Source organism: Mycobacterium szulgai (assembly GCF_002116635.1).
In the GTDB taxonomy this organism is placed as follows: domain Bacteria; phylum Actinomycetota; class Actinomycetes; order Mycobacteriales; family Mycobacteriaceae; genus Mycobacterium; species Mycobacterium szulgai.
The window spans coordinates 1-57,671 of record NZ_LQPW01000174.1 but is presented as its reverse complement, the minus strand read 5'-3'; the positions used below and the strand labels follow the sequence as shown (position 1 = coordinate 57,671).

Genomic DNA, 57,671 nt, shown 5'->3' with positions numbered 1-57,671 from the left:
TGGCACCCGGCTGGGCGATCCCATCGAGGCCCAGGCGCTGCTGGCCACCTACGGCCAAGGCCGGCCCGACGGTGAGCCGTTGTGGTTGGGTTCGATCAAATCCAACATCGGCCACACCTCCGCCGCGGCGGGGGTGGCCGGGGTGATCAAGATGATCCAAGCCATGCGGCACGGCGTGATGCCGAAGACGTTGCACGTCGACGTGCCGACGCCACACGTGGATTGGTCCGCGGGCGCGGTATCGGTGCTGACCGAGTCGCGGCCCTGGCCGCGGGGCGACCGGCCGCGGCGGGCGGGGGTCTCCTCATTCGGGATCAGCGGGACCAACGCGCACGTCATCGTCGAGCAGGCTCCGGCGGCGGCTCCGATCGAAAACGCAGACGCTGAACCGGATAACGACCTGTCGGTAGTGCCATGGATTCTGTCGGCGAGGTCGGCGCCGGCGTTGGCCGGACAGGCGAAGCGGCTGCTCGCGTTCGTGACGGCCGACGACGCTGTGGACCTGGTTGATGTGGGCCGGTCGTTGGTGAAAACCCGGGCGGTGTTTGAACATCGTGCCGTGCTGGTGGGCACCGACCGCCAGACGCTATTGACGGCGCTGTCGGAGGTGGCAGCCGGCGAGCCTGGCACCAAGGCGACAGTGGGCCGCGCGCGATCGGGCGGCAAGACGGCCTTCGTATTCCCCGGGCAGGGCGCGCAATGGCTCGGGATGGGCGAGCAGCTGTATGCGGAGTTGCCGATGTTCGCCCGCGAATTCGACGCCGTGGCCGATGCGCTTGATCCACACCTGCGCCTGCCGCTGCGCAAGGTGCTCTGGGGGGCCGGCGAGGTGCTGCTGACGAGCACCGAATTCGCTCAGCCGGCGCTCTTCGCGATCGGAGTGGCGCTGGCAAAGTTGTTGCAGGGCTGGGGCATTGTCCCGGATTTGATGATCGGCCATTCGGTGGGCGAGATCGCGGCCGCACACGTTGCCGGGGTGTTGTCATTGGCTGATGCGGCGCGATTGGTGGCCGCCCGCGGCAGGCTGATGTCGGCGTTACCGGCCGGCGGCGCGATGGTGGCGGTGGCCGCCGGCGAAGAGGAAGTGGTGCCGCTGCTGGTCGACGGCGCAGATCTGGCCGCCGTGAATGCGCCTGACGCAGTGGTGATTTCGGGTAGTGAGGCGGCGGTGACCGGCATTGCGGATCGATTCGCCCGGCGCGGGCGCCGCGTGCATCGGTTGAACGTGTCGCACGCGTTTCATTCGTCGCTGATGGAACCGATGCTCGAGGAGTTCACTCTGATCGCCGACGGCATTGCCGTGTCAAAACCGCAGATTACCCTGGTGTCCAATGTGACTGGGCTAGTCGCCGATGCGGACTACGGATCTGCGAAGTATTGGGTTGAGCACGTACGCCGTCCCGTGCGGTTCGCCGACGGGGTGCGGTCGCTGGAATCGGCTGGTGCCACAACGTTTATCGAGATGGGCCCGGCCGGCGGGCTGACCGCCCTCGTGGAGCAGTCGTTGTCGTTGGTTGACGCGGTGTCGGTTCCGGCGTTACGCAAGGATCGCCAGGAGACTGCGTCGGTGCTGGACGCTGTGGGGCGGTTGTTCACCGCGGGTGCGGCGGTGGACTGGCCGGCTATTTATGGCAGCCGTGGCCGGCTGGTTGACCTGCCCACCTACGCCTTCCAGTGGCAGACCTACTGGCTGCCCCCGGGTTCGACGGGTTCTGGCGACATCCGCGGCATGGGACTGGCCTGGGCTCAGCATGGTTTGTTGGGTGCGGTCGTCGAGCAGCCGGACTCGGGCGGGGTGGTGTTGACGGGCCGATTGTCGGCAGAGGATCAGCGGTGGTTGGCCGACCATGTCGTCGGTGGAGTAGTGCTGTTGCCAGGGGCGGCCTTTGTGGAGCTGGCGTTGCGGGCCGGCGACGAGGTGGGCTATGGGACCGTCGAGGAGCTGACGGTGGTCGCACCCCTGGCCCTGCCGATGGTGGGCGGGGTGCAGCTACAGGTCGTGGTGGGCGGTGCCGACGAGTTGGGCGAGCGGCCGGTCTCGGTGTATTCGCGTGCTGATGCCCAGGATTCGCGCTGGGTGCTGAACGCACAGGGTCTGTTAACGGCCACGCCGGTCCCGGCGGCGTCGAGTTTTTCGCTGTGGCCACCGGCCAGCGCCACCGCGGTCGACATCGACGGCGCGTATGAGCGGCTGGCCGAACGCGGCTACGAATACGGCCCTGCGTTTCGCGGTCTCGCAGCGATGTGGCAACGGGGCTCGGAGATATTCGCTGAGGTCGCCGTCCCCGCCGATGCGGGAGTCACGTTGGCCGGCTTCGGCATTCACCCCCTGGTACTGGACGCGGCGTTGCATGCGATGGGGATGGGCGAGCAGACCCAGGCGACGTTACTGCCGTTTTCGTGGCAGGGTGTTTCGCTGCATGCCGCGGGCGCGTCGCGGGTGCGGGTGCGGATCGCGCCGGCCGGCGACGGGGCGGTGTCGGTGGACTTGGCCGACCCAACCGGCGCGCCGGTGTTGTCGGTGCGGGCCCTGGTCATGCGTCCGGTATCGGCGGAGCAGTTGTCGACGGCTATGGCCGGTGTTGATACGGCCAGTCGCGGGCTGCTCGAGGTGGTCTGGTCGCCGGTGTCGCCACCCGGCAACGACACCGGCGTAACCCCGGAGATCTTCGAGCTGGAGTCCACAGCCAACAACGTGGAGTCGGTACACGCCGTCGCGCATCGGGCGCTGGCGGCCGTGCAGTCCGCACTGGCCGAGGAGCGAGTTGAGCCGTTCGTCGTGCTGACCCACGGGGCCGTCGCGCTGGCGGGTGAAGACGTAACCGATCTGGCCGCTGCGGCGGCGTGGGGTTTGGTGCGCTCGGCCCAGGCCGAGCATCCCGGTCGAGTGGTGTTGGTCGACACCGATGGTTCACTGGATGTCCGGGACGTAATCGTTTGCAACGAACCGCAATTGGTGATCCGCGCCGGAAAGGTGTATGCGGCTCGACTGACACCGCTGGGTCCGGAGCCGGTATTGCAGGTGCCCGATGCCGAGGGCGGATGGCGCCTTACCGCCGGTGCCGGCGGCACCTTCGAGGAACTGGCACTGGTGCCATGTCCCGCTGCGGAGCTGGCCCCGGGCCAGGTGCGAGTCGCGGTGCAGGCACTGGGAGTCAACTTCCGCGACGTGCTGGTGGCGCTGGGTATGTATCCCGGGATGGCGGAGGTGGGAGCCGAAGGGGCTGGGGTGATCACCGAGGTCGGTCCGGAAGTCACCGGCTTGTCAGTCGGCGAACCGGTGTTGGGGCTGTTGGGACTGGCCGGGTCGGAGGCCGTGGTAGACGCGCGGTTGGTGACCAAGGTCCCCACGGGCTGGTCCATGACCGAAGCCGCAGCTACCCCCACCGTGTTCTTGACGGCCTATTACGCGCTGCGGGTGTTGGCGAACGTACAGCCTGGGGAGTCGGTGCTCATCCACGCCGGCGCCGGCGGAGTGGGGATGGCCGCTGTGCAGCTCGCCCGGCTGTGGGGGCTCGAGGTGTTCGCCACTGCCAGTCGCGGTAAGTGGAGCACGTTGCGGGCCATGGGATTCGATGACAATCACATCGCCGATTCGCGCACCCTGGCGTTCGAGGACAAGTTCTTTCTGGTGACCGGCGGAAGCGGGGTGGACGTGGTGCTGAACTCGCTGGCCGGCGAGTTCAACGACGCGTCGTTGCGGCTGATGCCGCGGGGCGGCCGCTTCATCGAGATGGGCAAGACCGACATCCGGGACCCACAGGTCATTGCCCAGGATCATCCGGGGGTGGCGTATCGGGCGTTCGATTTGATGGAGGCCGGCCCGCAACAGATCGAGCAGATGCTGGCCGACTTGATGCGTTTGTTCGAAGATGGCGCGCTGCAACGGCTTCCGGTCAAAACCTGGGACGTTCGCCTGGCCCCGGAGGCTTATCGGTTCTTGAGTCAGGCCCGCCACATCGGCAAGGTGGTGCTGACCATGCCGGATGCCTGGACAAAAGGCACGGTATTGATCACCGGTGGCACCGGGATGGCCGGTGCGGCGGTGGCGCGTCATTTGGTGAGCCGGTACGGGGTGCGACGGCTGGTCCTGGTCAGTCGGGCCGGTGAACACGCCGAGGGGGCGGCGGATCTGGTGGCCGAGCTGGCCGAGGCGGGCGCCGAAGCACGGGTCGTGGCCTGCGATGTGGCCGAGCGCGACGAGGTGGCCGGCCTGGTGGCGGCGCACCCGGATCTAACCGCGGTGTTCCACGCAGCGGGAATCATCGACGACGCGCTGATCGATTCGTTGACACCTGAGCGGCTCGATACCGTGTTGCGGGCTAAAGCCGACGGTGCGTGGAACCTGCACGAACTCACCAAGGATCTGAATCTGGCTGTGTTCGTGCTGTTTTCCTCGCTTTCGGGGCTCGTGGGTGCCCCGGGGCAGGGCAATTACGCCGCGGCGAATGCCTTTCTGGATGCGCTGGCAGTGCATCGACGCTCGCAGGGTTTGACGGGAGTGTCGGTGGCCTGGGGGTTGTGGGAGGAAGCCTCAGCGATGACGCAACACCTGGGGGAGCGGGATCGGGCCCGGATGAGCCGGGTCGGGCTGGCGCCGCTGAGCACCGAGCGGGCGATGGGATTCCTCGACAACGCGCTGCTGTCCGATCGGGCCGTGCTGGCGGCCACGCCGCTGAACCGTGCCGCCCTTGCCGCCGCCGGATCGGCGGTGCCCCCGCTGTTCAGTGGGTTGATTACCAGCCCGGTGGCGCGGCGTTCAGTCGCGGCCGGCGACGCGTCGATGTCGATGTCGGGATTGATCTCCCGGCTGCACGGGCTCACGGCCGAGCAGCGTCAGCGCGAACTCATCGAGCTGGTGTGTACCAACGCTATCGCGGTGCTCGGACATGCCAGCAGCCCAGATATCGACGCGCACAAAGCGTTTCAGGAACTCGGCTTCGACTCACTGACCGCCGTGGAACTGCGCAACCGCCTCAAGACCGCCACCGGGCTCACGCTGCCGCCCACCGTGATCTTCGACTACCCCACGCCCGCCGCACTCGCCGAACATCTCGACACCCAGCTCAGCGCGGCCCCCAACCAAGCAGGCCAAGCGTCCGGCGTCGCCGGCAACGAAGCAAACCTGTTGGCGCGCTTCAACGATATTGCCCGCGAGCTCGACTCGCTGGTCAGCCAGCCCGAGTGGAGCCCCGAAGACAAGTCGCACCTGGGCAAGCGGCTGCAGGCGATCGTGACCGATCTGACCGCCCCGCGTCCGGCACCCGAGCCGGCACCCGACGACGAGGACATCACCGCCGCCTCCGAGAGCCAACTGTTCGCCATCCTCGACGAGGAGCTCGGCCCCTAGTTCCGGTATCTGTTTCGACTGTGTCGACGCGGTCGTCATAGGTGGCGGGATTTCGGGGCTCACCGCCTTCGGCCGCGGGATGGTGCAGACGCTGATGAGTTTCTGAGGCCCAAGGCTCACTTTCAGCTCGCACACCACCTCGTCAACGTGCCGCCGGACACCCCGACGACACTCAGGCTCGTCTGACGGGTACCGCGGCTCGCCCGAGCGCTGTGGCAGGCCCGCAAGAGCCCTCCCCGGCTCCCGGTTCGTACCATGCGAATCAGTGCCTCACGAAGTGGAGGGTGGTTTGCAACCGACGGATATCGCCATCATCGGACTGGCATGCAGGTTTCCTGCAGCCGCCAACCCGCACGACTTCTGGCAGTTGCTGCGCGACGGTCGCGAAGCCACCGGCCCTATCGAGAACCTCGCCGACTTCGACGCCGGCTTCTTCAACCTCTCGCCGCGCGAGGCGTGCGCGATGGACCCCCGCCAGCGCCTGGCGCTGGAGTTGACCTGGGAGTTGTTCGAAGACGCTTTCGTTGTGCCGCAAGATGTGCGCGACCAGCAGGTCGCGGTGTACCTGGGCGCGATGAACGACGATTACGCCTTTCTGACGCTGCGCGACGCTGCAGACACCCTTGACCATCACTCCTTCGCCGGCAGCAATCGGGCCATGATCGCCAACCGGGTGTCGTATGCCTTCGGGCTGCGTGCGGCCAGCATGGTCGTCGACTCCGCGCAATCGTCGTCCCTCGCGGCGGTACACCTTGCCTGTGAAAGTCTGCGGACCGGCGCGGCACAGCTGGCGATAGCCGGAGGCATCCAGCTCAACCTGGCACCCGAAATCGACATGCTGGAAACAGAATCGGGTGCGCTGTCGGTGCTGGGCCACACCTACGCATTCGACGAACGCGCCGACGGCTACGTGCGGGGCGAAGGCGGCGGCGTTGTTCTCCTCAAGCCCTTACCCGCCGCCGTGGCTGACGGAAACCGAATCCACGCAGTCATTCTGGGCAGCGCGTTGGGTAACGCCGGGCATCGCGGGCCCGGGTTGACGGTGCCCTCGGCCGCTGCGGAGGCAGAGGTCATCCGCCAGGCGCTGTCCAGCGCGGGCCTCGACCACAACCAAATCGACTATGTCGAGGCGCACGGAACGGGCACCCAAGTCGGTGACCCGATCGAGGCGTCGGCGCTTGGTGAGATCTTCGCCGAACGGCACCAGCGTCCGGTGGCCGTGGGGTCGGTGGCAACCAATATCGGCCACGCCGGCGCGGCCGCGGGCATCGCGGGGTTGCTCAAGACGGTCTTGGCGCTCGAAAGCGGTCTGATTCCAGCAAGTCTCAACTATGCCAGTCCCAGCGTCGATGTGGAAAGCCTTGGTCTGCGCGTCAATACGGCGCTAACGCGCTGGCCCGAAGGGCAGCCACGGCGAGCCGGCGTGTCCTCATTCGGAATGGGCGGCACCAACGCACATGTGATCCTGCAGCAAGCGCCTGAGGCGGCTAAAAGCGCTGTGGCGGACAATGATTCGGTCACAGTACCGTGGGTACTGTCGGCGCGGTCGAGTGCGGCGCTGGTCAACCAGGCGCAGCGGCTGCGGGCATGGGTCGACGCCGACCACCGGTTGAGCGCCGTCGATGTGGGATGGTCGCTGGCCAGTACACGGTCGGTGTTCGAGCACCGCGCCGTCGTGGTCGGCGCCGCGCGTGATCAGTTGTCGGCTGGCCTGGCCGACTTGGCCGGTGCCGATCACGTCCCCGACCAGCCGAGCCGCAGGATCGCGTTCGTGTTCCCTGGAGACGGCTGGCAGTGGCTGGGTATGGGTCAAGAGTTGTATCAACGGTTTCCGGCTTTCGCGGCGGCCTTCGACGAAGTCGCCGACGCGTTGGATGAAAAGCTGAGATTGCCGCTGCGGCAGGTGCTCTGGGGCAACGAGGTTGAGCTGTTGCAGAGGCCGGAATACGCCTGGCCCGCGGTGTTCGCCGTGGAGGTGGCGCTGGCAAGGCTGCTGGCGGAATGGGGAGTTGAGCCAGACGTGGTGGCGGGTCAGTCGGTCGGCGAGGTTGCCGCCGCCTACATAGCCGGCGTGCTGTCGCTGGCCGACGCCGCGACTTTGCTGACTCAGGGAAATGACGAGTTCTTACCGACGCTGGCTCAGGTGCCGGAATCGCAGCAGCGAATCGAACTGGTGTCGGGCACGGTGGCGGCTGAATCGCTGGGGACCAATGTGTTCGTCGAGGTGGGTCCGGATGCCGGGTTGACCGCCGAGTCCCTGCTCTGGACGCTGGGTCGGTTGTTCACCGCGGGTGTGAACGTGAATTGGCCCCGGGCATTCGCCGGGCTGGGCGCCCAGCGGGTCGACCTGCCGACCTACGGATTTGCCCGGCAGCGCTATTGGCTTGGCGGCACTCGCGCGCATCAGCCGGGTAGTGAACCGGCAAGCGTGGCGGGACTAGCGGACCTGCCTGCCGCAGAGCAACGCCGCAAGCTGGTGGAGCTGGTGTGTGTGCACGCGGCGATCGTCTTGGGTCACCCGGACAGCCGGGACATCGATCCCGAGCGCGCTTTCGAAGAACTTGGGTTCGGGTCAATGACCGGCGTGGAATTGCGAAACCGCCTGACAACAGCCACCGGTTTGGTGTTGTCGCGCACGCTGATCTTTGACTATCCGACGCCCGCGGCTTTGGCGGCCCACCTCGGTTATCAACTTTCGGGCAGTCCGCATCCGGCATCTGACGATGAGAATATCTGGGCGCTGCTGCGAAACATTCCCATCCACGAGCTTCGCCGCACCGGACTGCTGGACAAACTATTGCTGCTGGCCGGGCAGTCCGGCAACGTCGCGCCTGATCGGAGCGTCAGCGACGACATCATCGATTCGTTGAGCCCGGAAGCCTTAATCGAAATGGCGCTTAATTCGGATCCCAATGCAGATGATGAAAATGACACTAACTGGTGAAATGCGGCCGGCCCTGCCCAATTACTGCGACTGCCCTCCGGTAAATGCGACAGGTGTTGAATAGCTCAGTTCTTTTGCGGGAACCGTCCACGCCCAACTAAACTGCGGGCTTTAAGGGGTACGAATCGGGGCCGGCTTAAGTGACCGGGAGGGGTAGGGAAAATGAGCGTCATTGCCGGTGTGTTCGGAGCGTTGCCATCGCACCGCTATAGCCAGGCCGAGGTGACCGATGCGCTGGTCGAATTCCCCGGCCTCAAAGAGCATGAGGAGATCGTCCGGCGCCTGCACGCCGCCGCCCGGGTCAACAGTCGTCACCTAGTTCTGCCGCTGGAGCGATATGCGTCGCTCACCGACTTCGGCGATGCAAACGAAATCTTCATCGACCAGGCGGTCGATCTCGGCGTCGAGGCCCTCATGGGCGCTTTGGACGAGGCCGGGCTGCAGCCGTGCGATATCGACATGATCATCACCACGACGGTCACCGGTGTCGCCGTGCCGTCACTTGATGCCCGGATCGCCGGACGGATCGGTCTGCGTTCCGATGTGCGCCGGATGCCGCTGTTCGGGCTGGGCTGCGTCGCCGGGGCAGCCGGAGTAGCCCGGCTGCACGACTACCTGCGTGGCGCGCCCGACGGCGTGGCGGTCCTGGTAGCCGTCGAGCTGTGCTCACTGACCTATCCGGCGGTCAAGCCCACGGTGTCCGGCCTGGTCGGGACCGCGCTGTTCGGCGACGGCGCGGCCGCGGTGGTTGCCGTCGGCGACCAGCGCGCCGAGCGGATGCGCTCAGCCGGGCCCGACATCGTCGATTCGCGCAGCAGCCTGTACCCCGATTCGCTGCACATCATGGGCTGGGATGTCGGCACCCACGGGCTGCGGCTGCGGCTCTCGCCGGATCTCACCACCCTGATCGAGCGGCACCTCGCCCAAGACGTTGACGCCTTCTTGGCGACGCACCAGTTGAGCAGGGACGACATCAGCGCCTGGGTGAGCCACCCGGGTGGCCCGAAAGTCATCAACGCGATTGCCACCAGCCTGGAGCTACCGCCGGAAGCGCTAGAGCTGACCTGGCGCTCGCTCGGCGAGATCTCCAACCTGTCGTCGGCTTCGGTGCTGCACATCCTGCGCGACACCATCGAAAAGCGGCCGCCCAGCGACAGCCCGGGGCTGATGCTGGCCATGGGGCCCGGATTCTGCGCCGAACTGGTGCTACTGCGCTGGCACTGAGTCAGTGACTTCGACCGTCAAACCCGGTCGAGGGCACAGCGCGGCCAGGTGTCCCGCCCGGATCCGCTGAGCGGGCAACCGAAGTGATGCCCTGGCGACCAGCCGGGCAAGCATCACCGTCATTTCGGTGGTGGCCATCGCCGCTCCGATACACCGGTGCAACCCGCCGCTGAACGGGATGAACTCATGCGGCGCGGGTTTGCGGTACTCCGGCGACTCGGGATCCCAGCGTTGCGGACGGAATTCGGTTGGTGCGGGCCATGTTTCGGGGAGCCGATGGGTGACGTAAGCGCTGAAGACCAGCAGCCGCCCGGCCCGGATGCGGTGCCCGTCGAACCTGAGCTCACGCATTACCCGGCGCGCCGAGATCACGCCCGGTGAATACAGCCGAAGTGTCTCGTGCACAACGCCGTTGAGATAGCTCAGCTTGTTCAGGTCGCCGGCCGTGGGCGGTCTGTCCCCGAGCGCCCGGGCTACCTCCGCGGCAGCGGCGTCCCAGGCGCCCGGCAGGGTCAGCAGCGTGTAGGCCGCCCAGGCCAGCGCGCCGCTGGTGGTCTCGTATCCCGCGGTGATCATCGAAATGATCTGATCGCGAATCTCGTTGTCGCTCAATGCATAACCTTCGTCGCCGCGGCCGTCGAGCAGCATCGTCATCATATGGTCGTCGGGGTTGGGCTGGGCCCGGGCGGCGGCGATTTGGGCGTCGATCAGGCGGTCGATGCGCTCGCGGGATGCCATCGCCCGCCGCCAGGCGGGGGAGTTGAGTCGCTGCTGTAGCCGCATCATCTGGGGCAGCTGATGAGTCAAGTTCAGCAGCGGCTGCAGGTTTTCGCCGAGGAAATCGGAGTGGGCGGCCAGGCGCTGGCCGAACAGCGACTCGGCGGTGCTGCGCCGTACCGCGGATCGGAACTCCTGGTAGATATCCAGCCGCTGGCCGGGCCGCCAGTCGTCGATGACGGCATCGATATTGGCCACCATGGTCTGCACGTAGTCCTGGATCTGGCGGTGACGCAGCCCCGGCGCCACCACGCTGCGCCGGCGCCGGTGGTCATCGCCGTCACTGACGATCAGCGCGGTCGGGCCGTCGGCGATCGCCAGACTCTCGAATGTCTCCCGCCAACTGAACGCATCGGCATTGGCGAACACGAACTTGTTCGCCTCGGCTCCGAGCAGATAGGTGTAACCGTGACCGCCTAGCCCGGAGTTGATCACCGGCCCGCGGCGCCGGTACAGCGCCAGCAGCGCCTCCCCGGGCCGGTAGGGCACGGTCGCATAACCGCTCATTCCAGCTCCTCCGATAGCTCCAGCCAGCGGCTTTCGGTTGCGGCCACTTCATCTTCGAGGAGGCGCAACTGTTGTGTCAGCCGGGTGATGCCGACGTGATCGGACTGATCGTGTGCGGCGAGTTCGTCGTGCTGGGCCGCAATCCGCTCGGCCAGCCGCGCCAGCTGGCGGTCGACGCCAGCCAGCTCCTTCTCCGCCGCGCGCCGCTGGGCACCCGACTTCGGTTGCTGGTGGGCTTGGGACTTAGCCGGCACGTCCGCCGGTCCGGCGGCCGGCTTGGCCGGTTCGGCGGCCAACCGCAGGTATTCGTCTATGCCGCCGGGCAGATGACGCAGCCGGCCGTCCAGAATCGCGTACTGCTGGTCGGTGACGCGTTCTATCAGGTAGCGGTCGTGCGAGACGACGATGAGTGTCCCGGCCCAGGAGTCCAGCAAGTCTTCGGTAGCGGTCAGCATGTCGGTGTCGACGTCATTGGTGGGCTCGTCCAGCAGCAGCACGTTGGGCTCGGACAACAGCGTCAGCATGAGTTGCAATCGCCGGCGCTGCCCGCCGGAGAGTTCGCCCACCCGCGCCGAGAGCTGGCCGCGGGCGAAGCCGAGCCGCTCCAGCAGCTGGGCCGGGGTGACCTCGCGACCCTCGACCTCATACCCGCCACGCAACCTGCCCAGCACGTCGGCAATCCGCTCGTCGGCCACCGAAGTCAGCACGTCGCCCTGCTGATCGAGCACGGCCAGCTGGACGGTCTTGCCGCGCTTGACCCGCCCCGAGTCGGGCGAGATGGTGCCGGCGATCAGTCCGAGCAGGGTGGACTTGCCGGCCCCGTTGGCGCCGACGATGCCGGTGCGTTCGCCGGGGGCGATCCGCCATTCGATGTCGCGCAGCACTTGGCGCCCGCCAAACGACACCGACACATCAAGCAGATCGATGACGTCCTTGCCGAGCCGGGCGGTGGCCAGTTTGGCCAGCTCGACGTTGTTGCGCAGCGGCGGTACATCGGCGATCAGCTGGTTGGCGGCCTCGATGCGGAATTTGGGCTTAGAGGTGCGGGCCGGCGCGCCGCGGCGCAGCCAGGCCAGCTCCTTGCGCATCAGGTTTTGCCGCTTGACCTCGGCGACGGCGGCCAGCCGGTCCCGTTCGACGCGCTGCAGAACGTAGGCCGCGTAGCCGCCTTCGAAGGGCTCGACGATGCCGTCATGCACCTCCCAGGTGTTGGTGGCGACCTCGTCGAGGAACCAGCGGTCGTGGGTGACCACCAGCAGGCCCCCGGCGTTACGGGCCCAGCGTTGTTTGAGATGTGCCGCCAGCCAGGTGATGCCTTCGATGTCGAGGTGGTTGGTGGGCTCGTCGAGGGCGATCACATCCCATTCGCCGATCAGCAGCCGGGCCAGCTGCACCCGTCGCCGCTGACCGCCGCTGAGCGTGGAAATCGTTGTTTCCCAGGCAATATCAGCCACCAGGCCGCCTACTACGTCGCGCACCCGCGGATCGCCGGCCCACTGGTGTTCGGGTTGGTCGCCGACCAGTGTCGCGCCGACCGTGCGATCGGGGTCGAGGGTATCGGCCTGGCTCAGTGCGTTGACCCGCAAGCCGCTGCGCTGGGTGACTCGGCCGGAATCGGGTTGCAGCTGGCCGGTCAGCAGCCCCAGCAGGCTGGACTTGCCGTCGCCGTTTCGGCCGACGATGCCGATGCGCGCGCCGTCATTGACTCCGAGCGTGACCGATTCGAATACCACCTGAGTGGGATACGCAAGATGTACGGCCTCGGCTCCGAGCAGGTGCGCCACGGGCTGACGCTATCGTTGCGACACTGCGGCCCGCATGGCGGCCCGCAGTTGTCTCATTCCTTTTCGAAGCAGTACAGCCGGTAGGACAGTGCGCCGCTTTCCAGTGCGCTGCAGTTGCTCTCGATGCCCTCATGCAGCCTCTTGCGCACCACTGAGCGCAGGAAGGGCGGCGTGCGGGAGTCGACGACGTCTTGCAAGTGAAACGCATTCTTGTGGAAGCCGCGGGCTACGTCGTCACTGATGACCCGCTGCGAGATCATCTTCCACGGGGCATCGGCCAGCGCGGCCTCCCATGCCTCGATGCCGATCGGCGGTTGGGAATCGGAGTAGAGAAAGTGCCCGCCCGGAGTGAGCACGCGTACCACTTCGGCGAGGAACCCGCGGAAGTTCGGGTAGCAGTGTGAGGACTCGATATTGATCACCGCGTCGAAGGACTCGTCCGGGAACGGCAACTGCTCGGCGTGGCCCTGCACGAAATGCAGGTTGGGGATGTTGAGCCGCTCCCGGCAGTACTCGATGCCCGACGGGTTCAGGTCAAGTCCGGTGTAGGACTTCGGTCCCAGCTTGCGCATGATGTAGGACGCTCCACCGCCGTGGCCGCATCCAACCTCAAGGACGCGTTTGCCCTTGAGATCGACCTGGTTTGCGGTGACGTGGTAGAGCTGGATCTGGTACCGGCTGGGCTCGTCCTCCGGGTCCAGCGGCAGACCCATCGGTGGGTCCTCTTCGTAGCCGTTGTTGAGCAATAACAGCTCGCCTGATTTGGCGAAAAGCTTGGTGGCGACGGGGTAAAGGCGCTGCTGAATCGCAGGACCCCAGCGCATGATTGCTTTGAACGACAACTCTCCAACACGGTTCCCCACGGCCATCGCGGCAGTATTACATACAGTGACGGCTCCACGCTAAAAAACGGGTTACCCGTCGAACCTCGTTGAACCGGCCCGCCGAACCGGCCGCTTGGGCGCCGCGGTGGCGTCTCACCTGCAGAAATGTTGCTGCTCAACAAGATCTGGACACCGCAGCCACCGGCCGCGGTAATGCTTTTCCCCGGCAGGCGATTTCGGCGTACCCCAACCCCTCGGGCGCCCAACACGACACGCGGCAAATAGCAGCCCGTGCGCGCAAACTACGAGGCCAAAGCACGGGGCGCGGGCGATGTGCCATGATGTCGAAGCTGGTTAGGGCTGGTCAAGGGCTAGTCAGGGAGCATTCAGGAGCAGTCGTGGATCTCAATTTGTCGATGGTCACACGCCCGGTCAAGCGACTGGTGGCCACCGCCCAGAACGGTTTGGAAGTCCTGCGATTAGGGGGTCTGGAAACCGGCAGCGTCCCGTCGCCGTCCCAGACCGTCGAGAGCGTACCGATGTACAAGCTGAGACGGTACTTTCCACCCGACAACCGCCCGGGGCAGCCGCCGGTGGGCCCGCCGGTGCTGATGGTGCACCCGATGATGATGTCGGCCGACATGTGGGACGTGACCCGCGAGGAGGGCGCCGTCGGAATCCTGCACGCCAACGGGCTGGATCCCTGGGTCATCGACTTCGGCTCACCCGACAAGGTCGAGGGCGGCATGCGTCGCAACCTGGCCGACCACATCGTCGCGCTCAGTCAGGCCATCGACACGGTCAAGGACACCACCGGCCAGGACGTGCATCTCGTCGGTTACTCGCAGGGCGGGATGTGGTGCTACCAGGTCGCGGCCTACCGGCGCTCCAAGAACCTCGCGAGCATCGTGGCGTTCGGTTCCCCGGTGGACACCCTGGCCGCGCTGCCCATGGGCATTCCGGCCAACATCGCCCCCAGCATCGCCGATTTCATGGCCGACCACGTGTTCAACCGACTGAACATTCCAAGTTGGTTGGCGCGCACCGGTTTTCAGATGATGGACCCGATCAAGACCGCCCAGGCCCGCATCGACTTCGTGCGCCAGTTGCACGATCGCGAGGCGTTACTGCCGCGCGAACAGCAGCGCAGATTCCTTGAGCGCGAAGGGTGGATCGCCTGGTCGGGGCCGGCGATCTCGGAGCTGCTCAAGCAGTTCATCGCACACAACCGGATGATGACCGGTGGTTTTGCCATCAATGGACAGATGGTGACGCTCACCGATATCACCTGTCCGGTCCTGGCGTTCGTCGGCGAGGTCGACGACATCGGACAGCCGGCGTCGGTGCGCGGCATCCGGCGGGCGGCGCCCAACGCCGAAGTCTACGAATATCTCATTCGCACAGGACATTTCGGCCTGGTCGTGGGATCAAGGGCCGCTAAAGAGAGCTGGCCGACCGTCGCGGAATGGGTACGTTGGGTCTCGGCCGATGGTGACAAGCCGGGAAACATCGCCCTGATGGTCGAGCAGCCGGCCGAACACACCGACAGCGGTGTCGCCTTCAGCTCCCGGATCGCGCACGGTTTCGGCGAGGTGTCCGAGGCGGCGCTGGCGCTGGCTCGCGGCGCAGCAGATGCCGTCGTCACCGCCAACAAGTCCATGCGCACACTGGCCGTCGAGACGGTCCGCACCCTGCCGCGCCTGGCCCGGCTCGGACAACTCAACGACCACACCCGCATCTCACTCGGCCGCATCATCGACGAACAGGCCCACGATGCCCCCCAGGGCGAATTCCTGTTGTTCGACGGGCGGGTGCATACCTATGAGGCCGTCAACCGCCGGATCAACAACGTCGTCCGTGGCCTGATCGACGTGGGGGTGCGCCAGGGCGACAAGGTGGGCGTGCTGATGGAAACGCGGCCCAGTGCGCTGGTCGCGATAGCGGCCCTGTCGCGGCTGGGAGCTGTTGCGGTGTTGATGCGCAACGACGTCGACCTGTCCGCCCAGGTCCGCCTCGGCGGCGCGACCGAGATCCTGGCCGACCCCACCAACTTGGCCGCGGTTCTGTCCGGGGCACACCAGCTGACCGGCCAGGTGCTGGTACTGGGTGGCGGTGAGTCGCGCGACTTGGACCTGCCCGACGATGCCGACGTCATCGACATGGAACAGATCGACCCCGACGCCGTGCAACTGCCTGCCTGGTACCGGCAAAATCCGGGACTGGCCCGCGACCTGGCCTTCATTGCCTTCAGCGCGGTCGGCGGCGAGCTCGTCGCCAAGCAGATCACCAACTACCGGTGGGCGTTGTCGGCGTTCGGCACCGCCTCGACGGCCGCCTTGGACCGCAGAGACACCGTGTACTGCTTGACGCCGTTGCACCACGAGTCCGCGCTGTTGGTCAGCTTGGGTGGTGCGGTGGTGGGCGGTACCCGGATCGCGCTGTCCCGCGGGCTGCGGCCCGACCGGTTCGTCTCCGAGGTTCGCCAGTACGGCGTCACCGTCGTCAGCTACACCTGGGCGATGCTGCGAGACGTGGTCGACGATCCGGCGTTCGCGCTGCACGGCAACCATCCCGTACGGCTGTTCATCGGCTCGGGCATGCCGACGGGGCTCTGGGAGCGGGTCGTCGACGCGTTCGCCCCGGCGCACGTCGTCGAATTCTTCGCCACCACCGACGGACAGGCCGTGCTGGCCAACGTGTCGGGCGCCAAGGTCGGCAGCAAGGGCCGCCCGTTGCCCGGCGCCGGACGTGTCGAACTCGGCGCCTACGACGCCGAACACGACCTGATCCTGGAGAACGACCGCGGCTTCGTCCAGGTCGCCGACGTCAACCAGATCGGGGTGCTGCTCGCGCAGTCCCGGGGACCGATCGACCCCTCGGCATCGGTCAAGCGCGGCGTTTTCGCCCCGGCCGATACCTGGATATCCACCGAATACCTGTTCCATCGCGACGAGGACGGTGACTACTGGCTGGCGGGCCGGCGCGGCTCGGAGGTCCGCACCGCACGCGGAATGGTCTACGCCGAGCCGGTCAACGATGCGCTCGGCCTGATAAATGGTGTCGACCTGGCGGTGACGTACGGCGTCTCGGTCAAGGGCGAGCAGATGGCCGTGTCCGCCGTGACGCTGTGTCCGGGATCCACGATCACCGCCGCCGATCTGACCGAGGCCATTGCCACCATGCCGGTGGGGCTGGGGCCCGACCTGGTACACGTGGTGCCGCAACTGACGCTGAGCGCCACCTTCCGGCCCACCGTCAGCGCCCTGCGGGCGGCCGGCATCCCCAAGGCGGGCCGCCACGCGTGGTATTTCGACTCGGCCAGCAAGGAGTTCCGGCGGTTGACCCCGGCCGTGCGCGCCGAGCTGAGCGGCAAGCCGAAGTCCACTGATGCTTGACGAGACACTGCTGGGCATCCTGGTGTGCCCGGCCGACCGGGGCCCGCTTTTGCTCGTCGACGACGGTTCCGGCGGTAAAGCCCTTTACAACCCACGGCTGCGGCGCCTCTACCGCATCGAGGACGGTATCCCGGTGCTGCTGGTCGACGAGGCGCGCGACGTCGACGACGACGAGCACGCCCGGCTTATGGCGACAGGTCCGGCAGATCGCCAGTGAGGTAGCGCTGCAAGTTCGGTGCGATGGTCTGCGCGATCTGTTCGGCGGGCAGCGATGCGAACGGCTCGATTTTGACGATGTAGCGCGCCATGACCACACCCATCAACTGCGACGCCACGAACTGCGTCCGGATCATGCCCGATCCCGGTGGGTCGTCGACCCGTGAACCCACTTCCACGCTGATCACTTCCTGCAGAAATGAGCGCGCCAAACTGACCTCGGACCCCGAGATAAGCGATCGCAGCGTGGCGATCAGCCCGGCACCCAATTCCGAATCCCATAGCGGCAGCAAAAGCGACGGCAGTTTGTAGCCGAGTTCTTCGACGGGCGTTTCCCGCATGGAAACGAGCACGTCCATCGGGTCGATCGGAAGGTGGATGGCGGCGGCGAACAGTTGCTGCTTGGTGCCGAAGTAGTGGTGCACCAGGGCGGCGTCCACACCGGCCTTAGCCGCGACCGCGCGAATCGAAGTCCGGTCAATGCCATTGTGCGCGAAGAGTTCTCGCGCGCTGGCCAGGATGCGTTCCCGAGTGTCGGAGTTTCCGGCGGGGCGGCCTGGCCGCCGGCGCCGGACGTTAGCAGCCGTCACAGGTCCCTCCCGTGGCGACCCGCAGCGCCCGGCTGCGCCGCGCTTGCGATCGCCACCGGGTCCCTCCCGTGGCGACCCGCAGCGCCCGGCTGCGCCGCGCTTGCGATCGCCATCACTAGGCAGTCCGTCGCCGCAATGTCGCAGCAGCCAACCCCAGTGCCGCGATCGCGAACGCCAGCACTATCACGATGTCGCGTACCGCGACATAGGTCAGCTCGGCGTGTGAACCCACTTGCTGCAAGGCCTCCAGCGCGTAGCTGGCCGGCATCACGTTGCTGATCCATTCCAGCCAGTCTGGCATCGCCGGCCGCGGCACGATCACCCCGGCCAACAGCAGCTGCGGCACCATCACCAGCGGAATGAACTGCACCGCCTGGAACTCGGTGCGGGCAAACGCGCTGAACAACAAGCCCAGTCCCACACCCAGGATCGCGTTGGCGATCGCGATCACGAACACCCACATCGGACTGCCCGCGGTGGTGAAGCCCAGCAACCAGAACGAAACCAGACAGGCCACAGTGGCTTGCGCCGCCGCCGCCACCGAGAACGCGGTCCCATAGGCCGCCAGCAAATCGAGGCGCCGCAGCGGAGTTGTCAGGATGCGCTCCAAAGTTCCAGAAGCGCGCTCGCGTTGCATCGTTATCGACGTGATGATGAACATCACGAACAACGGGAAAAGGCCGAGCAGAATCAGGCACGCATTGTTGAACGGTGTCGGTGCGCCCGGGCGATGCGGAGCATTCTCAAACATGAAGTACATCAAAGTGATAACCAGCACGGGCACCACCAGAATCATTGCGACGCTGCGGTGATCCACGGCCAGCTGGCGCAGAATTCGTGTAGTGGTGGCCGCGTACGGCTTTAGTCCTATCCGGCCCGGCGCTCGGTGCTGCGTCGGATGATGGACAGAAACGCCTCCTCGAGTGACGTGCATGACGTGTCCTCTCGTAACTGAGTCGGGGTGGTGTGGGCGACCAGGCGGCCTTCGCGCATGAGCAGCAGGTCAGCGCAATGGTCGGCTTCGTCCATGACGTGGCTGGACACCAGCAGCGTGGTGCCGCCGCGGGTCAGTTCGGTGAACTGCTGCCACAGATCGACGCGCAGCACCGGATCCAGGCCCACCGTGGGCTCGTCCAGCACCAACAGGGGAGGATTGCAGACCAACGCACAGGCCAGCGACACGCGGGTGCGCTGACCGCCGGACAAGTTGGCGCAGAACGATGTTCGTTGATCTGCCAGACCTACCCGGTCGACGGCATCATCGGCGGTGTGGCTGTCAAAGCCATACAGTGCCGCGATGTAGCGAACGTTGTCGATGACCCGCAGATCGCTGTAGATGGTCGGGTCCTGCGGCACGTAACCGACCCGCCGGCGCAGGATCGCGGAGCCGGCCCGGTGGCCCAGTACGGTGACGCTGCCCGAAGCGATGATCTGGGTGCCGACGATGCTGCGCATCAGTGTCGTCTTGCCACAGCCCGACGGCCCGAGTAGGCCGGTGATGCTGCCGGTGCCGATTTCCACCGATAAATCGTGTATCGCCGAGTGTTTGCCCCGAATCACCCGCAAGTGCTGGATGCTGACAGCCGACTGTGGAGAGCGACCCGATAATTCACCGTTCGATGAACTCATCATGTGATGAATATCCGCCCGGTCGGTAGCTCCTGTCAAGAGGAGGCAGAATCTGTCCGGTGGGGGCTGAGGAACTGGTAGTGGACCCGGTTGCAGCGGCGTACCGGCTGCTCGGCGCCACTCTCACCGGGCGCGGGGTACGTGCCGTCGTCGTCGAGGTCGAGGCGTACGGGGGAGTGCCCGACGGGCCCTGGCCGGACGCGGCCGCGCACTCCTATCGGGGTCCCAGCCTGCGCAACGCCGTCATGTTCGGGCCGCCTGGTCGGATGTACACCTATCGCAGCCATGGCATCCACGTGTGCGCCAACGTCGCGTGCGGACCAGACGGCACAGCCGCGGCGGTATTGTTGCGGGCCTGCGCGATCGAGGACGGTTTCGAGGTGGCGCGCTCGCGCCGTGGTGAGTTGGTGCGAACGGCGGCACTGGCGCGCGGTCCGGGGAATCTGTGCTCGGCGATGGGAATTACCATGGCCGACAACGGGATTGATTTGTTCGATCGGAACAGTCCGGTAAGGCTGATGCTGCAGGATCCGCTGACGGCGACATCGGGTCCGCGTGTCGGGGTCAGTCAGGCCGCCGACCGGCCCTGGCGGTTATGGCTTGCGGGGCGGCCCGAGGTGTCGGCTTACCGGCGAAGTCCGCGCGCACCGGCCCCCGGCGCCAGCGACTAGAGTCTTGCGCGATGTCCGCGAACTCTTCTGGAATCCTCGACGAGCTGGCCTGGCGCCAGCTCATCGCGCAGTCCACCGACCTCGACGCGCTGGCCACAGCGGCCCAAGGCGGGCCGATAACGGTGTATGCCGGGTTCGACCCCACGGCAGCGAGCCTGCATGCCGGACATCTGGTGCCGCTACTGGCATTGCGGCGCTTTCAGCGCGCCGGCCATCGTCCCATCGTGCTCGCCGGCGGCGCGACCGGCATGATCGGCGACCCGCGTGACGTCGGCGAACGCAGTCTCAACGCGGCCGACACCGTCGCAGAATGGACCGATCGCATCCGCGGTCAGCTGGAGCGCTTCGTCGACTTCGACGACTCGCCGACGGGCGCGATCGTCGAGAACAACCTCGAATGGACGGCCGCCATGTCGGCCATCGAGTTCCTGCGCGATATCGGTAAGCACTTCTCGGTAAACGTGATGCTGGATCGCGACACCATCCGGCGGCGCCTAGATGCAGAAGGGATCTCCTACACCGAATTCAGCTACATGCTGTTGCAGGCCAACGACTACGTCGAGCTGCACCGCCGCCACGGCTGCGTGTTGCAGATCGGCGGATCCGATCAGTGGGGCAACATCATCGCCGGCGTTCGCCTGGTGCGCCAAAAGCTCGGCGCCGCAGTGCATGCGCTCACGGTCCCGTTGGTGACGGCCGCCGATGGCACCAAGTTCGGCAAGTCCACCGGCGGCGGCAGCCTGTGGCTGGACCCACAGATGACCAGCCCGTACGCCTGGTACCAGTACTTCGTCAACACCGCCGATGCCGACGTGATCCGCTACCTGCGGTGGTTCACGTTCCTGTCGGCCGAGGAGCTGGCCGAGCTGGAACAGGCCACCGCAGAGCGGCCCCAGCAACGCGCCGCCCAGCGGCGGCTGGCAACCGAGCTCACCGAACTGGTGCATGGTGAGGCGGCCACCGAAGCCGTCGAGCACGCCAGTCGGGCGCTCTTCGGCCGCGGCGAGCTGGACCGCCTCGATGAGGCGACGTTGTCCGCGGCATTGCGCGAGACGGCGGTTGCCGAACTCAAACCCGGTGAGCCGGAAGGGATTGTCGATCTGCTGGTGGCCACCGGGCTGTCGGCCGGCCGGGGTGCGGCCCGGCGCACCATTGCCGAGGGTGGGGTATCGGTCAACAACAATCGCGTCGACAGCGAAGAATGGACGCCCCAGCCGTCGGACTTCCTGCACGGCCGTTGGCTGGTATTGCGCCGCGGCAAGCGAAATGTCGCCGGGGTGCAGCGGGTATAGGCCGTCACGCGGACGCGACTGCCTCAGTCCCGGAATGCGAGATACGTTGTCGTCGTTGACATCTCTGGTTGGGACCAGCAGGGGTCTCGCGGAACGGGCAATCGAGACCCCCGCTGGGATCGTGGTCCAGCGCGCCGGTGCGCTCATTCAGTCATGCTGTCGGCCGACAGCGTATAGAAGCCAAAGGCGGTTTCCTGCTCGGAGAACAACAGTTCGTGGGCCATGTGATCACCTCCTTCCGGGTCACTCGGATCCGGCGCAGGATTGGGCCTGAGCCGGTAGTCGGTAGTACGGGGCAAGCAATGATTCTGAGCCAATTGGTAGTCAAGTGACTACCAATTGGAAACCTAACACACGTAAACACGGGTCGGAAAGGGCCGGGTCGGTGTGTTTAGTGCCACAGTCGAGTTGGAGGCTTTGGCCTCAGCATCTCGAAAACGGTTGCGGTGCTGCGTGTATCGGCCTAATCGGCGGGCCTTGTTCGGGACTTGTGCCGGGTTGGGGCCTGGCTAGGCCGGCTGATCCAGCGGGACGCGAGTCGGCGACACCGGCGACGACATCAGACCCGGTGCGATGACTTTCACGACGGGAATGCAGGCACCGGCGAAGTGGCACACCACGGCAAGCGGTTCGGTGCTGGCTTCAGTCGCCACAGCCGTCGCGGCCGAGGCCACCAAGTCATTGAGCGAGTCGTTGGCTTCCACTTCCCACACGGTGGGCTCCGCAGTGGGAAGTTGCGTTGTCGACCGCTGTAACGCGGCGAAGCTGTGCAGCCTGCCCATCCGCTGATAAAGCAGACTCGGAAGGTCTTCGCGCGCCCCGCTGATCGCGGTCAGGCGCGACTGTGCGGCTTCGGTGATCGCGCGCGACAGTGCCACGTTGGGGTCGTGGTGTAACCCGTTGCCGCTGAACGGGATTTCGATGGTAGGAGAGCTCAGAGTCGCAGAGAAGCAGTAGAAGCCGTCCCAGGCGTCAATCCGCACGACGCGCAGTCGGCTGCCGGCCCGGTGAATCATGTCGACTAGCTCGGCGCAGCCGGAGCCGGCGGCATCGTCGAGTGGCACCTCGAACAGAGTCGTTCCCGGCTCGGCGACGGCCATGGCATGGCGCTCCATGATTTCGTACAGGGCGTGCAGGGTCGCCTCGTAATAGCTGTTGCCCGAAGCCAACCCCGTGGTGTCCATGGCAAACAGCGGTGGGCCCCACGCGTCGCGCACCGTAACGTTGACCAGCACCACCTCCCACGGCACCCAGGTCCGACGGCCGGTGAGCAACGTCGTCGCCAACTTCCAGTGCAGCTTGGTGGTGGGGTGGTAGACGCTTGCGGCCGGACGGCGCAGCTGTTGTGGATCGTAGGTCAGCGCGGGTGCGAGATCGATTGTGGCCGTTGTCATCAAGTCGGGCATAACGCTTTCGACATGCCAGTTTTCCAGCGACTCCATTACCGCGGAGACTTGTGCGGCCCGGTAGGTGATCGCCTTGCCCTGGCTCACCGACAACGTCAGCGAAGCCGGGCGCACCGCCTGCGCCGTTGGAATTCCGATGTCGTCCAACCAGGTGAGGTCGGCGACCCGGGTGATACCGGCAGGTTCTAGCAAAGGCAATATCGCAGACCACGTCTGGTCGGGAGAGATGACACGATAGGTTCCTTCGCGGTGGCTGATCGTGGTCGGATCCCCGCCGGCCAGTGAGCACTCGGGCCAGTGTGACCAATCGGGGCCGGCCAACACATCCCCGCGGGAGCCGCAACGTTCCAGCATGAGTTTTGAGTTCCTTGGTTGCGGGACTTGACGACTGGCGAGAACAGGGAGCCGGCGGGGATCTTTACCGAGGTGGATGTGCGCGTCTGGGGGCTACTCGACGAAGCCGTCTGAGCAGTACACCACCGGGACGACGCAGAGCCCGTAGGTCGTCTCATGCTCGGTGAACAAGAGTTCATGTGACATGTGTGATCACCTCCTTCCCCTGCCTGTCGGAGCGCACGGTTCATCATTCGCCGCCGTCGGAGGGGCGGCTGTCCCACTAATAGCGGACCGGAGGATGAATTCTCACATCCCCCGATCGGTGGACAGCGGACGGCACCGGCGATTCGAGATCGATTGTGAGCAGCGGGTTTTCAGTGTGTACCCAGGCTGCGACACGGTCGGTTGTCGCGCCCAGGATGCACACGCGAGGCCCGGGTCGCCGAGCGGGCGCAACCGGTCGAGCGGGGTCTAGCTGGGTGCGCCCAGCACGCCTACGAAGATCGACGGCAGTTTGTCGTCGGCGGCGGCGACGGCGAACAGCGCAGCTGCGTTGTAGAAGGAGTCTTCGGTCATCAGGCCGCGCCGGGCCAGTTCAATGCGGTCCACCGGGGTTTCCCAGCGTTTGCTGAAGAGGATTTTGAGCTGCGCCGGGTCGGGCCGGCGTAGGTTCAAATGTGGCTTTTGACGGGCTAATTCGTCGCGTGCCGCCAAGGCTCGCGCCGCCAGCGCCCGCCATTCGGGCAGCCGCGGGTCCTCGCGCAGCAGATCGAGGAAATGCTGGATGGCTGGTAGCGATCGAGCGAAGAACAGCGTGCGGGTGGTGAGCAGCGCCGAGATCGCAATCGGGTCGTCGCCCAGCGTTTCCTGCTCCTCTGTGGTGAGCCAGTGCGAACTGACCGACTCGGGGAAGCCGGCCTCGTCGATGAAGCCGGAAGCCAGCGCGTATCGGTGCGCGATCAACTCCAGTGCACGCTTGTAGCTGTCGGCGGCGACCTCGCTCACGGCACGAGAAGCGCGCTCGCGAACGCTGCCGTCTTCGCCGGGGTGCGTCAGGTTCCGGTACCAGGCAGCGACCTGCTCGAGGGCGGGCAGGTAGGCCCACCGATCGTCGGCGCAAATGCTCAGCAGTGCAAGCACATCGACGTCGAGGATATCCACGACTGACTCGGCGCCGTCGCCGCCGGCCACCGCGACGGGTGTTGGCGGTGCCCACCGTTGCCGCCAGCGCTGCGACCACACGGTCGGCGGTGGGGTGGGCCGAACCGCGACGTCTCGTTGGCCCCGCACGATCTCGTTGAGCGCCAGTAGCGCGTCGGCATGTTTGATGTCGACTCGTAGCGACTTCAATTGCTTTGCGACGGTTTTGCTTTCCGGTACGCCGACGGCGTCGAGCAGCCGATCCCAGGTGCGCATCGTAAAGGTGGTGCCGCGGGCGGTTTCGATGAGCCGATCCGCCAAAGCGGGAGACAGCACACCGGTTTCAACCGCTCGGGCCGCGGTCTGGCGCAAGTTGACCAGCGCATCGACGAAGACCGGGTACCCGTCTTCAGGGTCGCCATGCACCATGCCGACCTCGTCGTCGGCCTCCAGGACTCCGTCTCGGTACCCCTCGAAGACCCAGCCGTAGCCCTCCATGCCGAACGGATGCAGCTCCGCGGCCCGCAATGCCCCCATGCTCGATGAACCGACTACTCGGATGCCGTCGTCGAGTAGAGTCAGCAGCTCCTTATGGCGAACCGACGCGTGCTGGAAGAAAAGCCCGTCGACAATGAGCAGCGTGTCGCCGCGCCGCAGTCCATAACCGAAGGCGTCACCGAATGAAATGGGTGGTACCACTTCGGCGTTGGGCAGCACGGCGTGAATGTCGCCGGCACCGATCGTCGGTCCTGCTGTGACGACAACGCGCGCGCCGGCGGTCATGCGTGCTCCTGCAACGGGGTGCGCATTGGCGAAATGATTGACGCGGACAGGCAGGGGGCGATGACTTTCACCACCGGAACGTTTGCGTGCGGGAAGTCGCACACCACCGCGATCGGTTCGGTGCCGGCCCGGGCGGTCACCGCGGTCGCCGCCGCGGCAGTGAGGTCGGGCAGCGAGTCGCTGTAGTCGGTGTGCCACGGTGTTCGGCCCGCGGTGGGCATCGCCTGCATGGATCGGCGGGCGGGGCCGTAGGTGTGGACCCGGGCGAATCGTTGATAGATGGCTGAGGGCAGGTCTTCCCGCGCGCCGCTGATCGCGGTCAGGCGAGACTGTGCGGCTTCGGTAATCGCCCGGGACAGAGCCACATTGGGGTCGTGATGCAGGCCGCTGCCGCTGAACGGGATCTGCGTCATCGGCGAGGTGAGTTCCGCGGCAAAGCAATAGAAGCCGTCCCAGGTGTCGATGCGGGCGATTTGCAGTTCACTTCCGGCCTGATACACCATGTCGACCAGCTCGCCGCAGTCGGAGCGGCGCACATCGTCGAGGGGTACCGCGAATAGGGTCGTTTCGGGGTCGGCGCTGGCCATGGCGTGGCGTTCCATGATCTCGTACAGCGCATGCAGGGTCGCTTCGTGATAGCTGTTGCCCGAGGCCAATCCGGTGGTGTCCATGCCGAACACCGGTGGCCCCCAGTGGTCGGCGACCGAAATGTTGACCACCACAGCAAGCCAGGGCACCCATGTTTGGCGTCCGGTCAGCAAAGTTGTCGCGATCATCCAGTCCAGCTTGGCGCCGGGGTGGTAGAAGCTTCCGGTCGGACGGCTGAGATCGGCCGGGTCGTAAGTGAGTGCCGAGCTGAGGTCGGTTGTGGCCGTGGACCATAAATCCGGAGTGATGTTCTCGACGTGCCAGTTTTCCAGCGATTCCATGACGGCCGATACCTGGGCGGCGCGATATGTCGTGGCTTTACCCTGACTCACCGACAATGTCAGCGAGGCTGGCCGCACCGCCTGCACGGTCGGGATGCCGAGATCGTCGAGCCAGGTCAGGTCGGCGACCCGGGTGATGCCGGCCGGCTCCAACAGCGGCTGCACGGCCAGCCAGGTCTGTTCGGGGGAGATGATGCGGTGGGTGCCTGCGTGGTGCCCGATTGTCAACGGGTCGGCGTGGCCCAAAACACGTGCAGGCCAATGCGACCAATCTGGGCCCGCCAGTTCTGTGGTGCCGGGGCCGGCGACGTCGGACATGGCTTCACGCTACTTAGTCGGAGGCCGGACGGGGAAACCATTACACAAAAGAATTCCAGCGGGATCTCATCGGGAAGGGGGGGAGGGGGGACACCGATGAGACCCCGCTGGAAAGGTTCGGCGAGGATCCCGATAAGGGGGGGATTGGGAGGTCTGAGACCCCCGCCGAGGTTTTTGTTGAGGGCGGTTGTCTCACTCGTGGGCCGGGTCACTCGGTGGAGTACCTGAATGCCCTTGGAATTCGGCGGGGGTCCCAGACTTGGGGGGGAGGTGGTGGGACCCCCGCCGATGCCTACGAGTGAGGGGACACGTCACTCGTAGGCATCACCGGCGCGGAACGCCGGGGCCGCGAGTGGGGTCTCGCTCTCACAGAACAGGAGCTCGTGGGACAACTGTCACCTCACTTCCTTTTGGACCGGGTGAGCGGATCCGGGGTCTTGCCGTTCTCCGCTTCGAGACCAATTCTTAGGCGGATCGCGACTCGGCTGTATCCCACAACCAGCTTTTGACAGGAGGAAAACGTTGTCCCCCGGTCGGTGTGGACGCTGTGTCCACCGATTGGGGGACACAGCAGGCGCTGCGATAGTCCAGGCTGCGCGGTTGCTCTGATCGAGAAACGCGTTAGAGCGCAAATCTTTACCGCACTGTGTTGTCGACGTGACTCTCGTTGACCACTGTTGTCCACGGTGAATTTGTGGCTTGAGTGCAAAGCAGACAGATGAGAAACGAGCGATGACGGCACAGGCAGACTGTGAGACACGGAACTGGCAAGCGGGCCGGCACGCGGGCGCCCTTCTGACGCTGATCGCCGGTGTGTTCGGTCTCTCGGCGACGATGGCGGCCCCCATACACGCCGACATGATGGGTAACGCCTTCCTGAACGCGTTGAACAACGCCGGAATCTCCTACAGCCAACCCGCGAGCACGATGGCGCTGGGACGTTCGGTCTGTCCGATGGTGGTTCAGCAGGGCTGGACGTTCGAGTCCATTACCGCCGAGATGTCGGAAAACAGCGGCATGTCGCGCGATGTCGCGGCGGCGTTCACCATCGTCGCGATCGCCACGTATTGTCCCGCGGTGATATCTCCACTGATGCCAAACCGGTTGCAGGCGTAGGCTTCTGGCTGCCCTCAAGTCGGGTAGGCATGGCTAACCATTGAGTCCTTGCGCGCCGTCCCCGCCGTTGGTGCCATTGCTGCCGCCGGTTCCGAGGAGGCCGGCGCCGCCGGCACCGCCGGCGCCATAGGCGCCGCCGCTACCACTCGCGCCTCCGGTCCCACCCCCGGCCGTACCGCCCGGGTTGCCCGCACTTCCGAGTAGTCCGCCCTGGCCGCCGGCTCCTCCGCTGGGTCCGCTATGTCCGCCGTTACCGCCGTTGCCACCGGCCCCGCCGTTGCCGCCGGTTCCGCCATCACCGCCAAGATCAACGCCCCCAGTGGCATTGCCGCCGTGGCCGCCCGCACCCCCGGCGCCCCCGGTAGCGCCGGGACCGCCGGCGCCGCCCGCACCGGCGTCGCCGCCGTCACCGCCGATTCCGATGAATTTCGCGCCGTTGCCACCGTTGCCACCCACGCCGCCGTTGCCGCCGTTGCCGCTGTCGCCCCCGGCACCGCCCTGACCGCCGTCGCCCCCGGAGTCGCGGTTACCGCCGTCGGGAAATCCCTGGGCGGAGAGGCCGCCGTGCGCATCGCCGGCCGCGCCGCCGGCACCACCGGGTCCGCCCGAGGCGCCGGCGCCGCCGGCTCCGCCGGTTCCACCGGTGCCGCCGTGACCGCCGGTGCCAAAGATCTGTCCGGCATTGCCGCCATTGCCGCCGGCACCGCCATTTCCGCCGTCACCGGCCGCGGCCCCGGTGGCACCGTTTCCGCCATGTCCGCCATTGCCCGCGTAGGCGAGGCCGAAGTCAGGGGCGTTGGCCGAGCCGCCGCCGCCGCCATTGCCGCCGGCACCGCCGCTGGCCACCGCGTTGCCGCCGTTGCCGCCGTTGCCGCCATAGGCTTCGGCGCTCGTGTCAGTCCCCTCTGCGTAACCGCCGGCACCGCCGTTGCCGCCGTTGGCGCCACTGGCACCGTTGCCGCCGTTTCCTCCGTGGGGACCGTTCTGGGCCGAGTACACGGTTCCGCCCGCTCCGCCGGCGCCGCCGTTGATGTTGGTTCCGCCGGCGACCCCTGAGGTGCCGTCACCGCCGCTGTAGGGCGGCTGGGTGACGCCGTTGCCCGGGCCGCCGTAGGAATTGCCGTTGGTACCGGATGAGTTTGTGGCGGTCACGGTCGGGTTGACGCCGTTTGCCCCGGCCCAGCCCGTGCCGCCCTGGCCGCCGTTGCCGCCGTTGCCGAACAGGTAGGAGTTGCCGCCGGTGCCGCCTTGGCCGGGGTCGATGCTGTTGATTCCCTGCGCGGCGTTGCCGAGTCGGCCCGTTCCGCCTTGGCCGCCGTCGCCGCCGTTGCCGAACAGTTGCCCCCCGTTTCCGCCGGTGCCGCCGGTCATGCCGGCCCCGCCGAGGCCGCCGGTTCCGCCATTACCGATGAGTCCGGCCGCTCCGCCGTTGCCGCCGGCCTGGCCGGGTGCGCCGGCTGCGCCGGCCCCGCCGTTGCCGTAGAGCCAGCCGCCGGCGCCGCCGTTGCCGCCCGGGGTGGTGGCATTGGCGCCGTCGCCGATCAGGGCGCGCCCGGTCAACGCGACCGACGGGGCATTGATCGCGTCGAGCAGCGCCTGGATCGGCGAGGCATTGGCTGCTTCAGCGCTGGCGTAGGCGCCCGCGCCCCCGGTCAAGGCTTGCACGAACTGGCTGTGAAACGCCGACATCTGCGCGCTGAGCGCTTGGTACTCGCGAGCATGCGTTCCGAACAAGGCCGCAATGGCCGCCGACACCTCATCGGCACCGGCGGCGGCCAGCGGGGTTGTGCTCACCGCGGCAACGATATTCGCCGCGTCGATGCTCGAACCGATACCCGCTAAATCCGTTGCGGCAGCTGCCAACATCTCGGGGACAGCAATAAGGTAAGTCATGGCAGAACCTTCCTGCGGCTCGTCACGACTCGGTTATTGCACGGCTGATAACGAAACCAATAGTTTGCGGTGACAAGCGTGGCCTTGACACCAAACGTTGTCAGATGAGCTTTGAACAAATGCTGAACCGATGTTGAATCCACTGGTCAACGGCATAAACGGCAGGGTGGAAGGGTTCTTGCAGGCGTCACCGGAATCGTTGGCGTGCCGTATGGGATATCCAAGAAATTGTAGAACGATATTCCAGTAAATGCATTGTATTGCAAGCGGATTGTATTGCGACACGCCGCTGCGTTTGGTTGATGCATCGCCTTCATGGCGATAAGTTCTGTCGCCACAACTAAATAGCGCTAGCAAGAGTGCAAGCTGATTCGAAACGAAGCGTGTGAGATACGAAAAGCAAAGGGAGTGAAGAGAAGTGAAGAATCGTCTGATATCTGTCATCGCTGCAACCGCACTCGTTCCCAGCCTTCCGGTCGTGCTGCCGACCGCCGCGGCACATGCACATGGCTACATCGCGACGCCGGCCAGCCGGCAGGCGCAATGCGCCCAGGGACTCGTCCAATGTGGCTCCATCAAATACGAACCTCAGAGCGTGGAAGGCCCAAAAGGACTTCGCAGCTGTAGCGGAGGCCTGCCGCAGTTCGCCGAACTCGACGACGACAGCAAGCCCTGGCAACCCACCTCCGTTGCCAAGACAGCCACATTCACCTGGAAGAACACCGCGCAGCACCGGACTACCGGCTGGGAGTACTACGTCGGTGCCACCCGGGTCGCCTCCTTCGACGGCAACAACGCACCACCGGACGCGACCGTCACCCACACGGTCGATCTCAGTCAGTTCAGCGGCCGGCAAAAGCTGCTCGCCATCTGGAACATCGGCGACACCCCGAACGCCTTCTACAACTGTGTCGACCTGATCGTCGGCGGCGGCCAGGCACCCACCAGCACAACGCCGACCAGCACAACGCCACCGACCAGCACCCCACCGACCAGTGTGACCACGCCCGCCACCACAATGCCGCCCGGCACTGCAAAAGCCTGGGCACCGGGCACCAAGTACGCAGCCGGCGACACCGTCACCTACAACGGCAAGACCTACACGTGCCTGCAGTCGCACACCGCCTACGACCCGACCTGGACCCCGGCCGCCACACCCGCTCTGTGGAAGGAGGCCTGACCGCCCGTCTCGGGTGCCCGTAACCTGTAGCGGGTGGTCGACGACAGGCACGGGCGCAGCGATAAGCAACGACCGCGATCGGGTTCCGGCGGCGCGCCGCGGCGCGGTCCACGGCGTGAGCGTGATGCCTCGTGGTCGGGCCCCGGCCGCGCGCGACCAGTGCAGCCGCAGCAGGCCGGCGGCGACCGGGCCGCCGCAGACGGGCCGGCGATTCCCCAAGGGGTGGATGCCCGGCAGTTGGCGCCCGAAATCAGGCGTGAGTTGAGCACGTTGGACCGGGCCACCGCCGATACCGTGGCGCGTCACCTGGTGGCCGCCGGCACCCTCCTCGACGACGACCCGGAAGCCGCCCTGAACCATGCGCGCGCGGCCCGGGCTCGGTCCTCCCGAATAGCGGCGATTCGGGAGGCGGTCGGAATTGCCGCCTATCACTGTGGCGATTGGGCTCAGGCACTGGCCGAACTGCGAGCCGCACGCAGGATGGGCAGCAAGTCGTCGCTATTGGCGCTTATCGCCGATTGCGAACGTGGTCTTGGGCGCCCGGAGCGTGCCATCGAACTTGCCCGCGGCCCAGAGGCGGCCCAGCTCAGCGGTGACGACGCCGACGAACTGCGGATCGTCGCGGCCGGTGCGCGTGCCGATCTCGGCCAGCTGGAGCAGGCGCTGACGGTGTTGTCCACTCCACAGCTGGATCCAGGCCGCACCGGTTCCACGGCCGCGCGGTTGTTCTACGCCTACGCCGACACGTTGCTGGCATTGGACCGCAGCGAAGAGGCGTTGCAGTGGTTTCTGCGCTCCGCGGCGGCCGACGTCGACGGCGTTACCGACGCCGAGGACCGGTTGGACGAGCTGGGCTCGGCGGACGAAAAGTGAAAACGATTGCACAGCAATATGATTGCCTGCTGATCGACCTGGACGGGACGGTGTTTCGGGGCCGCGAACCCACCGCGGGCGCGGTGGAATCGCTGGACGCGGTAACAGCTCGCAAGCTGTTCGTCACCAACAACGCCTCGCGCAGCGCTGACGAGGTCGCAGACCATCTGAGCGACCTCGGCTTCACCGCGACCGGTGCGGACGTCGTCACCAGCGCCCAAAGTGCCGCTCACCTGCTGGCCGCCCAGCTACCAGCCGATGCCAAGGTCCTGGTCGTCGGCACCGATGCGCTGGCCAATGAGATCAGCGCTGTCGGACTGCGTCCCGTGCGCCGGCACGACGACGATCCGGTGGCGGTGGTGCAGGGTCTCTCGATGACGATCGGCTGGGCTGAGCTTGCCGAGGCAGCCCTGGCCATCCGGGCCGGTGCGCTCTGGGTGGCCGCCAATATCGACCCGACGTTGCCCACCGAGCGCGGCCTGCTGCCGGGCAATGGGTCCTTCGTGGCCGCGCTGCGAACTGCCACTGGCGCCGAGCCGCAAGTGGCCGGCAAGCCCGCTCCACAGCTGATGAAAGATGCGGTGGGACGCGGCGATTTCACTGCGCCGCTGGTCATCGGGGACCGGCTGGACACAGACATCGAGGGCGCCAAGGCCGCGGGGTTGCCCAGCCTGATGGTGCTCACCGGGGTGAACACCGCGCGCGATGCCGTGTACGCCGAACCCGCGCGGCGGCCCACTTATATCGGCCGGGATCTGCGCAGCCTGCATCAGGACAGCGAGCTGCTGAAGGTGGCGCCGCAGCCGGGCTGGCGGGTTGACGTCAACGGCGGCACGCTGACGATCAGCGCCAACGGCGATCCCGGCGATGAGCTATCGATCGTGCGTGCCGTCGCCAACGCGGTATGGGACGCCGCGATCGACGGCCGGACACCGATCATCGAGCCCGGCGACGAGCAGGCCCGAGACGCCCTGGGCCGCTGGTCGATGATGCGCACCGACTAGCCGCCCACTAGCGTAGGAGCGCAATGACTATCGATCCTGACGAGATTCGCGCGGAAATCGAATCCCTGCTCGCCCAGTTACCCGAGGTGACTGACGGCGAGAACGGACCATCTCTGGCCGAATTGGAAGACATCGCCCGACGTCTCTCCGAGGCGCACGACGTGCTGTTGGCTGCCTTGGAGTCGGCGGAGAAGGGCTGAGCGCGCGCATGTCTCGGCGTGCCCGCGTTGACGCCGAACTGGTTCGGCGGGGCCTGGCGCGATCCAGGCAGCAGGCCGCGGAGCTGATCGGAGCCGGAAAGGTGCGCATCGACGGCCTGCCCGCGGTCAAGCCCGCCACCGCGGTGGCCGTCACCGCCAACCTGACCGTGGCGGCCGAGGAACGCAGCTGGGTTTCCCGCGGAGCGCACAAGCTCATCGGTGCCCTGGACGCCTTCGAGATCCCGGTGGCGGGGCGGCGCTGCCTGGATGCGGGCGCATCGACCGGTGGGTTCACCGAAGTCCTGCTGGACCGTGGTGCCGCCGAAGTGGTTGCCGCCGACGTCGGTTACGGCCAACTGGCATGGTCGTTGCGCAGCGATCCACGGGTGGTGGTTGTCGAGCGGACCAACGCACGCGAGTTGACCCCCGAGGCGATCGGCGGGCCCTGCGACTTGCTGGTAGCCGATCTGTCGTTCATTTCGCTGGCGACCGTGTTACCCGCTCTGACTGGATGCGCTGCGCCGGGCGCCGATATCGTTCCCATGGTGAAGCCGCAGTTTGAGGTAGGGAAAGGCCAGGTCGGGCCTGGCGGGGTGGTGCATGACCCGCGATTGCGTATTGACTCGGTACTCGCCGTTGCCCAGCGTGGCCAGGAGTTGGGATGGCACACCGTCGGCGTGAGCGCCAGTCCGCTACCGGGGCCCTCGGGCAACGTCGAATACTTCCTGTGGCTGCGTGCCCAAACCGATCGTGGCTTGTCCGGTGATGCGCTGGCAGCCGCCGTGCAACGGGCCGTGTTGGAGGGACCGCAGTGACCCAAGAACGTACCGTCCTGCTGGTCGTGCACACCGGGCGCGATGAAGCGACCGAGACCGCCCGCCGGGTGGAAAAAGTGTTGAGCGACAAAGGAATTAATTTGCGTGCGCTGTCGGCCGAGGCGGTCGACCGCGGCGGGATACGGTCGGGTCCCGACGATATGCGCGGCCGCGGCGTCGGAATCGATCTCGTCGACGCCGACCCGCATGCGGCCGAGGGCTGCGAACTGGTGCTGGTCCTGGGTGGCGACGGGACATTCCTGCGTGCCGCCGAATTAGCCCGCAACGTGGGAATTCCGGTATTGGGGGTAAACCTGGGCCGGATCGGCTTCTTGGCCGAAGCCGAGGCGGAGGCCATCGACGCGGTGCTCGAACATGTTGTCGCACAAGACTATCGGGTGGAAGAGCGGCTGACCCTGGACGTCGTGGTACGCCAGGGGGGCCGCATCGTCGATCAGGGCTGGGCACTCAACGAAGCCAGCCTCGAGAAGGGTCCGCGGCTGGGCGTGCTCGGGGTTGTCGTCGAGATCGACGGCCGCCCGGTTTCGACGTTCGGCTGCGACGGGGTGCTGGTATCGACGCCCACCGGTTCCACCGCCTATGCGTTCTCCGCCGGCGGACCGGTGTTGTGGCCCGACCTGGAAGCAATCCTGGTGGTACCCAACAACGCTCACGCACTGTTCGGCCGGCCGATGGTCACCAGTCCCGATGCCGCGATCGCGATCGAAATCGAGGCCGGCGGTCACGATGCGCTGGTGTTCTGCGACGGCCGGCGCGAAATGCCGGTCCCGGCCGGCAGTCGGCTCGAGGTGACCCGCTGCGCCACGCCGGTCAAATGGGCACGACTGGACAGCGCCCCGTTCACCGACCGGCTGGTGAGCAAATTCCGCTTGCCGGTGACGGGTTGGCGCGGGCAGTAACTAGTGCTTACCGAAATCCGTATCGAGTCGCTGGGCGCAATCAGCGTCGCGACCGCTGAGTTCGATCGCGGCCTGACCGTGCTGACCGGCGAAACCGGAACCGGCAAAACCATGGTGGTCACCGGGCTGCACCTGCTCGGCGGGGCCCGCGCAGACGCCAACCGCGTGCGGTCAGGAGCCACCCGCGCCGTTGTCGAAGGTCGTTTCACCACAAGCGATCTCGACGGCACCGTGGCCGCGCAGCTGGATACGATTCTGGATTCCTCGGGGGCAGAACGCGACGAGGACGGTAGCGTGATCGCGTCGCGTTCGGTCAGCCGCGACGGCCCGTCGCGCGCCTACCTCGGCGGTCGCAGCGTTCCCGCCAAATCGCTCAGCGGTTTCACCAACGAGCTGCTCGCCCTGCACGGCCAGAACGACCAGCTGCGGTTGATGCGCTCCGAGGAGCAGCGCGGCGCGCTGGACCGGTTCGCGGCCGCCGGCCCGGCGCTGGAGCGCTACCGCAAGCTGCGCGACGCGTGGCAGTCTGCCCGGCGCGATCTCGTCGACCGTCGCAACCGGACCCGCGAACTGGCCCAGGAGGCGGATCGGTTGCAGTTCGCGCTCAACGAGATCGACGCCGTCGACCCGCAGCCGGGCGAGGACGACGCCCTGGTCGCAGACATCGTTCGGCTCTCCGAGTTGGACACGTTGCGCGAGGCCGCGTTGACCGCCCGGGCGGCGCTGAGTTCCGATGACGCGGAGGGCGTTAGCGCTTCCGACGGCCTGGGCCGCGCCAGGGCGGCCCTGGAATCCACCGACGACACCGCGCTACAGGCGCTGGCCGAGCAGATCGGCCAGGCGCTGACGGTGGTGCTCGACGCCATCGGCGAGCTCGGCGACTACGTCGATGCGCTACCGGCCGATGCCAGCGCACTGGATGCCAAGCTGGCCCGGCAAGCCCAATTGCGGACCTTGACCCGCAAGTACGCCGCCGACATCGACGGTGTGCTGCGGTGGGCGAGTGAGTCCCGCGACCGGTTGGCCCAACTCGACATTTCGGAGGAGGGGCTGGCCGCGCTGAACCGCCGCGTCGAGGATCTGGCGCTCGAATTAGGCCAAGCCGCAGTCGATCTCAGCAAGATTCGGCGTAAGGCCGCCAAGAAGCTGGCCAAGGAGGTCACTGCCGAGCTGTCCGGCCTGGCGATGGCCGACGCCGACTTCACCATCGGCGTGACGACGGATTCACCCGACCGAGACGATCCCGCGACACTGATGTTGCCTACGGGCGAACAGGCCCGTGCCGGTGCCGACGGCATTGACCAGGTCGAGTTCGGCTTTGCCGCACACCGTGGCATGACGGTGCTGCCGTTGGCCAAGAGTGCATCCGGCGGCGAGCTGTCCCGGGTGATGCTGGCACTGGAGGTCGTACTGGCCACTTCTCGGAAAGAGGGCGCGGGCACCACGATGGTGTTCGACGAGGTCGATGCCGGCGTCGGAGGCTGGGCGGCGGTGCAGATCGGGCGCCGGCTGGCGCGGCTGGCCCGAACCCATCAGGTCATCGTGGTCACGCATTTGCCCCAGGTCGCCGCCTACGCTGACGTGCACCTGATGGTGCAACCCACCGGCAAGAACGGGGCCAGCGGCGTGCGCCGCCTTTCCCACGACGAGCGGGTAGCCGAGCTGGCCCGCATGCTGGCCGGCCTGGGCGAGTCCGACAGCGGCCGCGCGCACGCTCGCGAATTGCTCGATACCGCGCAGAACGACGACAACAACTAATCTGACGTCCCGGCCAGGCGCGTTATTTCAAGGCGAGCTGATAGCGATAGTGATATTGATCCGCGACAGATGCCAGGGCCGTGGGCGACGAAGGTTCGTTCCCGGCGAACGACATGACCATGCGCTCCACTAGGCGGGTATTTGAGTCGACTATGTTGCCGACCGTCTCGTGCGAGGTCGTCGCACCGGTAATCCAGAGATTCCTTCGTCCCTGGCACCGCTCCATCTTCTCGACGGCACCGTCGCGAATGGCGTCTGGCTGGAGCTGCGGAGAGTACTTCCAGCGGCATTGGCGAAGCACCTCGTTGACCACCGCGCCGTCGTCGAGGAGATCAGTCTCGAGTTGGCCGAGCAACTCCGCATCGCTCTGGCCGCCGTCCCCGTATTGATAGCAAACGTAGAGATCCGGACGTGTCTGAGACCGGGCACGCGCAACAGGAGTCTTGTCGCCGGTTCGGCGAGCCCCGGCGACCTGCCCCCGGAAAATGGCAGCCTTGTCCTGTACGCGGTCTTCCCAGCAAATGGTATCCATGTCGTGGAACCACCCTTTGACATCCACGAGCGTGGTGACATACGCGCGCCAGCGCAGCGTGTCCGCATCGATGGGATACGCCTGCCGCTCGGTTTCGTCGAACGGAAACCACCCGGCGGCTTCGTCGAGTGGGGTGGAGATCACCAGGTGATCGAATTCGAAATCGCCGTGGTTGGTATGGACGACGTAGCCCGACTCGCGTCGGTCGACGCTAACAACCGTGTGTTGGAGGCGAACGTCTAGCTGAGCGGTCAGATAGTTCCACAGCGGAAGCCATCCGGGTGTGGGCTCCTTGACCTTGATCAGTCCGGTGGCAAACAGCGCCGGCGTATTCCAGCGAAGTCCATAAAGCGCCGGAACAGCGTCGAGCGATCCGTAACCCATGGTGCCCATCGAGCGAACGGCCAATCGGTTAACGACATCGAGCCCTCGCTCTGCGAGCCATTTGCCGAATGGTTCAGCAACCTCGTCAACCATGCGCCGCCCCGCCGTCCCCGCCGCATCGCTGGGCGCACCATGCAGATCCCAGTTGTGGAAGACCCGCCAGTCGGCGACATATCGTTTGATTTGAGTGAGGGCGTCGAATATCCCGGCTTTACTTCCAATCACATAGTCTTTGAAATCTAGGATGTCGCCCACGGCCGTCGATATGCGTTGCCTTTCTACAGCAAACAAACCGATATCTGCTTTCTTCATCCACCTCTTCACGGTGGTATACCCAAGCGGTATGTAGCACGCGCCGAGCTCGTGTCCAATGCCGTTGTGCTGCAAGGTAAAACACTTACCGCCAACGCGATCCGCTCGCTCGATCACGGTGATATCGGCAAAGCCTTTCTCCGTGAGCAATCGAGCTAGCGAAAGGCCGCCGGGGCCAGCGCCGATGATCCCAATCCTAGGTGCCATGTCGGGTGATGCTTCCAGCGCTTCTAAACAATTCCTCAACACTGGGCCCGCCAATAGCGCGGCGCAACCACCTGCTGGCCGCAAGCGCGTAGCCGTGCGCTCTGTTGAGGAATTGTTTAGACGCGTGTGAAGGATCGTGGTGTCCGTCACTTCGGGTACTAAAAGTGATGGGCGCCACAACTGTCGCGAATCGTAAGGGGCGAAGCGATGTGTGTCGGCGCGCAGCGGCATCGGTGTCTGGCAAAACGCCAGGGCGACACCAACTTATCTAATGCGCCCGCTTTTCGGCGCGGAATGTGTTGCGCTCGAATGATTCTGATCGGACCCTGCGATCGTCGTCTTGAAACGATCATTTCGCGGTGTTTGCCAGTCTCGCCAATTGGCAGCGAGCACAGACAGTTGCCTGAATAACTGATTTGCTGTGGCCGGTCTTGCATGTCCTGGAGGGTGTCATGATGGCTCAGGTCGAGACGGTTACCGTCTTGTTCACCGACTTGGTCGATTCGACCGCGCTGGCCTCGCGGGTCGGTCCGGAGCGTGCCGAGGAGTTGCGGGTCGAGCACTTCCGGCTATTGCGGGAAGCGGTGGTCGGTGCCAACGGGGTCGAGGTCAAGAACACCGGCGACGGGTTGATGGTGTCGCTGCCGTCGGCGGTGGCGGCCGTCGAATGCGCCCAAGCGATTCAGCAACGTCATGAGTTGCGCAACCGTCGTGCGGCCGAACAGCTGTTGGTGCGGGTCGGAATCAGCATGGGCGACGCGACTCGCTCGGAGGGCGATGTGTTCGGCGTTCCGGTGGTGGAGGCGGCGCGGCTGTGCGCCAAGGCCAATCCGGGTCAAGTGCTGCTGTCGAACGTCACCCGGGTGATGGTGGGTCGTCGCGGCGAGCACACCTTTCGCTCGGTGGGCGACCTCGAACTCAAGGGGCTGCCCGAGCCAGTGGCGGCCTGCGAGCTGTTGTGGGCCTCGCTGGAGTCGGCGACCTCCCCATTGCCGCCGCGGTTGCAGGTGCTGCCGTTAACCGACTATGTGGGCCGCGAAGCCATCCGCGAGCGGTTATCGGAGGTGTGCCAGCTTGCGATGGACGGCACCCGCCAGGTGGTGCTGATCAGCGGCGAGCCCGGAATCGGCAAGACCCGGTTGGCTATTCAGGTGGTCTCGGAAGCCCACGCCGACGGCGCGAGTGTGCTTTTCGGGCATTGTGACGAGGAGCTGGCAGCGGCGTATCAGCCGTGGGTGCAGGCGTTGCGGGGTTTGATTGAGTACGCGCCGATCGAGGTGCTGGCCCGCCATGTGAGCGAGCATGGCGGTGAATTGTGTCGGTTGGTTCCGGAGTTGGCGCGCCGGCTGCCCAATGTGCCGGCCCCGCGGGTCAGTGACCAGGCCACCGAGCGCTGCCTGTTGTTCGGGGCGGTGGTCGGGCTGTTGGAGTGCGCGGCCGCCCAAGGGCTGGTGGTGTTGTTGCTTGACGACCTGCATTGGTCCGATAAGCCCTCGCTGGCGCTGTTGAAGCACGTGGTGGCGCATCTGGTGCACGCACGGCTGTTGGTTTTGGGCGCTTACCGCGAAAGCGACATCGATGCCGATCATCCGCTGAGTTCGTTGCTGGCCGACCTGCGTCGTGAACCCGCGGTGGAGTGGGTGGCCCTCGGGGGTTTGGCCCAGCGCGAAGTGGAGTCGCTGATTGCGGCCGCCGCAGGTCGACAGCTCACCGCCAAGGAACTCAAGCTGGCCGAGGCGGTATGCCTGGAAAGCGACGGCAACCCGTTTTTCGTGACCGAGATCCTGCGCGATCTCTTCGAGTCGGGGGGAGTGGAGCGCGCCGATGGCGGTCGCTATGTGGTGACCGCCGACATCGGTGAGCTCACTCTGCCGCGCAGTGTGCGCGATGTGATCACGCAGCGGATCCATCGGCTGGGTCCCGACGCCGTCAGCATTCTGGACGCCGCGGCGGTGATCGGTTTCGAGTTCGACCTGGAGTTGTTGTCGGTGGTCACCGGGCGTCGCGAGGATGACCTGCTGGCCGCGCTGGAGTCGGCGGTGGCCGGATCGCTGTTGCGGGAAAGCCCACAAACTTTGGGGCGCTTCGTGTTCGCGCACGCGTTGATCAATCACACTCTCTGTGAGGACCTGAGCCGGACCCGGCGCGCGCGGCTGCATCGGCGAATCGCCCAGGCCATCGAGGACACCGCGGGGCACAACATCGACGAACGCCTCGGCGAGCTGGCCCACCACTGGGCCGCGGCCGGCCAGGCGGCCAGCTCGGCGAAGGCGATTTCTTATGCCCGGCGCGCCGGCGAGCGCGCCCTGGCACAGCTGGCCCCTGACGATGCGCTGCGCTGGTTTGACCAGGCCCTTCAGCAACTGGCCACGGTGGGCGACGACAGCACCGCCGAGCGCTGCGACCTGATGATCCTGATGGGCGAAGCCCAACGTCAGACCGGAGAACCGATCTATCGGGAGACGTTGCTGGCTGCCGGGGAACTCGCCGCACGGCTCGGCGACGGCGAGCGGATGGCAAAAGCGGCGATCGCCAACACCCGCGGCTGGCCGAGCAACGTCGTCGACGTCGACGCCGAACGGGTCGCCGCGCTGCAGTCGGCCATCGAGGCGTTGCCCGCCGAGTCTCCCCATCGGCCCCTGCTGCTGGCGCAGTTGGCGGCCGAGGCTTGCGCCGCATGGGATTTCACCACCCGGGTACGCCCGCTCATCGATGAAGCCCAGGATTTGGCGCGCCAGAACTGCGACAAATACACACTGGCTCGCGTGCTGACACTGGTCAGCGCGGCGCAGGTGGTACGCCCCGACCTCACGGCCGAGCGCCTAGGGCTCACCGGCGAGCTGCAGGCTTTGGCCGACGGAATCGATGACCCGCACCTGGGCTGCATGGCCGCGGCGATGAGATTTTTCGCCACCGTCGAAATCGCCGACGGCGACCAAGCCCGCCAGTGCGCACACCGGGTCTGGCAGCTCTCCGAGCGCACCGGTCAACCCTGGATGCGTTGGCTGGCACTGTTTTTGGCCACGGCGACGGCAGCGCTGGGCGGCCAAATCGAACTCGCCGAGCAGCACGCCAGCGATGCGCTGGCGATCGGAATGGCGATCGGCTTTCCCGACGCGGTCTTCCTCTACAGCCCCCAATTTCACTATCTGCGCTACGAACAGGACCGCCTCGACGGGGAAATCATTGATGCGAACATTCAGATGCGAAAGGTCGCGCCGCGGCTGTCGTCAATTCCGGCCAGGCTCGCGTTCTACCTCACCGAAGTCGGACGCCTGCCGGAGGCCGCCGAACTGCTCGACGAGGCAACCCAAGCCGGTCTGGGCTCGCTAAACCACGACGATCTGCGGCTATATGCCCTGGCGCACTGGGGCCTGACTGCGGTGCGAGTCGGTAATCGCGATGCCACCGCGGAAATCTATGACCTGCTTTATCCCTATCGCAGCCAGCTGATTTACCCGGTGCCTATTGCTTTCTCTTCTGCCCACGCGATCCTGGGGCACTTGGCGGGCGCGCTGGATCGGTACGACGACGCCGAACAGCACTTCGCTGCCGCCACGGCGCTGCACGACCGCATCGGTGCGCCGCTGTTTGAGGCACGCAACTTGCTCTATTGGGCCCAGATGCTGCTGACGCGAAACGCTGAGCAAGACACGCCCCGCGCGGTGGAGTTGCTACACCGCGCCCGCGACACCGCCCGCGACCTGGGCGGCGCGGCAATCGTCAGGCAGACAACACATCTCATCGACACCACCGAAGCGGTGCTGAACAGGAGTGGGTTATGACAGGCAGAATCGCGCCGCTACGCCAGAGTGGCTGCACCAATACCGCCGATCGTGCCAGCGGCAACGATGTCCGGATCGCTGCCACCGCGGCGACGGACACGGGGTCGGCCAACGGTGGACGCCAGCGGGCCCGCAACCCGCGCGGGCCACTCATCCGACGCCGCCAGCCGTCGGCAACGGCGGTGCTGTTGGTGGCAAGCCTCGGGGCCGGTTTGGCTTTTCTGGACTCGACGATCGTCAACATCGCCTTCCCGGCCATCCAAAGTCACTTCCATAGCAGCGGCATTGGCACGGTGTCCTGGGTGCTCAACGCCTACAACATCGCGTTCGCCGCGATCCTGGTGGCCGGGGGCCGGCTCGCCGATCTGCTCGGGCGCAAGCGGATATTCGTCTACGGCGTCGTGTTGTTCACGATCGCGTCCGTGTTGTGCGCGTTTGCCGACACGGTCGGGCAGCTGATTGCGTTCCGCGTGCTGCAGGGTGTTGGCGCAGCGATCCTGGTGCCGGCCTCGCTCGGGCTTGTCGTCGAGAGTCTGGACGTCGCCCACCGTGCGCGGGGGGTAGGCGTGTGGGGCGCGACGGCGGCGATCGCAGCGGGCCTGGGCCCGCCGATCGGCGGTGCCCTGGTGCAGGCGCTGAGCTGGCGGTGGGTGTTCTTGGTGAATCTGCCGCTGGGCATTGTGGCTGTGCTGGCCGCGCGGCGGGTGCTTATCGAAAGCCGCGCCGCGGGACGGCGGCGGGTGCCCGATTTGCGGGGTGCCGTGCTGCTGGCCATGGCGCTCGGGTTTATGACATTCGGGTTGATCAAGGGCCCGGACTGGGGTTGGGTCAGCGCGGCGGTCATCGGGTCGTTGGTCGCAGCGGCGGTTGCGATGGCGGGATTTGTCATCAGCTCGCGCAAGCACCCGACACCGTTGATAGAGCCGGCGTTCTTGCGTATCCGATCGTTCGTAGTCGGCAACACGCTGACGCTGATCGCCACTGCGGGGTTCTACGCCTATCTGCTGACCCACGTGTTGTTCCTGAACTATGTGTGGGGCTACAACCTATTGCGAGCCGGCCTGGCGATCGCTCCCGCCGCATTCGTCGCGGCCGCTGTCGCCGCGGTGCTCGGCCGCGTCGCGGACCGTCATGGTTACCGCATCGTCATCCTTCTGGGAGCGCTCATCTGGGCGGGGAGCTTGCTCTGGTACATCGAACGTGTCGGATCGAAACCCGATTTCCTGGGCGCCTGGCTGCCCGGCCAGATACTGCAGGGCATCGGGGTCGGCGCGACGTCACCGATGCTCGGTGGGGCCGCCCTGGCCGGTCTGGCGGCCGGCAGCAGTTACGCCACCGCTTCGGCGGTGGTGAGCAGTACCCGCCAGATCGGCGCCGTGATTGGCATCGCACTGCTGGTGGTGGTGGTCGGGACGCCGGCTCGCGGCGCCGCCGAAGAGGCGCTGCGACGAGGCTGGGCGCTTGCCGCGATCTGTTTTGCCGTCGTCGCGGTCGCTGCGGTGTTCCTGGGCCGCACTCGCCAGGTCACCAGCGACGCGGTTGAGCGCGAGCCGGTGCCGCACATCGATGTGCTGGCATCACGGTCGGCTCCGCGCCACGCCGCGTCCGTCGAACACTCGTCGGCCACAGCCGCCCAGGTGGACCCCCTTCGGGGCTTGCCGCTGCTGGCCGGGCTGGGCCCAGCCGCCCTGGCCGAAGTGCGTAACTGCGCCGAGCACATTGAGCTGCAGGCAGGCTCGTACCTGTTCCGGGCGGGTGAGGTGTCCGACGCGCTCTACGTGGTACGCAACGGGCGCCTACAGGTGCTGCGCGACGGTGTCGTGGTCACCGAGTTGGGCCGCGGCGAGGTGGTCGGCGAACTCGGATTGCTGATCGAGGCGCCCCGATCAGCCTCGATTCGCGCCGTGCGCGACTCCACTCTGCTGCGCCTGACCAAGGCCCAATTCGACAAGATTTCCGACGCCGGTGTCCTCGCTGCGCTGGTCAAAGCCTTGGCCACCCGGCTACACCGGGTGCCGCCACCCGCTGTCCCGCACATACCGGCAGCCGAGGTGGTCATAGCCGTGATCGGTGTCGATCAACAGGCGCCCGTATCGATGGTGGCCACCCAGCTGTGCGCCGGGCTGGCGGGCCGGCTGAAGGTGGTCCACCCCAGCCGCGTCGACCGCGACGGCTTGGAACGCGCCGAGCAGGCCGCGGACAAGGTGTTGTTGCACGCGAAGGCCGACGACGCCGACTGGCGCGAATTCTGTCTGCGCGTCGCGGACCGGGTCGTGCTGGTCGCGGCCGAGCCGGCGCCGCCGTCGCAACCCCTGCCGGAGCGAGCGATCGGTGCTGACCTGGTGCTGGCGGGGGCGCCGGCAACCAGCCAACACCGGCGGGCGTGGGAAGAACTGATCACACCCCGCTCGACGCATACGGTCCGCGCCGCACACGCGACCGCCGACCTGCGTCCGCTCGCCGCACGCCTGGCCGGCCACTCGGTCGGACTGGTCCTCGCCGGTGGAGCCGCACGAGCCTTCGCCCACCTCGGGGTGCTCGAGGAGCTGGAGGCCGGCGGTGTCCGGATCGACCGCATCGCCGGAACCAGCTTCGGAGCGATCATTGCCGCGCTTTGCGCTATGGGGCTGGACGCAGCGGCCGTCGACGCTTACATCTACGAGTACTTCATCCGCAGCAGTCAGACCGATTACACCCTGCCAACCAAGGCGCTCTTTCGGGGGCGACGCACCATGACCGCCCTCTACGATGCCTACGGCACCCGCTTGGTGGAGGAACTGCCCAAGCAATTCCGCTGCATCAGCGTCGATTTGCTGGCGCGCAAGGCCGTCGTGCACCGCAGCGGGGTGCTCGCCGAGGTGCTGGCCTGTTCCATGTCGCTCCCGGGTCTTTACCCGCCCAAACGCTACGACGGCTCGCTGCACGTCGACGGCGGCGTGCTCGACAACCTGCCGGTGACCGCGCTGGATCGCCGGGACGGGCCGCTGATAGCGGTCAACATCGGCGCGGGAAGGGCGGCGCAGCCTGGCGCGGCGACCACCAACGGGCGCCCCGTCCAGGTACCGGCCATAGGCGACACCCTCATCCGCACCATGACGATCGGCAGCGCGATGGCCTCGACGGCGGTGTTGGCCCAAGCCGACGTCGTGATCACGCCTGACACCAGTGGCATCGGCTTCGTCGAGTTCCACCAGATCGACCGTGCCCGCGAGGCGGGCCGCATGGCCGCCCGCGCGGTCATGCCGCAAATCTCGGCTCTATTGCGCCGCTAAGTACGGGTGACCCCGGTGTGGGTCAGGGATAGAAAATTCATCGTCGAAAAGGACCAGAACATGACCGAATTCATGCGCAATATCGACGCGATTTCCTGGTCGCTGGAAAGCGATCCCCGGCTGCGCTCGACCGGAATCACGCTCGCGCTGCTGGAAAGATCCCCCGATTGGGACGAGGTTCGATACCGATTCGAGCTCATGACCCGGAAGATGCCGACGATGCGGTGCCGGCTTGTGGAGTCGCCGCGCCCGGCCCCACATCGGTGGGAGCCCGACCCCGACTTCGATTTCGACTTTCACCTGCGCCGGGTGACCGTGGCCGAACCGGGCACTTTCGACAGGGTCCTCGAAATGGTGCGAGTGGCCACAATGGAGGATTTCGACCGCGCGCGCCCGCTGTGGACCGTCACGTTGATTGAAGGGCTCGACGGCGGCGAAGCGGCGCTGATGTGCAAATTCCACCACGCCCTTACCGACGGGGTAGGCGCTCTTCAGATTGCGATGACCATGCTCGATTTCACCGAGGAGCCGCCAGAACGCCAGGTGTTGGCGGTCTTTCCAACCGTGCCACGTCGCAGCTGGGGCAGCGGATATGCCGACCTGGCTCGCTACCACGGCGACTTAGCGGCCAAGATGTTGGCCGGCGCCGCTCGCGGCGTACCCGCGGTGTTGTCGCGGGCGTTGCGGCGACCGCTGGACACCGCGGCAACGGTGACCTCGATCGCTGGATCCCTCTACCGGGTGGTTCGGCCGCTGGTGGGGGCGGGATCACACGTCATGACCGAACGCAGCCTGGCTCGTCAGATCGGCGTGCTTGAGGTCTCAACGTCGGCATTGCGTTCGGCTGCCAAGCGTCGTGGCGGCACTCTCAACGATGCATTCATCGCCGGTTTGGTGCGTGGACTGGGCCACTATCACGCAAAGCACGGCGCCGCTGTGAGCGAGGTGCATCTGGCGATGCCGATCAGTCTGCGGTCCGACAACGACGATATGGGCGGAAACCGGCTGGCCCCAACGAGATTCAACGTACCGGTGGACATCGCCGATCCGGCGGACCAGATCGAGGCCATTCACCAGCGCACGTCGGCGTTACGCGAGGAACCGTTGTTGTCCTACACCGACCTCGTCGCCGGAGTTGTGAACCTATTGCCGGTCGGGGTGATCAGTTCGGTCGTGCGCCAGACCGACATCACGGCCAGCAATGTGCCGGGGGTACCGGTGCCGGTGTACATCGGCGGGGCCAGAGTCTGCAAATACTATCCATTCGGCTCGACGGTCGGTGCGGCGGTGAGTGTCACCCTGTTGAGCTATATCGACACCTGCGCAATGGGTATCAGCGTGGACAGCGGCGCGGTTCCTGACTACGACGTCTTCCACGACTGCCTCGTCGGTGGTTTCGATGAGGTGCTGGCCCTTGGTGGGAACCCATGAGCGGCCAGCGGCACACGCCCCGACGGCGTGCGGCCGATAAGCGAAGCGCGCTGCGGAGCCTTCCGATATTCGCTGACATCGACGACGAACACCTCGCGCAACTGTCGAGGATGGTGGAACGCCATCGGGTGCCCGCCAACGAGTGGCTCTTTCACGCGGGCGATCCATCCGACGCCATCTATATCGTCGACTCGGGGCGGTTCGTGGCTATCAATGCCGATGGACACGTAGTCGGTGAGATGGCCTCCGGCGAGTCGATCGGAGAGCTTGGGGTGATAGCCGGCGCGACGCGCGCGGCCGGAGTGCAAGCTCTTCGGGACAGCGCCGTCTGGAAGATCGCCGCCGATACTTTCACCGACGTCCTCGCTACGACTCCGCGACTGCAATCGGTGATGCTGCGCGCCATGGCGAGGATGCTTCGCGAGTCGCGATCTGCCGACATCTCCCGGCGTCCCCGGGTGATCGGCGTTTTGTCGACGGGGGATGTGTCTGCCGTCCCGACCGTCGACTCGATCGCGACTCACCTGGGGTGCCACGGCCAGACGGGCGTGGTGGCCCCGCCCGCTGACACCACCGATGTCGACCATTACGGCGAGTTGGTGGAAGCGTTCAGCGCGACTCTCGATCGCGCGGAGCGAATCAACGATTGGGTCCTGCTCGTGGCCGACAAAGGCTCAGGAGAGCTCTGGCGGCGATATGTTGCCGCGCAAAGCGATCGACTCGTGGTTCTGGTGGATCAACCACGTCCACCGAAAGCCGTTGATCCACTTGTCACCCAACGGCCGGTCCACCTGATCACGCGGATCGCAGAACCGGATCCGAGTTGGTGGGATCTGCTGCAGCCGATCTCCCATCATCCCGCCAACGACGATGGCATCGCGGCCTTGGCCCGCAGAATCGCCGGGCGGTCGGTCGGTCTGGTGATGGCGGGTGGGGGCGTTCGGGGTCTTGCGCACTTCGGTGTCTACGAAGAGCTCACCCGTGCCGGTGTCGTCATCGATCGGTTCGGCGGAACGAGCACCGGTGCCCTCGTTGCCGGGGCCATCGCGCTGGGAATGGACGCCCGGAAGGGGATTGGCGCGGTCCGGGAGTTCGTCTCACAGGGCTATCCCTTCGGCGATTACGCAATCCCTGTGGTGGCGCTGACTCGAGGTGGACGCTGGGATCGTCTGATAGAGAAATTCGCCGCCGGCACCTTGATCGAGCATCTGTCGAGGGAGTTTTTCTGCGTGTCCGCCGACATCATCAGCGGCCGTCAGATCGTCCATCGGCGGGGCAGGCTGTCGGTCGCAGTGCGCGCATCGATCTCGATCCCCGGTCTGTTGCCGCCGGTGGCCGACGGCGAGCATGTCCTGGTCGACGGTGGTCTGGTGAACAACCTGCCGGCCGACGTGATGTGCGCCGATCCAGATGGCCAAGTCATCTGCGTGGACCTACGCCGAAAGTATTTGCCGTCAAAGGGGTTTGGCCTGCTGCCGCAGGTACTTCAGCCTCCCGGGTTCGTCCGGCGCTTCTTGACCGGCACGGACGTAGCGCTGCCGTCGTTGCAAGAGACATTGCTTCGCATCGTGGACCTTGCGTCGGCCAGCAGGAATCTGCGCGAGCTCCCTAGGGTTGCGGCCATCATCGAGCCGAACGTGTCCGGGGTCGGACTGCTGAACTTCAAACAGGTCGATGCCGCAGTGGAGGCCGGCCGGATCGCCGCCCGGGCGGCTCTGGAGGCTAACCCGCATCTGGTTCGCGCGGCCTCGGCCCATCAGGTAGGGGTGGCCTGAGCGGCAGCACGAAGATCGCTGGGGCGGTGCAGCTCGACCTTTCCGGGTCGGAGCGCCTTATTACCGCGAATTACCCTGCGGTGCAACCGATATCGCCGCGGATCTTCAGCCACTCGGCATAGCCGGGCTGGTGACGCCACTCGACGGGTAGCGCGTCCAACGCATCGTCGATAGCAGCCCAGATTTCTTGCCCTGGTGTCAAAGCCATGGCGGCAGCGGCTATTCGAGCTTCGGCGGCTGGGTTGGGTTCGTGTGGCGCATCCGTGACGGGTGCCAGCGCGTTGATGGCGTCCAGGACCCGGGTCCGGCGTGCGGCGTATGGAAGTGCACCCAATTCGTCGGGCAGGATGGGTGATCCGAAGATGTAGTCCTGTGCGGCGTGCCGGTACGGGACCTCCAGCTTGTGGTTCAGCGGCTGCTCGGGCAGGCCGCCGGCGAAATGCAGTGGCACGATCGGCAGAGACATGTCCACTGCGAGATCCAGCAGCGTGGAGGTAAGCGCTCGGACCCGCTGAGTGGAGGAAGTCTGCCGGGTGCCGGAGGCATGGACCAGCAACGACGAGCCACGCTCAGCGATGTCCTGCTTAACCTTGTCGACGATGGCCAAAAAGGTGTGCGGCTTGTCTTGATCGAAATAGTGAATGTTGCGCAGGCCGGTGGTTTCGCCGCTGCCGAGGGTCCGCGAAAGGCTTCCGACCCAACGGTTTAGGTGTTTGGCGTTCGATACGGTGACCACGGTCGTGTCGGTCAGCCAAGAGGCGATCACCGTGCCCAGGATCGATTCGATTTGCACCTGGTGATTGGCGAGCAAGAGCACGCTGCGGCCGTTGAGCTCCTGCAGCGCGGCGGGATCCTCGAGGATGACGTGGCGCACATAGCGCGACAGCAGCGCCCAAATCAGCAGATCGCCAAGCCAGCCCTGTTGCTTGCCGGTTTCTTGGGCCCACCAGGCTCGCATTGGCGCCCAGTCGCATTGCAGCCCCGCGCGCGCGTGCACCACCTGCGGGCTGGTGTTCTCGATCGTCACTGAAATGGCTTCGAGCGGCAGCGTCGGGCAGGTCGCCTGACCGTTTCTCACCTGCACCCTGCAGGGATGAATCGCGCCGTGCGCGGCGTGGGCGACGGCTTCCTTGGCCGCCACTTCGGCAGCCAGCCGGGCCGACCGTGCAGGCCCGCTAGTGCTGCACGAATACAGCGCTTGAACGGTGCCCGGGAACCAGTTGGCCTGGTTGACTCGTGTTACGTCAAGCTCGATTTCGCCGGGTCCGCGCTGTTCGCTCAGCGATAGCCCGGGCACGGCTCGGCGCTGCAGGAAGGCGCGCCGCTGCACACCATTGGCTTGACCCAGTGATGTCTTCGGCAACAACACCTCCACTACCCGGATCTGCGCCCAAGGGCGGTCATCGATGCCGTACCACAGATCGACCATCGGACATTGCTGTTGCGAATCTTCAAAGCCCGCGAAGCGCGCCTCGACGGCTACCTTTCCGTGCTCGGGTGCAGCGCGGTAAAACCGCGCCCACGCGATGTGGTGTGGGAAACCAACTTTCGCATCGGTCGAGGAGCGGTCCGGACCGCGGCTGTGCCCAGTCCACACGCTCATCTCGGTGTGTGGCACGATGTGCAAACCCGCATCGAGCACTCCGGGGTGCACGAGGCCGGCAGGCACGGCGCACCGGCTGACCGTCAAGGTTCCACTCGCGCCGTCGTGGCTGAACTCGGCTCCGTCATCGAGGCTCTGAAACGCCGGACCGTGGAACACGGCGCCGGAGTCATACGGGTTGGACATGGGCAACGCCGCGCTCAGCGGACTTGGCGCCAGTGGTCCATCCGGATAGTCGGAAGCCGTCGAGACGGTGGCGGAACCGATTGTCTCCCAACGCGACAGCTTGGGATTGGCAGCTTCGCGCCACACGAGCAGGTGCGCATCGTAGGTGCCCGACGCTGTCCGCTCGACCTGAGTGCGAAGGTGCACCGGTGCGTCGATGACTATCCAGCGCGAGAGATACAAGTCGCGGATCTCCACTACTGCCGCGCCGTCGGCGGCTTGCGCAGCTGCCCGGCCGACCAGGTCCAACACCGACATCAGCGGTAGGGCTGCGGCGGTTTGGGTCGGGCGATGGTCGGCGATCCAGCTGTCGTGTACGGGATCGATGATGGTCGTCAGCGTTGTGGCCGCCGCTGTGGCACCCGACGATTCACCGGGCGTGACGGTTTGGCCGTGCGGGCTGGCTTTGATCCGCATCCCAAGATTGGTGGCCGAGTAGATCCGCAGCCCGTCTACCCAAAGCGCGGCATCGGCGAGCGCCAGAATCCCGTCGTCACTGCGTTCAATCGTGGTGATCTCCAATTGCGTGGTGATCAGTTTGTTGTGTGGGCGGACCTGTCCGCGATAGCGCCACGTCATCGACTGGTCGATGGCCAGCGGTTCGAATCGCGCGTGCGGACCCGCTTCTTCGCCAAGCCCCAGATCCAGCATGGCGAACTGCAGAAGGTTGATCATTGACTCGATTCCCAAGGATCCTGGCTGTACCGGGTCTTGGAAGAAATGAGCTTTGAAGAACCACTCGGTGGGATCGACGTTCTTGACGGCACGCCAGCGCCCCAATCCTGCGCGACCGGCGGTGGGCCAGCGTCCGGTGACGCGGTCGATCATCAGCAGCATCGGTTCAGGCAATCTCGCGCCGGGGCCGAAATGGCCCTGCGGACGGGTGGTCAGATCGACATCGGGAGCCGCGGATGGCGCTGCGAGCTGCTCGTGCTCGGCATCGCTCGTCGGTAGACCTAGTTGCTGTTCCAGTGCCGGGCCGGGAAAGTAGCCGAAAACCGTTTGGGCGCTGTAGACCTGGATGTCGCCCGCATAAGCCTGTGCGCTGAAGCTGACGATGATGGTGTCGGCGACTTTGGCAACGTTTTTCAGGTGAACTTCGGTGCGCAACGTTCCGGTGGACGGGCCGATCTCCTGGTGCTGAACACCGATGCCGTCGAGGTTGCGGAAGAACAGGTCCACGTCGGTCGACAGCGGGCAGCCGACATAGCTGGCCAGCCAACCGCAGGGTTGCAGGCAGACCTCCATCAGCACCGCGCTGGGCATCGTGTGACAACCGTTTGCCGTGAAATACCAAGCATCGCAAGGCACATCGTACTCGGCGACCAGGGCCGCGCCCGAGTTCATCACCCCGATCTCGCCTACCACCTCGGTCACGCGCGACATGAAGTGATAAGGCGGAGAGGGCAAACGAGCAACCTTGCGGCTGGTGTCGAATCGCTGGTAGCGCTCGCCGAAGGCGCGCGATGGCTTGCCCCAAGCGCAAGCCAGCAATGACTTGTAGTCGAAACTGAACCCGTCGCTGACCGCGACCGGCTTGGGTTCCACGTAGTGATCTAGTTGTGGCAGGCCCTGATCCATGGGCCAGCCGGGGGAAAGCTTCAACCCCAGACGTGGGCAATGGAAGGCGGCCAACCCGTCTACGGTGCACAGCACGTCGGCGAACAGTGTCGGCTCGGGCTCGTTGATGAGCTCTCGGACGAAAACCTCGTACACGACTTCGCGGGAGCTGGGAGTGACCTGGCCGCGGCACTTGAGTTTGCAGGTCTCGAACGGAACCGGTTCGAATCGCCACCCGTCACATGCCAGCGTCATGCCCGCCGCCGTCATGTAGATGGCCATTGCTTGCAGCGTGCCTTCGAACATCAAGGTTCCGGGCATGCACGGGTCGTTTTTGAAATGCCCATGGAAGAACCAGGTTTCGGCGGTAATGTGCTGCACACCGCGCAGATAGCCACGGTCCCAGGGGCCGCCGGAGAAGTCGATCTGCGTCACTTCGTCGATGAACAACATGTCGCCACCGGCGGTGGCGGGAGTGCGAGTATGGCTTGCCGCACGCTCGAATCCCGCGCCCAGCCGCGGCCAGAGCTGGCCGGCGGCAAGGGCTTTGAGATCGCTGGTGGACAAGGAGTGTCGTACCGTTGGGCACGGCGGGGGATCGAGGCGACCAGTAACGGTCTCTTCCTCCGGGCGCCAAAGGATTCCGCCCGAGGCGGCCAGTTCCTCGTCGGAAAAGAAGCCGGCCTGGCCGTTGCGAACCGCCAATCGTTCGGTGCCGCCGATGGTGCAGTCGTAGTGGAAGAAGAACAGGCGGATGTCGCCTTGGCGGGCGTGACCGTCAACATGGATGTCGAAGCGCAGGGTGTCGCCAATCTCGGGCAAGCCACCAAGGAAGGTCAATTCGCACCCCAGGAGGCGATACACGCGTTCGCCTTTGTTGGCGAAATCCGCACCCATCCAAGAGATGAGCATGAGATCGGCCTGGCCGCTTTCGATCATGATTCCGGCCGGCATCCGGCCCTGGTGCAGCCACCATCCGTGGGCTGTCACATCGGTCTCGGTCCACAGGGTTCCGGTGCCGGCCTTACCGGGCTCGGCGTCGATGCCCAGTAATCGATCCGCGAGCAGCAGCGGAGGTTGGGGCATCCGCGTTTGGCGCGGATAGTCGTCTTGGCACGCGAAAGCCGGACCATAGATTTCGGAGATCTTGCCCGAAGCGTGCACCCGCAAGCCGTCTTGGTCCAAGGTCAACCCGGTGGGGGTGGCCTTGAATGTCGGCGACGGAAGGACGGCGTCGCTCGGCGGCAACGGCTGCACTGCCCGGTGCGCGCCGTTGTCGCAGCGATGCGACGTCGCGATATGGGACGCCGACGCGGACGACAGGGCGTCGCCGAGAACGGGCAATGCGTCGGCTGCGGTGGGCATGACCGGAGGTTTCGGCAGCACGGTAGCCGACGGCCTGGCGTCCGCCGCAGCTGGCGGGCTCGTCAGGTCGGGGAGGGCGGGCAGCCGAACGGGCGGCATGTGTGCCCCGAACTCCAGCAGCCTCGCGTTGCCGCTGTCACCGCGCGCGGCAGCCAGCTGGTGCGCAAGAGTCTGACGTTGTGCCGCGCTGTCGCGGGGCAAGCCCGGCGGTGTGCGCAGGGTAATTTGTTGATGCTCGCCGGCCAGTCCGTCGAGGGTGACCACCACCGCACGCGGCCCTTGGGTGGCCTGGGAACCGTCGGGTTCGATTCCCAGGAAACCGAATAGCACCCCGGCCGACACTTGCAGCAGCCCAGAGGCCGCATGGGCATGGCCCAGCAGCGGCGTGACATTGAAGCCTCCCGGCGCGCTGCCGACCCGAAGCTCATGAGCGGGTTCCTCGCCTGGGGTGCACGGGGCACCAGGCAACAGGGCGTAGATCGTATCGCCTTCTCGGCGAGCATCTTCGGCGCGCTTGAGCACCATCAGCACCGCGGCATCACCGGGGATCTGCTCGTCTGCGGTGAGCAGCATGCGGGCTGCCGCCTCGTGGACCGGCTCGCAGCTGAGGTCGACCGCACCCACCACGGCCGCATCGATCTCGCCGTGTCGAAGCGCGCGTGCTGCCAGCTCGAGTGCCGTTGTGCCCGACAACTGCTCACGCGACACGGTGAAGCTGGGACCGCGCAGGTCGAATTGGCTGTTGATCCGGTTGGCGACGATGTTGGGCATCGATCCGACGACGGTGCTGGCGGCCAGGCCCGCAACGACGCCGTCGCGCGTCTGGGCCAGTTGTGCCGGATCATCGATCGTGTGGGCGAGCCGCCACCGCAGACCCCACCTGGCCACCTCGGCGTCGCAGTTCATGCCCATCAGGACGCTGGTGGTCTCCTGGGGCAGGCTCGTGATGACCTCGGCGATGTTGAGGGCGGCACGCAGCGCGGCAATCTGTTGCGGCAGTGCGTTTTTCAGATCGCTCGGCGGAAATCGTACCTTCGTCACATCCAGTGCCAGGGTGCACATGCGCGCGCGGAGGACACCGTCGGCTTCCTGGGTGACCAGTGCTTGGCCCGCGGCGAGATGGTTTGCCACCTCGGCGGTTTCGTAGCCGTCGCCGGCAATGATGCTCAAGCCCACGATCGCGACGTCCGGGTCCATCCGACGCGGGCTCCCGCACCACCATCGTGCGTCGGCGCTCGGCCGGTCGGGATCCACCCATTCTTCGACGATCAGGTGCGCGTTGTTGCCGCCGAAACCGAAGTTGTTGACCGCTGCGCGCCGTGGTGCGCTGGTGGCCCACGGTTCGGCGGCAGTGAGCAACCGAAACGGCGACTCTGCGATGAACGGCACCGGATTCTCAACGTGCAACGTCGGGGGCCGCAACTGGGTCCGCATGGCCCCCAGCACCTTGATCAGGCCGGCGATGCCGGAGGCCGTAATGGAATGGCCCAGATTGGATTTCAGCGATCCGATCGGCAGGCCTTCAGCGCCCGCGAAGATGCGGGCCATGCTTTTCAGTTCGGTGAGGTCGCCCAGCGGGGTTCCCGTTGCGTGACACTCGATCATCGAGATGTCTTTCGGGTCCAGGTCGGCCATGTCGTACGCCGACCGCATCGCACGGATCTGGCCCTCCTGTGAAGGCGTCAGCATGCTGCTTCCGCGGCCATCGTTGGCGAGACCCAACGCGCGGATCAGGCCGAGTATCTGCTCACCGGACGCCAGCGCGTCGTCGAGGCGCCGCAGGACAACGAAACCGGCACCCTCGGCCGGAACCAGGCCGTCGGCTTGTTGATGGAACGGACGCGACGCGCCCGCATGACTCAACGCTTGCAACGCGGAGAAGCCCACATGCAGAAACAGATCGTCGGCGCGATTGACGCCACCGGCCAGCATGACGTCGGCGGTCCGGTCATGCAGCCGGTCGCAGGCCAGCTTGATCGCATACAGCGACGACGCGCAGCCGGCATCGACGCACAGCGCTCCCGCCGTCAGGCCCAGCGCACGAGCGACAAGGTGCGCGGGCAGCCCGGAGTTGAACCGGTTGCGCCAGTCGATGTCGGCGTCGTCCGCGCGCCACACCTTGGCGGCGAGCGTGGCCATGGTGTGGGTGGGATAGCTCAGGTTCCCCAATACGACGCCCCCGCGTTCGGGAACACTGCCGACCTGCCAGCCGGCGCTTTCGATGGCTTGGCGGGCGGTATGAAGCGTCCATCGGTAAAGGGGATCAAGGGTGGTCAGGGAATCGGCGTCGAGCAGGAAGCCATTCGGGTCGAAGACAGCTTCGAAGCCGCGCACATAGCCGCCTCGGTCGGACCAGGTGTGGTCGAAACACGGGCCGGTGATCTGCTCGCGCATGATGCGGGCACCACTGACCCCCCAATAATCCTGCGGGGGTGCCCCGAGGACGTCTCGGCCCTGTTGGATCGTCGTCCACAACTGGTCGGGATTCAACCCACCCGGGAAGACGCAGCCCTGCCCGACGACCGCGATCGGTTCAAATTTCATGAGGCCTCCGCCCTTGGCCGTTTCAGTGATGTACTCAGTCGCCGTACGCGTACATTTCGACCCGTTTGAATTCAGCGATCGCTGACCCGACGGCATCGGTCAGCCTCAGGTCGAACACGATGCGGTTGTCGTTCGACTCGCCGTTGTCGAGATGGCAATACAGGGTGCCGTCGGCGGGTCCCGGACGGTATCGAACGATCTGCTGAATCTGCAGGGGTAGCATGCGATTGCCGGTGCGCATCAGGCCCCACAAGAATCCGAGTTGCAGGCAGCCGTCCAGCGCGGCCGGATCGGTTGCCCAACACTGATGCGGCCATCCCGCGTGGTCTAGGCCGTGCAATTGTGCTGTCGCACCGGATGGTTCGCACCAGGATACCCGCTCAATCACTTGGAAGGCTGGGCCGTGGAACAGCCGGCCGTCGCCGTAGCAGGACTGCTGCAAGAGTTGCTCGGTGTTTAAATGCGCTGTGGCGCAACCCGATCTGAATCCTGGCATGCCCTGATTGTCGGCGCCCAGCTCGGCGGTGGCGCTGTAGCGAACCGCCCCAGCGGTGTCCAGTAGCGCGAGCTGCAGCCGCCGTGGCGCATTTTCGATTGGCAGGCAGCGCACTACGAACGCATCGCCGGCACCGTTGAAGTTCGGCAATACGACGCCGCGAAGAACGCGAAGGTCCAGCAGCCGCACAACCTGCTGGCCCGGCCGGCAGCCCTGCGCCGCGCGTACGAACCACTCCGCGACCTGTACGACCGGTAGTAGCACCTGCTTTCGAACGCGGTGATCTCCCAGGTATGGCTGTTGCGCGGCATTTACCGCCACGCGAACCAGGCGCCCCTTCTCCGGCAATCGATCCGGGAGCCCGCCGGGCGTTAGCGCGCCGCCGAGCACTACCTGCGCATCCCTTGTCTGGCTGTCGAGTGCTTCGGCAACGAATGCGCAGGCACCGTCGTCAACCGGGATGGGTGTGATGCCCCGCGACTCGAACACGGCTTTCAGGGCCGGCGTCACCATGCCTGCCTCCCACGGCCCCCAGCCCAATGAGCGGACGAGACATGAAGGGCCCCGGCGGGTTTGCTCTGCGAGCGCGACCCGGTTCAGGACCTCGTTGGCCATCGCATAATCGCCCTGTCCGACGTTGCCGCGGTATGCCGATACCGACGAGAACAGCAGGATCGCCTTGAGCCCGTCGGATGCCGTTGCGTCGAGCAGCGTAGACAGGCCAACGACTTTGGTGCCGAACACCTGGTCAAACTGATCGGTCGACTTTCGGCTCAAGCGCCCGTCGGCCAGCACACCGGCACCGTGCACCAATGCCGTAATGGGCCCGATGTCAGCCCGGACACCATCGAGCAGTGCACCAACCTCGGCACGGTCTCGAACGTCGATGGCTCGGTAGCTGACACGCGAGCCGGCGGCCTTGATTGCGCTGATCGTCGCACGTATCTCGCGATCGGCCTGCACGCGCCGGACTTGTTGTTCCAACTGCCGGGGTGTTGGCTTAGCGCCGTTGCGCTGCGCCTCGGTCAACAGGGCACGTTTGAGTTCGGCTGCCGTCGTCAGACCGCGCACCGCGGGCGGTTCGCCGTCCAGGCCGGAGCGTCCGATCAGGACGAAGCTGGCCTGAGTTTGCTTTGCCAGCGCGATCACCGCTGCCGCGGTCACACCTCGTGCACCACCGGAGACCACGATGACGTCACGGTGATCCAGGCGGGGCAGCTGACCCGTAACCTGGGACTCCTCGGCCACGACTGTCACGCGGCCATGGTTGCTGCCCAGTCCCACTTCGAATTCCGGGCCGCCGGCCAAGATCTCCGTGGCGATCTGTTCGGCGACTTGGTGCGGGGATTGCTTCGTGCTGTCGATGTCGATGGCCTTGGTGTAGGTGTTCGGCCATTCGAGAGCCACTGTCCTGGTCAGCGCCGCGATGCCGCCTGCCCACGCGCGCGACCCGGCGTCAGTGAGTAGACCGAAGTTGCCGCCGGTGTCCTGAACGGTAACGAAAACGCACCCGCCGTGCTCCATACGAGGGGCGACCCGCAGAGCGTCGGCGAAGACTCGACGGTTCACCGCCACGGCTTCCTCGCGGCCCTGGGCCGATGCGAGGCCACCCAGATGCAGGATGCAGGTCGAGCCGGCACTCGCCTCTGCCACCGCCACTGCGGAAATGCCGTGCGTTCGAAGAATGTCTTCCAACGCAGCTGCGAGGGCAGTTTCGCCTCCGACGATCTCGAGCCGGTCGGCCTCGTGCAGGCCCGCTATGCCCAACCCGCAAGCCGGAGCGGCGATTGCGCGCACTGTGTAGCGCGCGATCGGCCGTCCGGTCAACTCAAAAGGGAGGCGATCACCCCTCTCGATCACGTTGGCGCTGTTGCTCGTCGGCTTGGACAGGGGGGTGAGGTAGTCGACGATCTCCTGCAGGGTCGTCAAACTGGCCATTGCCGAGGCCTCCATGTCCGGCACGGACGGCACTCGCTGCGCAACCGCGGACAAGATCTCCACCCGCTTGATCGAGTCGATGCCGAGGTCGGCTTCCAGTGCCATCGACAGGTCCAATATCTCCACCGGATAGCCGGTCTTTTCGGCAACGACGTCGAGCATGTCGGTGACCAGATCGGTGCCCACGCCGGCCGGCGCCGCCCGCTCGGGCACCGCCGCCTCGTTAGGTGCCGGCGGCAGCTTCGCCCCATTTCCGTTGATACTCTGGCGAACTGGCTTGGTTAGGGGGGTGAGGTAGTCGACGATCTCCTGCAGGGTCGTCAAGCTGGCCATTGCCGAGGCCTCCATGTCCGGCACGGACGGCACTC

33 protein-coding genes (1 of these 33 running past the window's edge) are annotated in these 57,671 nt (G+C 66.0%); 19 read left to right on the top strand and 14 right to left on the bottom strand.

The features are described from left to right. The 3 genes from AWC27_RS28115 to AWC27_RS28105 form a co-directional block, all read left to right on the top strand. Nucleotides 1–5,350, top strand: the 3' portion of a protein-coding gene (locus AWC27_RS28115) for a type I polyketide synthase (protein ID WP_085673992.1). The gene continues 1,019 nt to the left of window position 1, outside the view; 5,350 of the gene's 6,369 nt are visible here — the last part of the coding sequence; the start codon falls outside the window, past its left edge; the stop codon is at nucleotides 5,348–5,350. A gap of 289 nt (nucleotides 5,351–5,639) precedes the next feature. Then, nucleotides 5,640–8,294, top strand: a complete 2,655-nt coding sequence (locus tag AWC27_RS28110) for a type I polyketide synthase (protein ID WP_085674018.1) — start codon at nucleotides 5,640–5,642, stop codon at nucleotides 8,292–8,294. Between the two features lie 162 nt (nucleotides 8,295–8,456). Beyond that, nucleotides 8,457–9,518: a type III polyketide synthase gene (locus AWC27_RS28105; protein WP_085673990.1), complete on the top strand. Its 1,062-nt coding sequence runs from the start codon at nucleotides 8,457–8,459 to the stop codon at nucleotides 9,516–9,518. Here the strand turns inward: AWC27_RS28105 and AWC27_RS28100 are convergent. From AWC27_RS28100 to AWC27_RS28090, 3 genes are read right to left on the bottom strand one after another with little or no spacing between them, the layout of a single operon-like run. Beyond that, nucleotides 9,501–10,784: a cytochrome P450 gene (locus AWC27_RS28100; protein ID WP_139837276.1), complete on the bottom strand. Its 1,284-nt coding sequence runs from the start codon at nucleotides 10,782–10,784 to the stop codon at nucleotides 9,501–9,503. The two genes, AWC27_RS28105 and AWC27_RS28100, sit on opposite strands and share 18 nt — an antisense overlap. A gap of 14 nt (nucleotides 10,785–10,798) precedes the next feature. Continuing rightward, nucleotides 10,799–12,586: an ABC-F family ATP-binding cassette domain-containing protein gene (locus tag AWC27_RS28095; RefSeq protein ID WP_085673986.1), complete on the bottom strand. Its 1,788-nt coding sequence runs from the start codon at nucleotides 12,584–12,586 to the stop codon at nucleotides 10,799–10,801. 53 nt (nucleotides 12,587–12,639) lie between these two features. Beyond that, nucleotides 12,640–13,410: a phthiotriol/phenolphthiotriol dimycocerosates methyltransferase gene (locus AWC27_RS28090; protein ID WP_139837275.1), complete on the bottom strand. Its 771-nt coding sequence runs from the start codon at nucleotides 13,408–13,410 to the stop codon at nucleotides 12,640–12,642. Between the two features lie 341 nt (nucleotides 13,411–13,751). On the opposite strand from AWC27_RS28090, the gene AWC27_RS28085 reads away from it, so the two are divergent. Both AWC27_RS28085 and AWC27_RS28080 read left to right on the top strand, forming a co-directional pair. Next, nucleotides 13,752–16,805 (top strand): acyl-CoA synthetase, encoded by a 3,054-nt coding sequence (locus AWC27_RS28085; RefSeq protein ID WP_139837273.1) that lies wholly within the window; start codon nucleotides 13,752–13,754, stop codon nucleotides 16,803–16,805. Beyond that, entirely contained in the window at nucleotides 16,798–17,022 is a 225-nt protein-coding gene (locus AWC27_RS28080) for a Trm112 family protein (RefSeq protein ID WP_085673971.1), read from the top strand. Before AWC27_RS28085 ends, AWC27_RS28080 begins: the two co-directional genes overlap by 8 nt. Here the strand turns inward: AWC27_RS28080 and AWC27_RS28075 are convergent. The 3 genes from AWC27_RS28075 to AWC27_RS28065 form a co-directional block, all read right to left on the bottom strand. Next, on the bottom strand, nucleotides 16,991–17,611 hold the full coding sequence (locus AWC27_RS28075; protein WP_085673969.1) for a TetR/AcrR family transcriptional regulator: 621 nt from the start codon (nucleotides 17,609–17,611) through the stop codon (nucleotides 16,991–16,993). The two genes, AWC27_RS28080 and AWC27_RS28075, sit on opposite strands and share 32 nt — an antisense overlap. A 115-nt stretch (nucleotides 17,612–17,726) precedes the next feature. Beyond that, complete coding sequence (locus AWC27_RS28070; protein WP_085673967.1) at nucleotides 17,727–18,545, bottom strand: ABC transporter permease; 819 nt, start codon at nucleotides 18,543–18,545, stop codon at nucleotides 17,727–17,729. Next, the gene (locus AWC27_RS28065) at nucleotides 18,479–19,243 is read right to left on the bottom strand and encodes an ABC transporter ATP-binding protein (RefSeq protein ID WP_085673965.1); all 765 of its coding nucleotides are present in this window, start codon (nucleotides 19,241–19,243) and stop codon (nucleotides 18,479–18,481) included. The genes AWC27_RS28070 and AWC27_RS28065 overlap by 67 nt, the downstream gene beginning before the upstream one ends. Nucleotides 19,244–19,299: 56 nt before the next feature. On the opposite strand from AWC27_RS28065, the gene AWC27_RS28060 reads away from it, so the two are divergent. Next, nucleotides 19,300–19,911 carry a DNA-3-methyladenine glycosylase gene (locus AWC27_RS28060; RefSeq protein ID WP_085673963.1) on the top strand — a complete coding sequence of 204 codons (612 nt, stop codon included), beginning with the start codon at nucleotides 19,300–19,302 and terminating at the stop codon, nucleotides 19,909–19,911. Between the two features lie 11 nt (nucleotides 19,912–19,922). Then, complete coding sequence (gene tyrS / locus AWC27_RS28055) at nucleotides 19,923–21,203, top strand: tyrosine--tRNA ligase (RefSeq protein ID WP_085673961.1); 1,281 nt, start codon at nucleotides 19,923–19,925, stop codon at nucleotides 21,201–21,203. A 143-nt stretch (nucleotides 21,204–21,346) separates the two neighbouring features. Here tyrS and AWC27_RS31405 read toward each other — a convergent pair whose 3' ends face one another. From AWC27_RS31405 to AWC27_RS28040, 4 genes are all read right to left on the bottom strand, one after another. Further along, a complete protein-coding gene (locus AWC27_RS31405; protein ID WP_169726884.1) occupies nucleotides 21,347–21,502 on the bottom strand; it encodes a hypothetical protein in 156 nt (51 codons plus the stop codon). Nucleotides 21,503–21,712: 210 nt separating this feature from the next. Continuing rightward, nucleotides 21,713–22,963: a YcaO-like family protein gene (locus tag AWC27_RS28050; RefSeq protein ID WP_085673959.1), complete on the bottom strand. Its 1,251-nt coding sequence runs from the start codon at nucleotides 22,961–22,963 to the stop codon at nucleotides 21,713–21,715. Between the two features lie 453 nt (nucleotides 22,964–23,416). Continuing rightward, complete coding sequence (locus tag AWC27_RS28045; RefSeq protein ID WP_085673957.1) at nucleotides 23,417–24,868, bottom strand: TfuA-like protein; 1,452 nt, start codon at nucleotides 24,866–24,868, stop codon at nucleotides 23,417–23,419. Next, a complete protein-coding gene (locus tag AWC27_RS28040; protein WP_085673955.1) occupies nucleotides 24,865–26,115 on the bottom strand; it encodes a YcaO-like family protein in 1,251 nt (416 codons plus the stop codon). Before AWC27_RS28040 ends, AWC27_RS28045 begins: the two co-directional genes overlap by 4 nt. Before the next feature lie 732 nt (nucleotides 26,116–26,847). On the opposite strand from AWC27_RS28040, the gene AWC27_RS28035 reads away from it, so the two are divergent. Beyond that, nucleotides 26,848–27,231: a DUF732 domain-containing protein gene (locus AWC27_RS28035; RefSeq protein ID WP_085673953.1), complete on the top strand. Its 384-nt coding sequence runs from the start codon at nucleotides 26,848–26,850 to the stop codon at nucleotides 27,229–27,231. Between the two features lie 33 nt (nucleotides 27,232–27,264). Here AWC27_RS28035 and AWC27_RS28030 read toward each other — a convergent pair whose 3' ends face one another. After that, complete coding sequence (locus AWC27_RS28030) at nucleotides 27,265–29,124, bottom strand: PE family protein (RefSeq protein WP_085673941.1); 1,860 nt, start codon at nucleotides 29,122–29,124, stop codon at nucleotides 27,265–27,267. A gap of 418 nt (nucleotides 29,125–29,542) precedes the next feature. Between AWC27_RS28030 and AWC27_RS28025 the strand changes: the two genes are divergently transcribed. From AWC27_RS28025 to recN, 7 genes are all read left to right on the top strand, one after another. Continuing rightward, nucleotides 29,543–30,304: a lytic polysaccharide monooxygenase gene (locus tag AWC27_RS28025; RefSeq protein ID WP_139837272.1), complete on the top strand. Its 762-nt coding sequence runs from the start codon at nucleotides 29,543–29,545 to the stop codon at nucleotides 30,302–30,304. Nucleotides 30,305–30,463: 159 nt separating this feature from the next. After that, a complete protein-coding gene (locus AWC27_RS28020) occupies nucleotides 30,464–31,177 on the top strand; it encodes a tetratricopeptide repeat protein (protein WP_245847562.1) in 714 nt (237 codons plus the stop codon). Beyond that, a complete protein-coding gene (locus tag AWC27_RS28015) occupies nucleotides 31,174–32,181 on the top strand; it encodes an HAD-IIA family hydrolase (protein ID WP_085673940.1) in 1,008 nt (335 codons plus the stop codon). The genes AWC27_RS28020 and AWC27_RS28015 overlap by 4 nt, the downstream gene beginning before the upstream one ends. A gap of 23 nt (nucleotides 32,182–32,204) precedes the next feature. Then, complete coding sequence (locus tag AWC27_RS30665) at nucleotides 32,205–32,381, top strand: hypothetical protein (RefSeq protein ID WP_139837271.1); 177 nt, start codon at nucleotides 32,205–32,207, stop codon at nucleotides 32,379–32,381. 8 nt (nucleotides 32,382–32,389) lie between these two features. After that, nucleotides 32,390–33,196 carry a TlyA family RNA methyltransferase gene (locus AWC27_RS28010; RefSeq protein WP_085673938.1) on the top strand — a complete coding sequence of 269 codons (807 nt, stop codon included), beginning with the start codon at nucleotides 32,390–32,392 and terminating at the stop codon, nucleotides 33,194–33,196. Then, on the top strand, nucleotides 33,193–34,116 hold the full coding sequence (locus tag AWC27_RS28005) for an NAD kinase (protein WP_085673936.1): 924 nt from the start codon (nucleotides 33,193–33,195) through the stop codon (nucleotides 34,114–34,116). The genes AWC27_RS28010 and AWC27_RS28005 overlap by 4 nt, the downstream gene beginning before the upstream one ends. Before the next feature lie 3 nt (nucleotides 34,117–34,119). After that, nucleotides 34,120–35,874, top strand: coding sequence for a DNA repair protein RecN (recN, locus tag AWC27_RS28000; RefSeq protein WP_085673934.1), 1,755 nt, complete (start codon nucleotides 34,120–34,122; stop codon nucleotides 35,872–35,874). Nucleotides 35,875–35,896: 22 nt separating this feature from the next. Here recN and AWC27_RS27995 read toward each other — a convergent pair whose 3' ends face one another. After that, on the bottom strand, nucleotides 35,897–37,309 hold the full coding sequence (locus AWC27_RS27995) for an FAD-dependent oxidoreductase (RefSeq protein ID WP_211281723.1): 1,413 nt from the start codon (nucleotides 37,307–37,309) through the stop codon (nucleotides 35,897–35,899). A 455-nt stretch (nucleotides 37,310–37,764) separates the two neighbouring features. Between AWC27_RS27995 and AWC27_RS27990 the strand changes: the two genes are divergently transcribed. Genes AWC27_RS27990 through AWC27_RS27975 form a run of 4 tightly spaced genes read left to right on the top strand, consistent with a single transcriptional unit; the run spans nucleotide 37,765 to nucleotide 47,572 of the window. Then, nucleotides 37,765–41,094 (top strand): ATP-binding protein, encoded by a 3,330-nt coding sequence (locus tag AWC27_RS27990; protein WP_169726882.1) that lies wholly within the window; start codon nucleotides 37,765–37,767, stop codon nucleotides 41,092–41,094. Further along, nucleotides 41,091–44,366 carry an MFS transporter gene (locus tag AWC27_RS27985; protein ID WP_085673928.1) on the top strand — a complete coding sequence of 1,092 codons (3,276 nt, stop codon included), beginning with the start codon at nucleotides 41,091–41,093 and terminating at the stop codon, nucleotides 44,364–44,366. Before AWC27_RS27990 ends, AWC27_RS27985 begins: the two co-directional genes overlap by 4 nt. Before the next feature lie 60 nt (nucleotides 44,367–44,426). After that, nucleotides 44,427–45,797, top strand: coding sequence for a wax ester/triacylglycerol synthase domain-containing protein (locus AWC27_RS27980; protein ID WP_085674012.1), 1,371 nt, complete (start codon nucleotides 44,427–44,429; stop codon nucleotides 45,795–45,797). Further along, the gene (locus AWC27_RS27975) at nucleotides 45,794–47,572 is read left to right on the top strand and encodes a patatin-like phospholipase family protein (RefSeq protein ID WP_085673926.1); all 1,779 of its coding nucleotides are present in this window, start codon (nucleotides 45,794–45,796) and stop codon (nucleotides 47,570–47,572) included. The genes AWC27_RS27980 and AWC27_RS27975 overlap by 4 nt, the downstream gene beginning before the upstream one ends. Before the next feature lie 70 nt (nucleotides 47,573–47,642). Here AWC27_RS27975 and AWC27_RS27970 read toward each other — a convergent pair whose 3' ends face one another. Both AWC27_RS27970 and AWC27_RS27965 read right to left on the bottom strand, forming a co-directional pair. After that, on the bottom strand, nucleotides 47,643–54,869 hold the full coding sequence (locus tag AWC27_RS27970) for a beta-ketoacyl synthase N-terminal-like domain-containing protein (RefSeq protein ID WP_169726881.1): 7,227 nt from the start codon (nucleotides 54,867–54,869) through the stop codon (nucleotides 47,643–47,645). Nucleotides 54,870–54,903: 34 nt separating this feature from the next. Beyond that, on the bottom strand, nucleotides 54,904–57,671 hold a 2,768-nt coding region (locus AWC27_RS27965), incomplete at its 5' end, for an SDR family NAD(P)-dependent oxidoreductase (RefSeq protein WP_139837268.1).

Bases quoted from the DNA above. Each gene is read 5' to 3' on its own strand.
- tyrS (WP_085673961.1), top strand. From the start codon at position 19,923: ATGTCCGCGAACTCTTCTGGAATCCTCGACGAGCTGGCCTGGCGCCAG.
- AWC27_RS27975 (WP_085673926.1), top strand. From the start codon at position 45,794: ATGAGCGGCCAGCGGCACACGCCCCGACGGCGTGCGGCCGATAAGCGA.
- AWC27_RS27985 (WP_085673928.1), top strand. From the start codon at position 41,091: ATGACAGGCAGAATCGCGCCGCTACGCCAGAGTGGCTGCACCAATACC.
- AWC27_RS27970 (WP_169726881.1), bottom strand. From the start codon at position 54,869: ATGAAATTTGAACCGATCGCGGTCGTCGGGCAGGGCTGCGTCTTCCCG.
- AWC27_RS28040 (WP_085673955.1), bottom strand. From the start codon at position 26,115: ATGTCCGACGTCGCCGGCCCCGGCACCACAGAACTGGCGGGCCCAGAT.
- AWC27_RS28085 (WP_139837273.1), top strand. From the start codon at position 13,752: ATGTCGAAGCTGGTTAGGGCTGGTCAAGGGCTAGTCAGGGAGCATTCA.
- AWC27_RS28105 (WP_085673990.1), top strand. From the start codon at position 8,457: ATGAGCGTCATTGCCGGTGTGTTCGGAGCGTTGCCATCGCACCGCTAT.
- AWC27_RS28080 (WP_085673971.1), top strand. From the start codon at position 16,798: ATGCTTGACGAGACACTGCTGGGCATCCTGGTGTGCCCGGCCGACCGG.
- AWC27_RS28070 (WP_085673967.1), bottom strand. From the start codon at position 18,545: ATGCACGTCACTCGAGGAGGCGTTTCTGTCCATCATCCGACGCAGCAC.
- AWC27_RS28010 (WP_085673938.1), top strand. From the start codon at position 32,390: ATGTCTCGGCGTGCCCGCGTTGACGCCGAACTGGTTCGGCGGGGCCTG.
- AWC27_RS28045 (WP_085673957.1), bottom strand. From the start codon at position 24,868: ATGACCGCCGGCGCGCGCGTTGTCGTCACAGCAGGACCGACGATCGGT.
- AWC27_RS28090 (WP_139837275.1), bottom strand. From the start codon at position 13,410: ATGCGCTGGGGTCCTGCGATTCAGCAGCGCCTTTACCCCGTCGCCACC.
- AWC27_RS28065 (WP_085673965.1), bottom strand. From the start codon at position 19,243: ATGATGAGTTCATCGAACGGTGAATTATCGGGTCGCTCTCCACAGTCG.
- AWC27_RS28035 (WP_085673953.1), top strand. From the start codon at position 26,848: ATGACGGCACAGGCAGACTGTGAGACACGGAACTGGCAAGCGGGCCGG.
- AWC27_RS27980 (WP_085674012.1), top strand. From the start codon at position 44,427: ATGACCGAATTCATGCGCAATATCGACGCGATTTCCTGGTCGCTGGAA.
- AWC27_RS27995 (WP_211281723.1), bottom strand. From the start codon at position 37,309: ATGGCACCTAGGATTGGGATCATCGGCGCTGGCCCCGGCGGCCTTTCG.
- AWC27_RS30665 (WP_139837271.1), top strand. From the start codon at position 32,205: ATGACTATCGATCCTGACGAGATTCGCGCGGAAATCGAATCCCTGCTC.
- AWC27_RS28030 (WP_085673941.1), bottom strand. From the start codon at position 29,124: ATGACTTACCTTATTGCTGTCCCCGAGATGTTGGCAGCTGCCGCAACG.
- AWC27_RS28050 (WP_085673959.1), bottom strand. From the start codon at position 22,963: ATGCTGGAACGTTGCGGCTCCCGCGGGGATGTGTTGGCCGGCCCCGAT.
- AWC27_RS27990 (WP_169726882.1), top strand. From the start codon at position 37,765: ATGGCTCAGGTCGAGACGGTTACCGTCTTGTTCACCGACTTGGTCGAT.